General features: G+C 69.2%; 55 protein-coding genes, 4 tRNA genes, 1 other RNA gene and 2 pseudogenes (1 of these 62 running past the window's edge). 30 read left to right on the top strand and 32 right to left on the bottom strand.

From position 1 onward, the window contains the following. From recR to ffs, 3 genes are all read right to left on the bottom strand, one after another. Positions 1-510, bottom strand: the 5' portion of a protein-coding gene (recR, locus tag OXG55_05645; GenBank protein MCY4102734.1) for a recombination mediator RecR. Its footprint begins 105 nt before the window's first position; the window shows 510 of its 615 coding nt (coding positions 1-510); the start codon lies at positions 508-510; its stop codon lies beyond the left edge, outside the window. 11 nt (positions 511-521) lie between these two features. Further along, a complete protein-coding gene (gene dnaX, locus OXG55_05640) occupies positions 522-2456 on the bottom strand; it encodes a DNA polymerase III subunit gamma/tau (GenBank protein MCY4102733.1) in 1935 nt (644 codons plus the stop codon). A gap of 81 nt (positions 2457-2537) precedes the next feature. Next, positions 2538-2636: signal recognition particle sRNA small type (ffs, locus tag OXG55_05635), an RNA gene on the bottom strand. A gap of 77 nt (positions 2637-2713) precedes the next feature. Between ffs and OXG55_05630 the strand changes: the two genes are divergently transcribed. The 5 genes from OXG55_05630 (at position 2714) to OXG55_05610 (ending at position 4029) form a co-directional block, all read left to right on the top strand. Continuing rightward, positions 2714-2800: transfer RNA gene (locus tag OXG55_05630), tRNA-Ser, on the top strand. 120 nt (positions 2801-2920) lie between these two features. Then, on the top strand, positions 2921-3352 hold the full coding sequence (locus tag OXG55_05625; GenBank protein ID MCY4102732.1) for a nucleoside deaminase: 432 nt from the start codon (positions 2921-2923) through the stop codon (positions 3350-3352). A gap of 10 nt (positions 3353-3362) precedes the next feature. Continuing rightward, positions 3363-3449: transfer RNA gene (locus tag OXG55_05620), tRNA-Ser, on the top strand. Between the two features lie 38 nt (positions 3450-3487). Then, entirely contained in the window at positions 3488-3718 is a 231-nt protein-coding gene (locus OXG55_05615) for a hypothetical protein (GenBank protein MCY4102731.1), read from the top strand. Further along, positions 3712-4029, top strand: coding sequence for a type II toxin-antitoxin system PemK/MazF family toxin (locus tag OXG55_05610; GenBank protein MCY4102730.1), 318 nt, complete (start codon positions 3712-3714; stop codon positions 4027-4029). The genes OXG55_05615 and OXG55_05610 overlap by 7 nt, the downstream gene beginning before the upstream one ends. A gap of 38 nt (positions 4030-4067) precedes the next feature. On the opposite strand, the gene OXG55_05605 is transcribed toward OXG55_05610, so the two are convergent. From OXG55_05605 to OXG55_05585, 5 genes are all read right to left on the bottom strand, one after another. Then, a complete protein-coding gene (locus tag OXG55_05605) occupies positions 4068-4478 on the bottom strand; it encodes a PIN domain-containing protein (GenBank protein ID MCY4102729.1) in 411 nt (136 codons plus the stop codon). Further along, positions 4475-4684, bottom strand: coding sequence for a ribbon-helix-helix domain-containing protein (locus OXG55_05600; GenBank protein MCY4102728.1), 210 nt, complete (start codon positions 4682-4684; stop codon positions 4475-4477). Before OXG55_05600 ends, OXG55_05605 begins: the two co-directional genes overlap by 4 nt. A 63-nt stretch (positions 4685-4747) precedes the next feature. Further along, entirely contained in the window at positions 4748-5596 is an 849-nt protein-coding gene (locus tag OXG55_05595; protein MCY4102727.1) for a hypothetical protein, read from the bottom strand. A gap of 82 nt (positions 5597-5678) precedes the next feature. Then, positions 5679-6716: a DNA methyltransferase gene (locus OXG55_05590; GenBank protein MCY4102726.1), complete on the bottom strand. Its 1038-nt coding sequence runs from the start codon at positions 6714-6716 to the stop codon at positions 5679-5681. A 130-nt stretch (positions 6717-6846) separates the two neighbouring features. Further along, entirely contained in the window at positions 6847-7848 is a 1002-nt protein-coding gene (locus OXG55_05585) for a hypothetical protein (protein MCY4102725.1), read from the bottom strand. 135 nt (positions 7849-7983) lie between these two features. Between OXG55_05585 and OXG55_05580 the strand changes: the two genes are divergently transcribed. Continuing rightward, positions 7984-8781, top strand: a complete 798-nt coding sequence (locus OXG55_05580) for a VOC family protein (GenBank protein ID MCY4102724.1) — start codon at positions 7984-7986, stop codon at positions 8779-8781. A 4-nt stretch (positions 8782-8785) separates the two neighbouring features. Then, the gene (locus tag OXG55_05575; protein MCY4102723.1) at positions 8786-9727 is read left to right on the top strand and encodes a ribokinase; all 942 of its coding nucleotides are present in this window, start codon (positions 8786-8788) and stop codon (positions 9725-9727) included. Positions 9728-9742: 15 nt separating this feature from the next. Here the strand turns inward: OXG55_05575 and OXG55_05570 are convergent, their stop codons facing one another. Continuing rightward, a complete protein-coding gene (locus OXG55_05570; protein MCY4102722.1) occupies positions 9743-11452 on the bottom strand; it encodes a putative DNA binding domain-containing protein in 1710 nt (569 codons plus the stop codon). Between the two features lie 326 nt (positions 11453-11778). Between OXG55_05570 and OXG55_05565 the strand changes: the two genes are divergently transcribed. From OXG55_05565 to OXG55_05555, 3 genes are read left to right on the top strand one after another with little or no spacing between them, the layout of a single operon-like run. Beyond that, the gene (locus tag OXG55_05565; GenBank protein MCY4102721.1) at positions 11779-12423 is read left to right on the top strand and encodes a sigma-70 family RNA polymerase sigma factor; all 645 of its coding nucleotides are present in this window, start codon (positions 11779-11781) and stop codon (positions 12421-12423) included. Next, the gene (locus OXG55_05560) at positions 12420-12716 is read left to right on the top strand and encodes a hypothetical protein (protein ID MCY4102720.1); all 297 of its coding nucleotides are present in this window, start codon (positions 12420-12422) and stop codon (positions 12714-12716) included. The genes OXG55_05565 and OXG55_05560 overlap by 4 nt, the downstream gene beginning before the upstream one ends. Before the next feature lie 15 nt (positions 12717-12731). After that, the gene (locus OXG55_05555) at positions 12732-13460 is read left to right on the top strand and encodes a hypothetical protein (GenBank protein MCY4102719.1); all 729 of its coding nucleotides are present in this window, start codon (positions 12732-12734) and stop codon (positions 13458-13460) included. 8 nt (positions 13461-13468) lie between these two features. On the opposite strand, the gene OXG55_05550 is transcribed toward OXG55_05555, so the two are convergent. From OXG55_05550 to OXG55_05535, 4 genes are read right to left on the bottom strand one after another with little or no spacing between them, the layout of a single operon-like run. After that, the gene (locus tag OXG55_05550) at positions 13469-14038 is read right to left on the bottom strand and encodes an N-formylglutamate amidohydrolase (protein MCY4102718.1); all 570 of its coding nucleotides are present in this window, start codon (positions 14036-14038) and stop codon (positions 13469-13471) included. Then, on the bottom strand, positions 13969-15276 hold the full coding sequence (locus tag OXG55_05545) for a hypothetical protein (protein ID MCY4102717.1): 1308 nt from the start codon (positions 15274-15276) through the stop codon (positions 13969-13971). Before OXG55_05545 ends, OXG55_05550 begins: the two co-directional genes overlap by 70 nt. Next, positions 15242-15583, bottom strand: a complete 342-nt coding sequence (locus tag OXG55_05540; protein MCY4102716.1) for a hypothetical protein — start codon at positions 15581-15583, stop codon at positions 15242-15244. The genes OXG55_05545 and OXG55_05540 overlap by 35 nt, the downstream gene beginning before the upstream one ends. Beyond that, positions 15584-15715: a hypothetical protein gene (locus OXG55_05535; GenBank protein MCY4102715.1), complete on the bottom strand. Its 132-nt coding sequence runs from the start codon at positions 15713-15715 to the stop codon at positions 15584-15586. A 284-nt stretch (positions 15716-15999) separates the two neighbouring features. Between OXG55_05535 and OXG55_05530 the strand changes: the two genes are divergently transcribed. From OXG55_05530 to OXG55_05515, 4 genes are read left to right on the top strand one after another with little or no spacing between them, the layout of a single operon-like run. Next, positions 16000-16446: an Asp23/Gls24 family envelope stress response protein gene (locus OXG55_05530; GenBank protein ID MCY4102714.1), complete on the top strand. Its 447-nt coding sequence runs from the start codon at positions 16000-16002 to the stop codon at positions 16444-16446. Positions 16447-16492: 46 nt separating this feature from the next. Then, positions 16493-17062, top strand: a complete 570-nt coding sequence (locus OXG55_05525) for a hypothetical protein (protein ID MCY4102713.1) — start codon at positions 16493-16495, stop codon at positions 17060-17062. Between the two features lie 2 nt (positions 17063-17064). Beyond that, a complete protein-coding gene (locus tag OXG55_05520; protein MCY4102712.1) occupies positions 17065-17610 on the top strand; it encodes a DUF6286 domain-containing protein in 546 nt (181 codons plus the stop codon). An 18-nt stretch (positions 17611-17628) separates the two neighbouring features. Further along, positions 17629-17817: a hypothetical protein gene (locus tag OXG55_05515; protein ID MCY4102711.1), complete on the top strand. Its 189-nt coding sequence runs from the start codon at positions 17629-17631 to the stop codon at positions 17815-17817. 579 nt (positions 17818-18396) lie between these two features. On the opposite strand, the gene OXG55_05510 is transcribed toward OXG55_05515, so the two are convergent. After that, positions 18397-18489, bottom strand: a tRNA-Ser gene (locus OXG55_05510). Positions 18490-18557: 68 nt separating this feature from the next. On the opposite strand from OXG55_05510, the gene OXG55_05505 reads away from it, so the two are divergent. The 3 genes and pseudogenes from OXG55_05505 (at position 18558) to OXG55_05495 (ending at position 19534) form a co-directional block, all read left to right on the top strand. After that, positions 18558-19130 carry a peroxidase-related enzyme gene (locus OXG55_05505; GenBank protein MCY4102710.1) on the top strand — a complete coding sequence of 191 codons (573 nt, stop codon included), beginning with the start codon at positions 18558-18560 and terminating at the stop codon, positions 19128-19130. Between the two features lie 24 nt (positions 19131-19154). Beyond that, positions 19155-19355 (top strand): type II toxin-antitoxin system HicA family toxin, encoded by a 201-nt coding sequence (locus OXG55_05500; protein MCY4102709.1) that lies wholly within the window; start codon positions 19155-19157, stop codon positions 19353-19355. Next, positions 19352-19534: pseudogene (locus OXG55_05495) on the top strand (type II toxin-antitoxin system HicB family antitoxin). The gene OXG55_05500 and the pseudogene OXG55_05495 overlap by 4 nt, the downstream one beginning before the upstream one ends. A 491-nt stretch (positions 19535-20025) precedes the next feature. On the opposite strand, the gene OXG55_05490 reads toward OXG55_05495, so the two are convergent. The 9 genes from OXG55_05490 to OXG55_05450 form a co-directional block, all read right to left on the bottom strand. Beyond that, positions 20026-21249 (bottom strand): ABC transporter substrate-binding protein, encoded by a 1224-nt coding sequence (locus OXG55_05490; protein MCY4102708.1) that lies wholly within the window; start codon positions 21247-21249, stop codon positions 20026-20028. 85 nt (positions 21250-21334) lie between these two features. Then, a complete protein-coding gene (locus tag OXG55_05485) occupies positions 21335-22111 on the bottom strand; it encodes an ABC transporter permease subunit (protein MCY4102707.1) in 777 nt (258 codons plus the stop codon). Between the two features lie 13 nt (positions 22112-22124). Further along, a complete protein-coding gene (locus OXG55_05480; GenBank protein MCY4102706.1) occupies positions 22125-22904 on the bottom strand; it encodes an ABC transporter ATP-binding protein in 780 nt (259 codons plus the stop codon). Positions 22905-22936: 32 nt separating this feature from the next. After that, entirely contained in the window at positions 22937-23836 is a 900-nt protein-coding gene (locus tag OXG55_05475; protein MCY4102705.1) for an ABC transporter permease subunit, read from the bottom strand. Between the two features lie 7 nt (positions 23837-23843). Further along, entirely contained in the window at positions 23844-24848 is a 1005-nt protein-coding gene (locus OXG55_05470; GenBank protein ID MCY4102704.1) for a TIGR03842 family LLM class F420-dependent oxidoreductase, read from the bottom strand. Between the two features lie 35 nt (positions 24849-24883). Continuing rightward, positions 24884-26374: a CoA-acylating methylmalonate-semialdehyde dehydrogenase gene (locus tag OXG55_05465; GenBank protein ID MCY4102703.1), complete on the bottom strand. Its 1491-nt coding sequence runs from the start codon at positions 26372-26374 to the stop codon at positions 24884-24886. A gap of 48 nt (positions 26375-26422) precedes the next feature. Continuing rightward, a complete protein-coding gene (hydA, locus tag OXG55_05460; protein MCY4102702.1) occupies positions 26423-27838 on the bottom strand; it encodes a dihydropyrimidinase in 1416 nt (471 codons plus the stop codon). Between the two features lie 80 nt (positions 27839-27918). Further along, positions 27919-29217, bottom strand: coding sequence for an aspartate aminotransferase family protein (locus OXG55_05455; GenBank protein ID MCY4102701.1), 1299 nt, complete (start codon positions 29215-29217; stop codon positions 27919-27921). Positions 29218-29320: 103 nt separating this feature from the next. Next, a complete protein-coding gene (locus tag OXG55_05450) occupies positions 29321-30163 on the bottom strand; it encodes an acyltransferase (GenBank protein MCY4102700.1) in 843 nt (280 codons plus the stop codon). A 305-nt stretch (positions 30164-30468) separates the two neighbouring features. Between OXG55_05450 and OXG55_05445 the strand changes: the two genes are divergently transcribed. Together OXG55_05445 and OXG55_05440 are read left to right on the top strand one after the other, a co-directional pair. Continuing rightward, positions 30469-31311, top strand: coding sequence for an FAD binding domain-containing protein (locus tag OXG55_05445; GenBank protein MCY4102699.1), 843 nt, complete (start codon positions 30469-30471; stop codon positions 31309-31311). Beyond that, positions 31308-31817: a (2Fe-2S)-binding protein gene (locus OXG55_05440; GenBank protein MCY4102698.1), complete on the top strand. Its 510-nt coding sequence runs from the start codon at positions 31308-31310 to the stop codon at positions 31815-31817. Before OXG55_05445 ends, OXG55_05440 begins: the two co-directional genes overlap by 4 nt. A gap of 21 nt (positions 31818-31838) precedes the next feature. On the opposite strand, the gene OXG55_05435 is transcribed toward OXG55_05440, so the two are convergent. Next, positions 31839-32216 (bottom strand): DUF86 domain-containing protein, encoded by a 378-nt coding sequence (locus OXG55_05435; protein MCY4102697.1) that lies wholly within the window; start codon positions 32214-32216, stop codon positions 31839-31841. Continuing rightward, the gene (locus tag OXG55_05430) at positions 32213-32515 is read right to left on the bottom strand and encodes a nucleotidyltransferase domain-containing protein (GenBank protein MCY4102696.1); all 303 of its coding nucleotides are present in this window, start codon (positions 32513-32515) and stop codon (positions 32213-32215) included. Before OXG55_05430 ends, OXG55_05435 begins: the two co-directional genes overlap by 4 nt. 65 nt (positions 32516-32580) lie before the next feature. Here OXG55_05430 and OXG55_05425 point away from each other — a divergent pair. The 3 genes and pseudogenes from OXG55_05425 (at position 32581) to OXG55_05415 (ending at position 34538) form a co-directional block, all read left to right on the top strand. Further along, positions 32581-32664: pseudogene (locus tag OXG55_05425) on the top strand (2Fe-2S iron-sulfur cluster-binding protein). Positions 32665-32753: 89 nt separating this feature from the next. Next, on the top strand, positions 32754-33458 hold the full coding sequence (locus OXG55_05420) for an MT-A70 family methyltransferase (protein ID MCY4102695.1): 705 nt from the start codon (positions 32754-32756) through the stop codon (positions 33456-33458). Between the two features lie 117 nt (positions 33459-33575). After that, on the top strand, positions 33576-34538 hold the full coding sequence (locus OXG55_05415; protein MCY4102694.1) for a site-specific DNA-methyltransferase: 963 nt from the start codon (positions 33576-33578) through the stop codon (positions 34536-34538). 237 nt (positions 34539-34775) lie between these two features. Here OXG55_05415 and OXG55_05410 read toward each other — a convergent pair whose 3' ends face one another. Next, complete coding sequence (locus OXG55_05410) at positions 34776-35378, bottom strand: hypothetical protein (protein ID MCY4102693.1); 603 nt, start codon at positions 35376-35378, stop codon at positions 34776-34778. A 112-nt stretch (positions 35379-35490) separates the two neighbouring features. Next, positions 35491-36468 carry a methyltransferase gene (locus OXG55_05405; protein MCY4102692.1) on the bottom strand — a complete coding sequence of 326 codons (978 nt, stop codon included), beginning with the start codon at positions 36466-36468 and terminating at the stop codon, positions 35491-35493. A gap of 236 nt (positions 36469-36704) precedes the next feature. Between OXG55_05405 and OXG55_05400 the strand changes: the two genes are divergently transcribed. From OXG55_05400 to OXG55_05380, 5 genes are all read left to right on the top strand, one after another. After that, positions 36705-37415, top strand: coding sequence for a Uma2 family endonuclease (locus tag OXG55_05400; GenBank protein ID MCY4102691.1), 711 nt, complete (start codon positions 36705-36707; stop codon positions 37413-37415). 103 nt (positions 37416-37518) lie between these two features. Continuing rightward, positions 37519-39396 carry an ABC transporter ATP-binding protein gene (locus OXG55_05395; protein MCY4102690.1) on the top strand — a complete coding sequence of 626 codons (1878 nt, stop codon included), beginning with the start codon at positions 37519-37521 and terminating at the stop codon, positions 39394-39396. A gap of 79 nt (positions 39397-39475) precedes the next feature. Next, positions 39476-40933: an exodeoxyribonuclease VII large subunit gene (xseA, locus tag OXG55_05390; GenBank protein MCY4102689.1), complete on the top strand. Its 1458-nt coding sequence runs from the start codon at positions 39476-39478 to the stop codon at positions 40931-40933. Beyond that, positions 40926-41219 (top strand): exodeoxyribonuclease VII small subunit, encoded by a 294-nt coding sequence (xseB, locus tag OXG55_05385; GenBank protein MCY4102688.1) that lies wholly within the window; start codon positions 40926-40928, stop codon positions 41217-41219. The genes xseA and xseB overlap by 8 nt, the downstream gene beginning before the upstream one ends. Before the next feature lie 70 nt (positions 41220-41289). Then, positions 41290-42357, top strand: a complete 1068-nt coding sequence (locus OXG55_05380; protein ID MCY4102687.1) for a hypothetical protein — start codon at positions 41290-41292, stop codon at positions 42355-42357. A gap of 42 nt (positions 42358-42399) precedes the next feature. Here the strand turns inward: OXG55_05380 and OXG55_05375 are convergent, their stop codons facing one another. The 4 genes from OXG55_05375 to OXG55_05360 form a co-directional block, all read right to left on the bottom strand. Next, positions 42400-42780, bottom strand: coding sequence for a hypothetical protein (locus OXG55_05375; GenBank protein ID MCY4102686.1), 381 nt, complete (start codon positions 42778-42780; stop codon positions 42400-42402). Next, positions 42777-43049: a hypothetical protein gene (locus tag OXG55_05370; protein MCY4102685.1), complete on the bottom strand. Its 273-nt coding sequence runs from the start codon at positions 43047-43049 to the stop codon at positions 42777-42779. Before OXG55_05370 ends, OXG55_05375 begins: the two co-directional genes overlap by 4 nt. 304 nt (positions 43050-43353) lie before the next feature. Continuing rightward, positions 43354-45105 carry a DUF3179 domain-containing (seleno)protein gene (locus tag OXG55_05365; GenBank protein ID MCY4102684.1) on the bottom strand — a complete coding sequence of 584 codons (1752 nt, stop codon included), beginning with the start codon at positions 45103-45105 and terminating at the stop codon, positions 43354-43356. A gap of 133 nt (positions 45106-45238) precedes the next feature. Next, a complete protein-coding gene (locus OXG55_05360; GenBank protein ID MCY4102683.1) occupies positions 45239-46207 on the bottom strand; it encodes a class I SAM-dependent methyltransferase in 969 nt (322 codons plus the stop codon). A 134-nt stretch (positions 46208-46341) separates the two neighbouring features. Here OXG55_05360 and OXG55_05355 point away from each other — a divergent pair, with 134 nt between their 5' ends. Next, positions 46342-48837 carry an MMPL family transporter gene (locus OXG55_05355; protein MCY4102682.1) on the top strand — a complete coding sequence of 832 codons (2496 nt, stop codon included), beginning with the start codon at positions 46342-46344 and terminating at the stop codon, positions 48835-48837. A gap of 55 nt (positions 48838-48892) precedes the next feature. On the opposite strand, the gene OXG55_05350 is transcribed toward OXG55_05355, so the two are convergent. Beyond that, positions 48893-50911, bottom strand: coding sequence for a cytochrome P450 (locus OXG55_05350; protein ID MCY4102681.1), 2019 nt, complete (start codon positions 50909-50911; stop codon positions 48893-48895). 191 nt (positions 50912-51102) lie between these two features. Between OXG55_05350 and OXG55_05345 the strand changes: the two genes are divergently transcribed. Together OXG55_05345 and OXG55_05340 are read left to right on the top strand one after the other, a co-directional pair. After that, positions 51103-51176, top strand: a tRNA-Ala gene (locus OXG55_05345). A gap of 471 nt (positions 51177-51647) precedes the next feature. Next, a partial coding sequence (locus OXG55_05340; GenBank protein ID MCY4102680.1) for a proline-rich domain-containing protein occupies positions 51648-56378 on the top strand: 4731 nt, incomplete at its 3' end.

Below are 56378 nucleotides of genomic sequence, written 5' to 3'. Positions count from 1 at the left end.
GACGCTGACACCGAGCGGCGCCAGCACGCTGGCGACGTACATGGCTGTGGCCTCCCCCTCCAGGTTGGGATTGGTGCCGACAATCACCTCGGTGACGGGTTCGTCGCCGACGCGCTGCAGGAGTTCGGCCATCCGCAACTGGTCGGGGCCGACGCCTTCCATGGGGTTGATGGCCCCGTGCAACACGTGGTAGCGGCCCTTGAACTCACCGGTCCGTTCGAACGCCACGACGTCGCGAGGATCCTCGACGACGCAGATCAGGGACTCCTCGCGCCGCGGATCGCTACAGATGTCACACAGGTCGGCGACGGCCAGGTTGCAGCACCGCCCGCAGAACCGCACGCTGCGCTTCGCCTCGTCGATCGCCGCCGACAATTCCTCGACATCGCCGGCCGGCGCCTTCAGCAGGTGGAAGGCGATGCGCTGAGCCGACTTCGGACCGATCCCGGGCAGCCGCCCGAGCTGATCGATCAACTCCTGTATCGGAGCGGTGTAGCCACCGGTGGCCACGGAGCGTCCGCCTAGGGAGCTTCGAGCTCGACGAGCCTCGAGCCGGGAAAGGCCTGCTGCACCTGCGCCACCCCGCTGTCGTCCCGGTCGCTCGGGCGCGCCTTGGGCAATGCCGTGGTCGCCTGGACCTCGCCCAGATGCGGCGAACTCGTCGCCGAGGCGCCCGCCGAGTTTGACGGAGGATCCGGCGTGCTGTGATCGTCGAGCACGAACTGCACGGTCACGGCACGGTCGAAGCAGCGGCCGAACTCCGCCTCGACCGCCGAGTGGAACGTCTCGCACCGCTCAAGGGACCCGGGGGTGGGGAACGCCAGCCGGAGGGCCCCTGAAGCGTTCGGTAGAAAGCGTCCGGTGGAGAGGCGCGCGCCGGCGCTCTTGGGCAACGAGGACAGGGTCCGCAGCGATGGGAGGATCTCCTCCACCCACGCCAGTACCGCCTCGTCGCGTTGCGGAGGCGGCTCGGTCGTGGCCGCCGGGGTCGCGGCCGGTTCCTCCGCGCCTGCGGGCGCACTCGTCGAGTCGCCTCCCCGCGGCGAGATCGACTGCTCGGCGGCTCGGGGGGCAGCGGGCCGTGCGGCCGGCACGGACCCGGTAGGGGACTCGGTCGACCGTGGTTCGCCACCCGCGCCGGGCTCTGGCGGCTTGGCCCGCGCCAGCGCCTCCCGCGCCCCCGCCGCGGCTCCGCCGCGAGGCGTCCCCTGTTCCTCGGATGCGTCTCCGGCCGGGCCCCGATGAGGTCGCGGTGCTGCGCTCGGCCTTGCGGGGCTGCCCACCGTGGCCGGCGCGGCACCCCCGCCGCTTGTCATGGCCGGCGCGGCACCCCCGCCGCTTGTCATGGCCGGCGCGACACCGCCGCCGCTCTCGAGGCGCTCCACCCGCTCAGCCAGGGACTGCAGCGTGAGACCGATGTCAGGATTGGTGAGCCGCACCAGTGCCAGATCCAGGTCGACCCGGGGATCGGGGGCCTCGCGCATCGCCACGAGCGCCTCACCGAGCAGTTCGAGCGCGAATGTCAGGGCGCGGGGTCGGAGCCGCCCGGCCAGGTCTTCCGCGGCGGTCCTCTCCGCGGCGGGCAGGTGCTCCAGCGGCGCCTTCACCGAAGCCAGGAAGGCATTGCGCAGCCGGCCGAGCAGAGCCTCGCCGAGGATGCGCGGCTCCCGCCCGGCTCGGGCGGCGGCATCGGCGGCACTCAGGGCCGCGCCGACATCCGCGCTCGCCACGGCGTCCAGCACGGCTGTCACCGCGTCGGCGCCGTCGGGAGCCCGGCCCGCAGCCGCTACGGCGTCGAGCGCCGACAGGGTGTCCCGCGCCGACCCGCCGCCGGCGGTCAGCACGTAGGCCACATCGGCGTCGGACACCGTCAAGCCGGCGTCGGCAGCCACCGCCCGGACATGGCTCTCCAGCGCATCGGCGGCCAGCAGTTCGAAGTGCAGGTGCTGGGTGCGGCTGCGGATCGTCGGCGCCACCTTGTGCGGCTCGGTCGTGCAGAGCACGAACACCACGTGGGGGGGTGGTTCCTCGAGGGTCTTAAGCAGGGCGTTCTCGGCGCCCGGCGTGAGCATGTGCACCTCGTCGAGCACGTACACCTTGGCCCGGCCCGGCGTGCCGAGCGCCACCCTGCTGATGAGCTCGCGAACGTCGTCGACCTTGTTGTTGGAGGCGGCGTCCAGCTCGTGCAACTCGTAGGACGTGCCCGCGGCGATGGAGGCGCAAGACGGACAGGTGCCGCACGGCTCGCCGTCGGTGAGGTTCTCGCAATTGAGCGCCTTGGCCAGGATGCGGGCGGTGGATGTCTTCCCCGTGCCGCGCGGCCCGCTGAAGAGGTAGGCGTGCCCCACCCGGTCGGTACCGACCGCGTTGCGCAGCGCCGCCACGACGTGTTCCTGGCCGATGATCTCGCCGAATCGCGCCGGCCGGTAGCGCAGGTAGAGCGACTGATGCACCATCGGCGCCGAGCCTAGTGATCCCCTGGGACAGCCATCGTCGGGAGGAACGTACGGCGCCGCGCCGGTGCCGCCCTCGGATGTGGCGGCCAGGTGATCTGCGGCGCTCCGGGGTTCCCGCTGAGAGCTGCTGCCTCCCGGCCCTGACTCGGTTCACGGGTCCCGGTCGCACAGGACCCGGCCGCCACGTCCCAGGACAGTCGCCGGCTGCCACAGGGTACCCTTGTCCGACCTTCCGTGCTCCGGCACGGAGGCGACCGGGAGGGATGCGAGAGCGGACGAATCGGCACGCCTGGAGAGCGTGTGTGGTCTTTCGGCCACCGTGGGTTCGAATCCCACTCCCTCCGCTCCGGCGAGCCAGAGAGCGCGACCCCGCAGCGCCGGACTGCCGCCGTGCCCGCCGAGCAGCCGGGTCCGCGAGCGCCGGGAATGGACGGCACATGGATTCTGACCCCGAGACGGCTGCCATGAGGCTGGCGCTCGACGAGGCCGCCGCGGCGGCGACCCACGGCGACGTGCCGGTGGGTGCGGTGGTCCTGCTCGGCGGCGACGTGATCGCCCGGCGGCACAACGAGCGCGAGCTGCGGGGCGATCCCACGGCGCACGCCGAGGTGCTGGCGTTGCGCGACGCGGCGGCGGCCGTCGGCACCTGGCGCCTCGACGGGGCGACCCTGGTGGTCACCCTGGAGCCCTGCCCGATGTGCGCCGGGGCGGCGCTGGCGGCGCGGGTCGACCGCATTGTCTTCGGGGCCGCCGACCCGAAGGCCGGCACCTGCGGTTCGCTCTACAACCTGGCCGCCGACCCGCGCCTGAACCACGAGATGGACCTCGACGGCGGCCTGCTGGCCAGCGAGACCGCCCGGCTGCTGCGGGAGTTCTTCGCCGCCCGGCGCCGCTAGCTTGTCCGGCGGAGGGTTGCCAGAGCGGACGAATGGGGCGGCCTCGAAAGCCGTTGTGGCCTCCGGGTCACCGTGGGTTCGAATCCCACACCCTCCGCCCAAACCACAAGCTGCTGCAGTATGTATAATACGTACATGCCAAACAAGACGATAAGCGTGCCCGACGACGTCGTGCCGATCATCAACAGCCTCGGCGTCCCCTTCTCGAGGTGGGTGACCGAGCAGCTTCGCCGCCACTCGGCTCAGTCGACGACTACTTTCGCCCAACAGCTCGCGGCCGACGCCGCACTCACAGTCGGCGAACCATTGATCCAGAGGGACGCACTCGCAGCGGCCGAGCGGATGGAGCGGTCCGCGCCGTGGTAGCGCGCGGCGCGGTGTACTGGATCAACATCGACAAGCGTCGGCCGTGTGTCGTCGTGTCCTCTCACGACGTCCTCGAGGTCGAGGTTTGGCAGACCCATGTCGTGCCGCTGACCTCGAACCTCGACAGAGCCGGCCTCGCCGGCAACGTGCTGCTCAAGTCGGCGGCGACGGGTCTGCCCAAAGACTCCGTGGCGGTGCCGCTCGGGTTGGAGTTGATCGACCGGTCCTGGCTGACGGAATACTCGGGAAAGCTGCCTGGTGCCCTCATTGATGCCATCGACGACGGCCTCCGCGCTGTGCTCGGACTGTAGCCAGCACGCGGACCGGCGGTCGAGGCTGAACCAATCGCTCACGGGACGATCGTGAAGGTGCCTCCGTCCAGCGGGCGCATGACACTGAAGTGCTTGCGGTCCAGGGTCAGGACGGTGCGGGTCCGGTAGCGCTGAGCGAGCACCGCCAGGGAGGCGTCGGCGAGACCGACGCCCAGATCCCGGTACCGCTCCACCACCCGCCGCGCCGCCGCCACGTCGGGCGCGCCCATCCCCGCCAGTTCATAGGCGCCGCCCGACAGCTCCGCCAGCACAGCCAACTCGGCGTCGATGCCCTTGCGGGCGGCGACCAGATAGTCCACCTCGGCCAGGACATAGGGGGAGACCACCATGACGGGTTCGTGGGCGTCCACCCAGGCCGCCACCGCCTCGTGCTGTGCACCGGACTCGCTGAAGAAGGCGATGAGCCCGCTGGTGTCGGCGATGATCATCGGTCGCCGAAGCCCTCCAGGTAGTCGTCCGCCTGCTCGGCCCAAGCGCTGTCACCGGGGATGATCCCGCCATGTGGCTTGGGACGCGCTATCGCGTCCTGAATGGCCCGGCGGATCACCTCCGCCTCGGAGCACGAACGCTGCCGGGCCAGACGTTCCACTCCCTGCTTCAGCGCCTCCGGCAGATACACCGTCGTCTTGTTCATACCATATATGGTACCACCGCCAGCGACCCGTTCACGGAATAGCCGGCCAGACGGACGAGTCGATTATTCGATGCTGCCGAGGATGTCCACGACACGTCCGAGGGACTGCATCGCATCCGCGGATCTGGCCTCCACATCCCGGTCGAGTCGGCGGCGGACCCTCCCGTGCAGGTCCTGCCAGATCGCATTGAGGTCGCTGTCGTCGGCGTAACGCCGAAGGAACTCAATCCAGTCCCGAGCAGGAATCCCCGCCAGCGGCTTGCGGAGCACACCATCGATCCATTCGTCCATGATCCCGGTGCGTGCGATCCGGCCGAAGTTCCCGCCTCTGTCGTACGCAGGCTTGTCGGATGTGTTCTCACGGCCCTTGTACGGAAACACGCCCTCCGGGCTCGCTATCGACGTGTCCGCCGCCGTCTTACGGAGATGTTGCCACCAATGGTTCCGGTGCTCCGCGGCGTATCTCGCGGACCAGACGCCGGGAGTGTCCACGAGCGGCGTCCCGGCAAGAACGTTCGACAAGTGCCACGGGACAACCGCGAGGAGATCCAAATCGGTGCATGCGTCCGGTGTCACCGTGTAACGAAAGCTGGGCTCCCGTTCCTTGGCGAGCACGTACCAGCCTTTGAGTTCGACGCCCATCGCGACTTCGTATCCCGCCGTGCCGGTCGCCTTCCGGAGCAGCACGTCCGGGAATGTCTGCGCCTGCCTCTCGAACGCGTAGAGAGGCCAGTCGTCCCCCGGATCCCACACGTCGCGCATCCGGTTCAGCGTCTGGACGACCTGCACTTCAATCGTGGCCCCGAGCACCGTGTTCAACGCGAACAGGTCAGTAGCGGCTACACCCTCAATGTTGGTGTGCGAGTCGAAGTATCCGGGTAGGGCCAGGACAGCCTCCCGCACGCGTTCCATCAAGCGAGTACGGCGATCGTCGCGATCCAGCGCGGGCGGAGCAGGAAACTCGGGAGTGGATGTCACAGGACTCGATGTGCGATCAAGCGACCGTCGAGACGAGACCTGCCTGGAGGCGCTGCTCCGCGAGGTCGGCGAAGTGCTCCACGGTCTCCGCGGCGTACCCGATACGCCCAAGCTCAACGGCCGCCGCCGCCGCCGTGCAGAGTCCTCCGAAGGGTTCCCAGACAACGTCGCCCGGATCGCTCGAGGCCGCGACGATCCGCCTCATGAACTCCAGCGGTTTCTGGTTCAGGTGGACGGCCGCATTGCGCCCCGGACGGTACACGCGCGGCGCCGACCGCAGGCCGTTGCCCTTGTAGCGCTCGTGTCCGTTGAGGGGCGGCGCCGACCACACGTTGGTGAGACCGTGCGCGTGGTTCCAGCAGCCGCGCAGCGCCGCCCACTCGGCGGCAGTCACCCCTGTGACGCCGTCGAGGGAGAAATAGGGGGCACCCCCCGGATCCCCGTGCAGGTTGGCGTAGCTGACGAGCCGCTCCATCATCTCCGGCGGCGGGAAGTACCACAGCCAGTCCTGCGTCAGATACTTGCGGGTGGCCGCATTCGCCACGCCGCAGGCCTCGTTCGCGGCGCTGAGCGACAGGCCCGACCGCTGCCACTCGTAGCGCAGCCACTGCTTCGCCGTCATCACGCCGTCCGGCGTGGAGAACTCCAACCGGCGGCGGTAGAGCGCGCACAGTTCCGTCACCACAGGGAAACGGCGGATCGTCTCCCCGTTCACGTTTCCGGCGATGTGACCGAGACCCTTGTCCCACACAATCGACTGGACATACGCCCAGCCGTGATCCGACAGGAGCGGGTGAACCGTCGCCCAGCCCACCTCGGTGTTCCAGAACCACAGCGTCGTCGCGGGATGCGCGTGCTTCGACCACGCCTCGACGTGCGGCTCGTACCACTCGCCGAGTCCGTCAGGGGTGCGCGGGTCGCCCGGAAAACCGCCAACCCCGTACGCGCCGTCGGAAACGATCACCGTCGGTGTCGGCCAGCCGCCGTAGGCGGCCAGGGCGTCACCGCGAAACAGCGTCCACTCGTCCGCCGTGCAATCCCCGCTCGCAGCCACACGCCCTCCTCATCGACTCCAGTTCACAGACTACGCGACCGGTACGACACGCCTCGGAATATCCGACCGCGGCGAAGGGGCGCCTGTGCCGCCACGCCGAGCTGCGAGACCGGCGACGGCGCCGGGCCGCTCAGTACATGATCGTGCGGGTGAGGTGGTGGGGCCAGAAGGTGGCGTGGTAGCTCTTCCAGAGGCGGAGGTCGACTTGCGGCACCACCAGGGCCGACTCAGCGGGGCGAAGGCGGTTGATGGCGTCGGTCAGCAGGGCCGTGGCGTAGAGAGTGTGGGCTCGGATCTCCACCTCCTCGCCGCTGTCGCGGGGGATGTGGTCGCCGCGGTTTATGGCCGCCTCCAACTCCGGGGAGTACGAGGTGATGCCCATGAGCCGCAGCGCGACCGGCACGATGTAGTCGGCGAAGGCCGTCATGCGGTCCAGGTCGGAGACGGCGAACGCGCCCGTGGCGGCCAGGGACATGTGCAACTGCCAGAGCCAGAGCTGCGCCAGCTTGTGGAGCTGCACCTCGCGGCCGTCATGGGTGCTGACGTCGTTGAAGCGTGGGAACTCCACCACCAGCCGCTCCATGAGACCGTCGCCGCCCGCGTACATCGCCGGGGCGCAGTCGGCCACGAAGCGGTGCGCGGCGCCGCCGTAGTGCTCGCTGAGCGTGCGGCCGGCCTCGTTGAGGATCTCGACACGCTCATCGATCATGGGGATCTCGATGTTGCCGCTGAACACGCCGGCGAGGTCGTCGCGGCCTACTTCGGCGAGGAAGCCGCCATCGGTCAGCGGCACGCCCCCCGCCAGCGCCCGGTTCACGCAGGCGAACATGGCCTCGCTGTCAGACCACTCGCGGCCCCGGTAGTTAGTGGCGAACTTCACGCCGGTGTCGAAGTCGCTGAAGGCGAAGTTCAGCACCGCGTAGAAGAACGACACGTCGATGATCTCCGCCGGATCGGTCCGGCCGCTGAAGGCGGCGTCCATCGAGCCCGACGGGAAGGTGAACTCCTCGTAGGCCATCCAGGACGCCACACTCCCGACGGCCTCGACCGAGGTGCTCACGTGGCGGGAGCGCCCGACCACGCCGACGACGGACTGCAGGACGGGGGAGGACCACACCTCCGAATCGTGCATGGGCTGCTCCTACTGCTCTGGATCGTCACGTCGTCGCGCCGGGGCGCCGCTGGCAGACTATGGCGACCGCCGAAGGGCCGCTCCCCCCGCAGGCGGCGACTCGGACGACGACAAGCAGCGAGGAGGCACATCCCCATGGTCCGACACACCGCATACGAGCCCGGCACGCCCTCGTGGGCCGACGTGACCAGCCCCGACCCCGACGCCGCCCGCGCCTTCTACGGCGCGCTGTTCGGATGGACGGGCGAGCCGGCCACCGAACCCGAGGCGCGCGGCTACACGGTCATGATGCTGGGTGACGCCGCCGCTGCCGGTCTGGCCCCGACGTTCGGGGAGATGCCGGCCGTCTGGAGCACGTACGTGACCGTCGCCGACGCCGACGCTGCCCTTGAAGCGGCGGTCGCAGCCGGGGGCAAGGTGCTGATGGGCGCCATGGACGTGCTCGACGTGGGCCGCATGGCCGTCATCGCCGATCCCACTGGCGCCGCGCTGTCGCTGTGGCAGCCCAACAGCCACATCGGCGCCGAGGTGCGGATGGAGCCGAACTCCCTGTGCTGGGTGGAGTTGAACACCCGCGACCCCGACTCGGCGGTCTCCTTCTACGGCGAGCTATTCGGTTGGGAGGCGCAGCAGGTGGGCGGCCCGGCCGAAGAGGGCGGACCCGGATTCGACTACGTCATGCTGCAGCTCGGCGAGGCGCCCGTCGGGGGCATCATCACGATGGACGAGAACTGGCCGGCCGAGGTGCCCCCGCACTGGATGGTGTACTTCGCCGTGGAGGACTGCGACACCGCCGCGGCGCGGGTGGCCGAGCTGGGAGGCGAGGTCTGCGTGCCGCCCACCGACATCCCCCCGGGCCGGTTCGCCGTCGTGAACGACTCGACCGGTGCGACCTTCACGATCATCGCCCTGAACCCCGAGCTGTTCGGGTAGCGCCGTGGCACCGCAGTCGGGCGCCGCGGCGCCGCGGATCATGATCGTGGGCAGCACCATGATGGATCTGATGGCCTACACCGACCGGGTCCCCGAGGCGGGCGAGACGGTCCTGGGCTCGTCGTTCCAGGTCGGCTTCGGGGGCAAAGGCGCCAACCAGGCGATCATGGCCCGCCTCCTGGGGGCCGAGGTGTCGATGGTGTGCTGCGTGGGCACCGACGGCTACGGCGCCGAGACGCTCCAGAACTTCGCCGACCGCGGCATCGACACCACATGGGCGCGCCGCGTGCCGGGCGCCAGCGGCGTGGCGCCCATCTGGGTGGAGGCCGACGGCCAGAACCGCATCATCATCCTGCCCGGCGCCAACCTGGCTATGGACGCAGACGTGGCCGTTGCCGCCGTCAACGACGGGCAGGCGCCGGCCGTGGTGGCCGGACAGTTCGAGGTGCCGCAGGCGGCCACGGCCGCGGCCTTCGCAGCCGCCCGGCGGCGGGGCGCGCTGACGGTGCTGAACCCCGCCCCGGCGGCCTCGCTGGCGCCCGCACTGGCCGCGGCCTCGGACTGGATGATCCCCAACGAGGTGGAACTGGCGGCCCTCGCCGGCGAGCCCCCCGGCGACGATTTGCCCGGCGACGATCTCCTGCGGTCAGTCGCCGACAGGGTGGGCTGCCGCCTGCTGGTGACCCTCGGAGAAGCCGGCTCGGCGCTGGTGGGCACCGACGGGTCCGTCCACCGCGCGCCCGCTCCGACTGTCGACGCCATCGACACCACCGGCGCCGGCGACGCCTTCGTCGGCGGCTTCGTCTGGGCCCTGGCCGGCGGCCGCAACGAGATCGACGCCATCGGTATCGCCACCACGGTCGCCGCCGACAGCGTCACCCGCCCCGGCACCCAACTCTCCTTCGCCACGACCGCGGAGTACGAACGCCTCCTGGCAGATCTCTGAGTTGCCCGGAATGACTCAAGCCGGTCGATCCGATCGGCGGCGGCCTGGTCGACGGAGGCGAGTTTGAGCAGCCTCGACGCCGTGGTAACGGGCGGTTCGCCGGCTACCGGTCATGATCAACTTTCCGGCCCTCACCATTCGGCGCAGCAGGCGCGAGGCTTGATCGGGCGCGATCCTGCACAGGTCGGCCGCCTCGGCGCGCGCGATCGAGCCGTGGCGTGCCACATAGGTGAGGACCATTTGTTCTTGCTGGATCGGGTCGAAGCCTCGAGTACGGACATAGGCGGCCGATTCACCCAGCTCCCTGTACAACTCGGCGGCCAGGTGATACGTGCGTCCCTTGCCCTCGCCTCGGGACTCCAGTAGGCCACGTTCGACCAGCGAATTCAACACCGACCGCGCCTCTTCGGTTCCAACCTGCAGGAGTTCACCCGCTTGCCTCGAGGTGACGCGACTCTCAACCCGAACCTCGTGAAGGACCTGCAGGGTCTGGAGGTCGAGTGATTGGCCGTCTCGTGCCGCGGCGGCAGTGAACGAAGCGAGTTCGCGGTCGGCCGGCCCAGCGGGCAACCGGGCTTCGACCCATGCCCGTGTTGACCGCGCATAGTCGGGCCGAGGTCGCCCCAAAGCGAGTTGGCTCCTGTAAACCCGGTTGACGCCTCGCCCGACCCGCTCAACGAGGCCTGCTCTCTTGAACGCGTCAGCAATCAGCGGGTTCCGAGCCTGAGGGGGTGCGATCAGCAAGTTTTGAACCGTGATCCCGGTAGGGAACCCACCGGTACTGGTCACCGAAAGAGCCTGCAAACCCTCCACGGCGACCCGCACCTGGCCATTGGCCGAGTAGTCGCGATGCACGAGGGCGTTGGCGATCAATTCCCGAACGGCGATCTCGGCATAGAGCGGCAGTCCCAGCCGGAACAGTCCTGCATCGACTTCCTCTTCAGGGTTGTACGGCTTGACGGCCTCGGCGAGTTCAACCATGGCGCGGAGGAGCGGGACATGCAGGTCGCGGTTGGTCTTGACAGCATCATGCTCATCAAGTGCCTGGAACGCGACTGCATGCGTTGGCACGTATTCCCTGAGTACGCCGGGCGTTCCGAACAGCAGTGCAGCGCCAAGCGTCAACTCACCGTCGACGGACCGGAAACCAAGTGCGGACAGAAGATCGACATCGGAGAGTTCGGCGAGGACGGCGTCACCTCCGCCCCCCGCGAGGCGCCGGAATCGATCGACCTCAGCAGGGTCAAGATCGGCAATCGACAGATCAGTCAACGGAAACGCCGAAAGGTCGCGATCCCCAATCAGGGTTGTCCGCGATTGGGCCTCGTGAGGCAGCACCGGAAGACACTGCGGCTTTCCGTCCACACTGATCGCCCGCCGTACGTACCGCCCGGACGTGGTCGCGACGAGCGACTTCGCCTCCGGCACGTGGACCACGACGACGTCGAGACCATCGAACCGCTCCACGGTGACCGTGACGCTCTGGGCAGGGGAGGTCTTATTGGCGATCAGCGCTTCAAGCCGTCGGCTCTCGGTCGTCTCGCCATGCCGAGGCCGCGCGCCGAGCACAGTACCGTCGTTATCGACCCCGAGAAGAAGCCAGCCGCCACTCCCGTTGGCGAGACACACGACGGTCTCTGTCAACTCGTCGTCGTTCACATCGCTCTTGAACTCAACGGTATAGGTCTCGCCGCCGGCGATGAGACTCGTGATGTCGGTATCCATCGAGTCACGATTATACGTATGTGTTTACACTTTCCACCTCGATATAGCACTCGGCCTATAACTTTGTATCTCCGTTGCGCCAACGTGTCTCGCGGCAACTGGCGATTTCTGGGCCGCACGCGGAGGCGCTAGTTGCACAGTCAGCTTTGCACTTTCGCAAAATGCGTTGCACGAGTCGTATAAGTTTGCATTCTCAATGTCGTGCGAGACTGGCCGGACGGCACAGCCTCGGCTCACCGAAGAGTGCAGTTCGTACCGGTCGCCGTTTGAACCAGGCCTGAGACTGGCACAGACGCTGAGACCGCCAGCTGCCGGATCACCGCAGCATGGGCACGACGGCGGGATCGGGTTGGGAGCAGCCGCACTATTGTCAGGCATCTGGACGTTCTCGGACGCAGCACGTGTCGCCGCCAGCCGGCCCAGTGACCGCTGAGCGGACCGTCGCGCCGCCAGCTGCCGGCCGGGGCGCGGGACTGTCTGCCCAGGAGTCGCTTCGTCTGCTGGTCGAGACGCATGGGCGCTCGATGCTGCGGTTGGCTCGTTCGATCGTGGCGGGTGACCAGGATCTGGCCGAGGACATCGTCCAGGAGAGTCTGATCAAGGTGTGGCGAGGCCTGGACACCTACCGGGCGGATGCGCCGATCGAGCATTGGATCATGCGCATCACGCACAACACGGCGGTGTCTGCGCTGCGGGCCCGGCGGGAGGACCCGTGGGATCCGGCAGAATTGCCGGCACAGGTGGTCGTGTCCGCGGAACGGACCGCGCTCGGGCGAGAGGATCTCCGGGCGCTCAACGGCGTGGTCCGGGAACTCGACGAGTTGAGTCGGGCGATACTGGCACTACGCGAGTTGGAGGGAATGTCCTATGAGGAGATCGCCGCAACCCTCGACGTGTCGGTGGCTGTGGTGAAAATCCGGCTGTTCCGCGCCCGCACACACCTTCGCGAAGAACTGGGCCTGGGACGATGAGTGCCACCGAGCCGCAGCGCATCGACGTGTCCGCCGAGCTGGAGGCGCTCGGGATGACCGAGGTGGACATCGACGAGATGCTCGAACAGCAGGAGGCCACGGTGGTGACGCTGCGTGGCGGGCTGCGATCACTGTGGGGACAGATCGACGACGACTTCGAGGACCGCGCCGTGCGACGTGTCCGGGAGCGTCTGCTGGATCGCGAGACGCTGTCGACGTTGGCGGACCTGCTGGGTCTGGGGCTGCAGACCGGACGGGTGCTGATGGCGACCGAGGAGGAACTGGATGGCTGACCGAGGAGGGAACTGATGAGCAACGACTGGATCGCGGCCGCCGTGGCGCTCGGCGGGGGGATCGTCCTGGGAGCGCTCGTGGGTTTCTCGGCGCGTCGCCTGCTGGGGCGCATAGAGCACCCAGGATTACGCAGCATCGCCGCGGCGACGAGCGTGTTTCTGTTCTGGTTGGGTGTCAGCGCCGGTGTGCTCGTGGCGATCGCCTTCGTGAATCCGGCGACCCTTGACACAATCCCCTCGGACATCCTGTCGTGGCTGCCGAACGTGCTGGCGGCGGGACTCGTGCTCCTTGCCGGTGTTGCCGCGGGCATCGCCGCGGCGGCCGCTGTGGGGCGGGCGCTGAGCCGCGCCACCGGCGCCCGCAGCCCGGGCGTGGAGCGCGCTATCCGGCTGACGATCGTGTTCGGCGCGGGGATCCTGGCGCTCGGTCAACTCGGTGTGGACACCACGATCCTCATCGTCCTGATCGCCTCGCTGGGTTTCGCACTGGCGACCGCATGTGCGCTGCTGATCGGGCTGGGAGGGCGCAATGTCGCCCGCCAGATCGCCGCGGGGCGAGCGTTGCGCGCCGACCTGCGACCGGGGGCGCACATCAGACTCCCCGACGGCGCCGAGGGCAGGATCAGGGAGATTCGACCGACACGTGTGCACGTCGAGATCGCGCCGGGCGAGTTCCGAGCGGTCCCCTATGAAGTCCTGCTCTCCGAGCCCTACGACATCGTCGCCGACGACGCCGCGGACTGAGTCCGGAGCTACTCGATCATGCTGCAGAGTTCGGTGAGTGCGCCGAGGACGGCTTCGCGCTTGGCCGCCGGGGAGGCGAACGGGGCGCGGGAGAACTCGATCTGCAGCCAGGGCATCTCGGCGGCGTGGGTGCGGGTGATGTAGCCGCCACGGAAGGGGCGGTTGATCGTGACCTCGTGGTCCAGCCAGCGGGCCAGCGCGTCCTGCAGGGTTTCGATCCACGCTTGCGGGCAGGTGCCGTCGGCGTTGCTGAGGCAGGCCGCGGGCCGTTGTGCTCCGGCGTCGGGGCCCGCCGGGGGTCCGTGGGCGGCCATGGTGTGGCCGTCGACGCCGAACAGGAACCGGCCAGTGGCACTAAGTCTCGACAGCCTTCGGTGGTAGGGCCGCCAGTAGGTGTCGATGAGTGCGGCGGCGAGTTCGGCCGGCAACTCGGGATCCCACACGAGCTCCTCCCAGCAGGTGTGGGTCTTGATGGCGCCGTCGCGGCTGCGGTCGTCGGGGGCGCGGTTCAGGTCGACGACGGCTCGGACGACGTGGGCGGTGACGTGGGCGGCCACCTCGGCGGCGAGGGCGTAGATCTCAGCGGCGCCTCGTCGCCGTCGGCGACGATCTGCTCGGGCGTCAGGGCGCAGTAGGCCGCCACCTCGGCCGGTACCTCGGTGCCGGCATGGGGCACCGACAGCAGCAGCGAAAGGCTCATCGGGAGAGGCCGGAGGTGGGGCTGCCGTACGGATCCCCGCCCCGAATCGAGCCCGGGGCAGAGTCTGCGCTGGGATGACAACCGCTCATCGGGTCGGTCCGGCGGCGGCACCGTCGCGGCGCGGGTCGGCCACGCCGGTGAATCAGCTCGCGGCGCGTCAGGGTCTCCTGCAACTCGCTGACCCTGTATCCGTCTGAGGCCAGGCGGACGGCCGGCTGGAGCACCTCGGCGGCACTCAGGCGGCCGTAGCACCCCACCGCGTAGTCGTAGACCGCCGGCGAGCTGGGCACCGTCGTGGCGCGATGGCCGCGGCGGCGCTCTCTGCGGAAGTTCCTGAAGGCGCTGGTCGTGGCGCGGTTCGGGGCGCGTGACGACCCGTCGAGGGCGAACGTGAGGCCCTCGGCCGCGACGGGCACCAGCATCATGGTCTGGCCGCCCAGCCCCGAGGCCACCGGTTCGCAGACACCCAGCGCCAGCGCCGACCAGGCCGGCCGCGGCGTCCACGGCGTTGCTGGAGGTCTCCCGGCCGAAGGCGATGCCGTGCGGCTCGCCGGCGCGGTTGAGTTCGGCCAGCAGTTCCGTGCCGCCCGGGGTCTCGGGCATCGGCGGGCGGTCCCAGTCCAGCTCGAGTTCCCAGCGGCAGCCGCCGCGCCCCAGGATCGCCCTGATCTCCGCCTCGAGTTCAGTGGCCTGCTCACTGTGGCGGTAGGTCGCCAGGAGGCTCGCCGTCACGCGGTGAGGCAGGTGCAATGCGTGACCCTCGGTGGCGACGTCCAAAATCGACACCGACACGGCCCGCTTGCGCGACGTCAGCTGGGCAATCCGTTCGAGCTTCTCGATCGTCCAGCGCGCCGTGGCCTGCCGGCGGGTCGTCTGCACCGGCAGGATCGATTCCCCCGTCACAGTCAGGGTGTAGCGGCGGTTGCCCCGTCGGCGCAGCACGATGCCGCCCGAGGACACCGACGGCTCGAGCACCAGCACCCTGGCGGCGCGAGCTGCAGCGGCCGCCACGACCTCGGCGCTCTGCGGCGACCCGACGCTCTGGTCACAGCACAGCACCACCCAATCCCGCACACGCCGCTCAATCCGCTCGCGGCGCTGGGTCACGTACGCCACCGCGCGCTGGCGGGATCGGCACCTCAGGATTGTCCAGCACGGCGAACTCCGGGGTGGGGATCCCATGCTGGCGCAGGATCATCTTGGTGACCACCTTGTCCAGCGCCAGGGAGTGCCCCAGCGGCCCCGAGGCCACATAGGGGAGCCCCACCATCTCCAGGATGCTGGGGACGTGCGTGTAGCGCGCCTGGCCCTGCAGCCCGCAGGACACGTTGAAGACCATGCCGGGCTGCTCGCCCTTGACGACCCGCGGCATGAACTCCTCGAGGCGGCCGATCAGCGCCTTGTCGGCCTCGAAGGCCTTCACCTAATGCCCGCCGGCCTGCAGCGCGTTCTCCAACCGCCGGATCGTCTTGAGCCCGATCTTCTCCTGGTTGGGTGCACCGAACAAGTTGATGACGTTGCGGCTGTCCCGGTTGTAGACGATGGCGACCTTCATCGGCGCGGATCGTGCGTCGCTCGGTCAGCGAACCGCGTTGGCTCTCGCACTGCGGTCTCCTCACGGTCAGCCATCTGAACGCCGGAGCCCGAGCCGGCGCCCGAGCCGACGCCACGCGGCAGACGTCCAACCCACACAACAATCAGACGCGCGACGCCGAGCAAAGCTGCACAGGACCGCGCCGGCCCGTGGGACGGGGCAGCGAAACTTTCGGCTCACCCGTGCGTCTACCGATCAATCCAATGCGGAGCGCGGCTGCGAGGCCGAGGACAAAGGAGCAACCAATGGCAACAAAGACCGCTGCCGTCGCGAACGAGACGGCTGTGACCGGGGCCAGCCCAACCGAGACCGGCCTGGAACTCGAGACCGCCCGCGGCGTCACGCACATCGCGGACGAGGTCGTGGCAAAACTCGCCGGCCACGCCTGCCGGGAGATCGGCGGTGTCGCCGGGATGGGGGCGACCTTCCGGCGCCTGCTGGGTCGTGTCCGGCTCGGTGAGGAACCCCTTTCGCAGGGCGTCCATGTTGAGGTCGGGAAGAAGGAGACCGCCATCGACGTCGTGATCGTCGTGCAATACGGCTACTCGATCCCGACGCTCGCCAAGGAGGTTCGCGACAACGTGGTCGCGCGCGTCGAGTCGGCCACAGGCCTGGTTGTCAAGGAGGTCAACATCGAGGTCGACGACCTTCGATTCGAGAACGAATCCGAGACCTCGTCACGAGTCGAGTAGGGGGCCCGGCTCGGCTCAGGGCGACAACCTCGCCAGAGTGCCGCTGATGGATCCCTACAACGCCTCGAAGTCGCCCACGATCAGTCTGCGCGCCATCGGCGCCGTGGTCGCGGGCATCGTGCTGCTGGCGGCAGCGCAGCTCCTCATGCTCTCCTTCGAGATCGACCCACCGCTCTCCCGCGGCGCGGTGGACGACCTCACCGAATGGGTGCGGGGGAGCCCCTCGACGGGCACAGGGCTGTTCGCCGGGATCGCCTTGGTGCTGCTGGCGCTCGGGGGGTTGTGGCAGTTGGTCCGGACGTTCGGCACCGGAGGCCGCGTCCTGACGACGCGCCGGCGGCGGGGCTGGACGAAGCTCGACAGGATCACCCTGGAGGACGCCATCGAGAGGCGACTGGAGGCGATCGACCGCCGCTGCGACGTCCGCGTGCGCATCACCCGCCGCGGTCAGGTGAACGTGCGACTCGTCACGCCCGACCCCTCCGCGGTCGGGCCAGTGCAGGAACTTCGTGACGCCGTCGACGAGCAGTGCGCCGCGCGGGCGCTGCCGTGCCGGTCCGGTCGGATCACCGCCACGGTGCCGAGGCGCATGACGCGCCGCCGCCAGGTCCGCTAGCTGTGACGCTGCTGCGCCGAACCGCCAGCCTGGCCGGCATCGCGGCCGCCGGTGCCGTCGGCCTGCTGCTGGTCCTCGAGATCACCGGAACCATCGGCAGCGAGTGGCGGAACCGCCTCGCCGACTTCATCGGCACGGCCACCTTCCCCAGCTGGAGCCTCTGGATCTCCGGACTTGTCGGAGCCGGCCTGGCACTGCTCGGCCTGACCCTGGTCGTCGCGCAACTGGCGCCGCCCAGAAAGGGCCTCACCCGGTTGTTCGAGGTCTATCGCGCCGCCGACGGCGAGACCCGCATCCGGGGGCGAGCCGCCATCCGCGCCGCCCGCCACGAGGTTGAGACGATCGAAGGGGTGCTCGGCGTCGACGGGCGGATCCGTTCCAAGAAAATCCACCTCACGCTGCGCATCGACGACCGCGTCAACCTGGCCGACGTCGAGAACGAAGCGCGCGAGCGCCTGGACCACGAATTCTGGATCGACCTGGGTCTCGCCGACTTCGGCGTCAACCTCCTGGTCACTCACCACCCGAACCCGCCACGAACGCGGTAGGCAGAAAGGCACATCGACATGCTCACCAAGAAACGGTCACTGTGGGGAGCGCTCGCCGGCGTCGTGATCGCGGTCATCTGGGTCGGGCTCGGCGGAGCGGCCGTCGGCATCGTGATCGGCCTAGCCGCGCTGGGCTGGGTCATCGGAATGATCCTCGACAACCCCGACGGACTCATCAAGCTCCTCGAACGCCTCAAAGACCGCTGACGCCACCCGGGGCCGAGCGAGGTCCGTCTGGTCGATACGACGGCCCGGAGTCGAACACGCTGACCGAGCACAACCCGGACCCCACCTGATTTGGTTATCGCACCAACGGGATACCATGCGGCACATCCCCCCAGTTGCTTCGGTGCCTGGGCGAAGGCCCGCGTCGGCGGGCCTTCGAGCGTTCTGGCAGCGGTTCGGTTCGCGGATCGGGCCCCTTAAGTCATACACGACGTCCGGAAACTGCGTCTGTGCCCGCAATTGGCGTGGGACCTGCTTGTAGAACTGACAGCCGAGTCCTTCGAGTTCATCGGCAGAGTGGCGAGAGCCCGTAGGTACGTCTCCTGACGAATGGGTTGTTGAGAATCTTCGGGTCGGGCACTGACCCGAGATGTGCAGTAGCGGATCTTGACGATTCGATCTCGTGGCAGCATGCGTTGGCAAAGCGCCGCAATGTCGAGCCACTTGAACCGCGTGCCCTTGACGGCGCCGTGGCAGAAAGCGAACCCACGGCCAACGACAACCCGGCCCGGCTCCAATCTTGGCGCAGGATCTCAAAATCTGCAGGTCGAGAGCCGTTTATGGCGGAGAGGGTGGGATTTGAACCCACGAAGGGCTTGTGACCCTTACTCCCTTAGCAGGGGAGCGCCTTCAACCGGACTCGGCCACCTCTCCGTGAACGCAGCATGATATCCCGCCGATCGCCGGAGAGCCCGCGGAGGGGCGATGGGTAGGCTCGCAGCATGAGCGAGCAGCCGATCTCGTCGTTCCCCGTGCCCGATCTGGCCGACATCCCCGAGGACCTGCGGGAGCGCATCGAGGAGGTGGCGGCCAAGACCGGCTTTGTGCCCAACGTGTTCCTGGCGATGGCCCACCGGCCGGCGGAATTGCGGGCATTCCTCGCCTACCACGATGCGCTCATGGCGGCCGAGGGCGGGCTGACGCTCGCCGAGCGGGAGATGATCGTCGTGGCCACCAGCGCGGCCAACGATTGCCTCTACTGCACCGTCGCGCACGGGGCGGTGCTGCGCATCCGCTCCAAGGACCCGCTGCTGGCGGACCAAGTGGCGATCGACCCCACCCAGGCCGACATCAGCGACCGGCAGCGCGCCATGCTCGACTTCGCCCTGAAGCTCTGCAGGAAGCCAGCGTCGGTGGGCCCCGCCGACCACGAGGCGCTGCGGGCCCACGGCTTCAGCGACGAGGACATCTGGGACATCGGCGCCATCACAGCCCTGTTCGCCATGTCCAACCGCATGGCCCACCTCACCGCCATGCGCCCCAACGACGAGTTCTACACAATGGGCCGAGCTTGACGGCTCGCTACCCAGCATCGAGCAATGCCGACGGTCAGGGAAGCGATACGATTCGTGGAGCAGGACGGCTGGCGGTTGAGCCGCACCCGCGGCAGCCACCGGCAGTACAAGCACCCGGAGAAGCCCGGGACGGTCACCATCCCGGGCAATCCGGGCGATGATCTGACGATCGGCACATGGCGGAACATACTCAAGCAAGCAGGACTTGGGGAGGAGCGCCGATGAGACTCGAGTACGCCGTGGTCTACGAGCGGACTCCGAACAACTACTGCGCATACGCCCCCGACGTGCCGGGATGCGCTAGCACCGCGGACACCTGGGAACTCATTCAGAAGAACATCCGGGAGGCCCTTGCGTTCCATATCGAGAGCCTGATCGAGGAGGGCACCCCGATTCCCGAACCGGCGATGTCGGTGACCGAGGCGATGATGTTCCACGCCCGACTCGCGCGCGATGACAGCGAGCCGCCCGCCGAACTCCCGACGACGGTGTCGCTTGCGCAGGTCGATCTGCCCAAGTCCCTGGCGACGAGGGCCAGTTGACCAATACCTGCAGTCGCCGGCCGCTCTGGCGGGCAGTACGAGAGCCTGCGATATCGTCACGACGAAGAGACCGAGGTCGAATGAACTCCCCGATGGACACGCGCGGCGAGCGGGGCATGACATCGCCCATGTCCGAGATCATTTTCGAAGACCTGAGTGTCGAGGAACTGTTGGAACGGCTAAATCTGTAGTCCGATACGGCACAGGCGGCAATTCAGAGGCCGCCGGAGCGCCATCGGCGGCGTCCGGGCCTGTACCGACCTGGATTCCAGCCTTCGCCGGAATGAACGCTCGAGGACACGGCGTCGCCGGCGGCTGTTGGTTGGCCGCCGGCGACCCCCTGCGGGTTTCGGCTACTCGCCGCCCTCGTTCAGGACGACGGTGACGCGGCTCCAGCCGATGCCTCTGGTGTCGATGCCTTGGGCCTCGAGGTTGGCGATGGCCTCCAGCGCGATGTCGGTGCGGTAGGCCTCGCCCTCGGGTTCGGCCGAGAGGATGCCCTCGGTCACCGCCACGTCGATCGTCTGGTTCCACAGACCCTCGTCCATCACGCCGATGCCGTTGCTGGACGGCCAGATCAGGGCGCTGATCTCGTTGAGCTGCCAGGTCTGGTGCGAGCGGCCCAGCGTCGGGGCGTTGTCGAGCACCACGTCGACGCAGGCATCGGGGTTGTCGCGGCACCAGATCCACCCGGCGAGGGTGCCCTGCACGAACCGCACGGCGGTGTCGCGGTAGGCCGCGTCGCTGTCGAGGAGGTCGGCGTCGGCCCAGATGGCGTCCTGCAGCATGGCGGTGCCCACGTCGTTCCAGTCGATGACCACGAGGTCCTCGGGCTGGTACAGCTCGCCGGTGTCGGGGTTGACGGCCTCCAGCACCTGGGCGTACTCGTTGTAGATCATGGCCTGGGCGGCGTCGATCTCCCGGTTCAGCAGCGCCGACATGTCGAAGTTCTGCTGCACCAGGGTCACGTCGCTGTCGGGGTCGATGCCGCTGCGGCGCAGACCGGCGAGCAGCTCGAACTCGTTGCCGAAGCCCCAGTTGCCGACGGTCTTGCCAGCCAAGTCCTCGACGCTCTCGATGCCCGAATCGGCCCAGGACACCTGCAAGGTGGCGCTGCGCTCGAAGATCTGGGCGATGTTCACCACGTTCGCCCCCTCCTCGCGAGGCACCAGCCCCCGCGGCACCCACGACACGGCGAAGTCGGCGCCGCCGGAGTCCAGCACCGGGATCGGCACGATCTCCACGCCGCCCTCCAGGATGGTCACGTCGAGGCACAGGTCCTCGTAGAGGCCCTGGTCGTGCGCGGCGTAGTAGCCGGCGAACTGCGACTGGGTGAACCACTGCAGCTGCACGGTGACCTCGGTCAGCCCGTCGCATTCTCCCATCATGGACGCGGCCTCCTCGGCCGGCGCGGGCGCCGGTTCGGGTGGCGGCGGCTCGGGAGCCGCTGCGGGCTCGGGCGCAGGCGCCGGGGCGGTCACCGCCTCCTCGTCGTCGCCGCAGGCAGCGGCCACCAGCGCCACCGCCAGCAGAGCCGCCAGCAGTCGCCAGGCGAATGTCTTCTTCGGAGTCTTCATTGTCTCCCCTTTCATGTCTGTTGTCTTCCCCTTGTCTCAGCGGGCGGGGTGCGAGGAACCCGCCCGGAGATTCTGTCCCGGCTGCTCAGACCGCCGCCGTCGCCCGTGCGTACCGGCCCGTGACGAGCCGTTCGACGATCAGGGAGGCGAAGTAGAGGGCGATCCCGATGATGCTGCCCGCCACGACGGCCGCCCACGCCACGTCGTAACGCGTGAACTGGGCGTTCTGCGTGATGATATTGCCGAGCGTGTCCTGGCGGCCCCCGAAGTACTCCACCACGATGGCGGCGATCACCGCCAGCGACGCCACCAGGCGCAGCGCCGTGAAGAAGAACGGCAGCGCGTTCGGGATGCGGACGGTGCGCATGATGCGCCAGTCGCTCGCCGCGTAGGACCGCATGAGTTCGATCTTCTCGTCGTCCACCTCGCTGAGGCCGCGGGCACAGTTGATGAACACCGGGAAGAACACCAGCAGCACCACCACGGCCTGATTGGAGCGCGGCGAGGTGATCCCCAGCCAGTTGTTGAACAGGGGCGCCAAGGCGATGATCGGGATGGCGTTGATCGCCACCGCCAGCGGGGTCAGCGTCTCGTTGGCGGTGCGGAAGCGGGTGACGACCAGTGAGGCCGCCGCGCCGAGTATGACGCCGCCGGCGAGCCCGCTGAGGATGATGAATCCCGTGACCCGCGAGGCCGCCCACACGTCGGAGATGTTCTCGCCCAGCGCGATGGCGATCTCGCTGGGCCGCGGCAGCACGAAGCCCTGGGGGTCGGTCGCCCACAGCAGCAGCTCCCACAGCCCCAGCGCCGCCGCCCCGAAGACGGCGGGCGGGAGCCAGGCGCCGCCGCGCAGACGCTTCACCGGGACTCCGCCTTCACTCGTGTTCCACCGACCGCAGCGTGCGGCGCACCAGTGACACGCTGCGGAAGAACTCCTCGGTGTCGCGCACCGCGGGTGTGCGCTCGGGCAACTCGACGGGAATCTCGGCGGCGATGCGGGCCGGTCGGGGCGACATCACCGCCACCCGGGTGGACAGGAACACCGCCTCGGGAATCGAGTGGGTGATGAAGATGACCGTGGTGGCCGTCTCCCGCCAGATCTTCAGCAGTTCGGTCTGCATGTACTCGCGGGTCATCTCGTCGAGGGCGCCGAACGGCTCGTCCATCAGCAGCAGCGCCGGCTCGAAGCTGAGCGCCCTGGCGATCGAGACCCGCTGCTGCATGCCCCCGGAGAGTTCGCCGGGGTAGTGGGAGGCGAACCCGTCGAGGTCCACCAGCTCCAGCATCTCCCTGGCGCGAGCGCGGCGGCGCAGCTTGGACCAGCCCATCAACTCCAGCGGCAGTTCCACGTTGCGGACCGCCGAGCGCCAGTCCAGCAGTCCCGCGGCCTGGAACACCATCCCGTAGTCGCGTGCCAGGCGCGCTTGCTGCGCGCTGCGGCCGTTGACCGACAAATCGCCCGCGGTGGGACCGATCAGCCCTCCCACGAGCCGCAGCAGCGTGCTCTTGCCGCAGCCGGAGGGACCGATGATCGAAACGAACTCCCGGGGTCGCACCGACAGGTCGAGCCCGGAAATGGCCGTCACGGCATTCGGCCGGCCGGCGTTGAACGTCTTCTCGAGTCCTGCGATCTCCAGAACCAGATCCTCCGCCACCTCTCCGGCCCCTCCCTGTGGCTCGGCGGCGTTCACTGGGCCACGATCCCGCGCCGTGCCAGCAGCAGCCGCTCGGCCGCCGCCACCACGCCCACCGCGACAAGGCCGGTGATGCAGGCCCCGATGATCGCCACGTAGAGCCGCTCAGGACCGGTGATGTACTTGCCGGCGAAGTCCAGGATCAACCGCCCGAGGCCGCCGCGCACGCCGGCGGAGATCTCTCCCACGATGGCGCCGACGACGCTGGCCGTGGCGGCGATGCGCAGCGCCGGGAACAGGTAGGGCAGCGACGCCGGCAGCTGCAGCCGCCGCAGCACCTGGCGCCGGCCGGCGGCGTAGGACTGCATCAACTCGGTGGCCTCCGGTGACGGCGACTGGAGTCCCCGCAACCCGTTCACCGCGACGGGGAAGAACGTGAGGTAGGTGGCGATCAGCGACACCGACATCCAGTCCTGCCACTCCCACGGCAGGAATTCCAGGCCGGTGCGCCCCCACACCACCACGATGGGCGCGATCGCAATGAGCGGAACCGTCTGGCTGGCGATCACGTACGGGAGCACACCCCGCTCGGCGCGCCGCGACTGCAGCAGCACGACGGCGATGGCGAGCCCGATGATCGTGCCGGCGGCGAAGCCCACGGCGGCCTCACGCAGGGTGAACAGGGCCCCGTCGAGAGTGAGGCGGCCGATGGTGGTGCCGCCCTCGCGGGGCGCCTGGCCGAACTCGGCGAGGATGTCCAGCACGGGCGGCATGTTCTTGTCGTCGCTGCGCGGCAGGAACGACCCGACGACCCACCAGTCCCGCTGGGCGTCGTCGATGGCCTGGCCGAAAGCCTTGTAGCCGGTGTAGAGCAGGGCCAGAGCGACCAGGAAGGCCGCGAAGATCAGCGTGCGGCGGGCCCGGGTCCGGCGGGTCGACGAGGGGTCGGCCACGGCCGCCTCAGCCGGCTCCCGCCATGTCGGCGATGATGCCGCCGTAGGCCTCCAGCGTCTCGTCGGGCTGGTCGTGCATCAGGTAGACGGCGAACTGGTCCACACCCAACTCGGCCAGCTCCCGGAGTCGCGCGACGTGTGCCGCCGGCGGGCCGAGGAGGCAGAACCGGTCCACGATCTCGTCGGGCACGAACTCCGTGTGGACGTTCTCCGAGCGGCCGTGGGTGCTGTAGTCGTATCCCTCCCGGCCCTCGATGTAGTCGGTGAGCGCCCGCGGCACGCCCGAGCCGTCGCCGCCGTAGCGCGCCACAAGGTCGGCCACGTGATTGCCGACCATGCCGCCGAACCAGCGCATCTGGTCGCGCTGGTGCGCCAGGTCGTCGCCCACGTAGGCGGGGGCGGCCACGCAGATCGTCAGCTCGTCGGGGTCGCGCCCGGCCTCGGCGGCGGCTTGGCGCACCGCGCCGATGGTCCAGGCGGCGATGTCCACGTCGGCCAGCTGCAGGATGAAGCCGTCGGTCACCGCCCCGCACAGCGCCAGCGCCCGCGGCCCGTAGGCGGCCATCCAGACCGGCAGGCTGCCCTCGCCCCGCCACGGAATCCGAAGCTGTTGGCCGTTGTAGGTCACCTCGCGGCCTTCGGCCAGGCCCTTGATGACACCCATGGCCTCCTCCAGCGTGGCGAGGGTGCACGGCCGGTGGCCGATGACCCGCATGGCCGAGTCGCCCCGCCCGATGCCGCACACAGTGCGCTCGCCGAACGTGTCGTTGAGGGTGGCGAACAGCGAGGCGGTGACCGTCCAGTCGCGTGTGCCGGGGTTGGTGACCATCGGGCCCACCACCATGTTCTCGGTGGCCGCCAGCATCTGGGCGTAGATCACGAACGGCTCCTGCCACAGCACGTGGGAGTCGAACGTGTAGGCGTGGTTGAAGCCGAGTTCCTCGGCTCGCTTCGTGAGTTCGACCACTCGCCGCGCGGGCGGATCGGTCTGCAGGACGAGGCCGAAGTCCATGCGGGCTCCTTTCTCCGATGCCGCCGGGGAGCCGCTCAGCGGTTCCGCGGGAATCCCAGGTCGATGCTGCTGGTCGCAGGGTCGGGCCAGCGGCTGGTGACGACCTTGGCGCGGGTGTAGAAGTGGATGCCCTCGGGGCCGTACATGTGGGTGTCGCCGAACAGCGAACCCTTCCAGCCGCCGAAGGAGTAGTACGACACCGGCACGGGGATCGGCACGTTGATGCCCACCATGCCGGCACCGGCCTCGAAACCGAAGCGCCGGGCCGCGCCGCCGTCGCGGGTGAAGATGGCGGCGCCGTTGCCCCACGGGTTGTCACCGATGAGCCGCACCGCATCGTCGTAGCCGTCAACCCGCAGCACGCTCAGCACCGGGCCGAAGATCTCGTCGCGGTAGCAGCCCATGTCGGAGGTGACGTGGTCCAGCAGCGAGGGGCCCAGGAACCAGCCGTCGAGGTTGGCGGCGTCGGGGCGGCCGTCCCGGACGACCGCCGCTCCCTCGGCCCGGGCGCCGTCGATGTAGCCCGCCACGCGGTCGCGGTGCTCGGCGGTGATGAGCGGCCCCATCTCGGCGTCGGGGTCCTCGAGGCCGTCGCCGATGCGGATCTTGTCCAGGCGGGCGTCGATGGCGGCCACCAGCGGCTCGGCCACGCTGCCCACCGCCACGACCGCGGAGATGGCCATGCAGCGCTCGCCCGAGGACCCGTAGGCGGCACTGACCGCAGCGTCGGCGGCGAGTTCCACATCGGCGTCGGGCAGCACCACCATGTGGTTCTTGGCACCGCCGAGCGCCTGCACCCGCTTGCCGTTGCGCGTGCCGGCCTCGTAGATGGCCCGCGCCACCGGCGTGGAGCCCACGAAGCTGACCGCGGCGATGTCGGGGTGCTCCAGCAGCCGGTCGACCGCAACCTTGTCGCCCTGTACGAGGTTCACGACGCCCGGCGGCAGCCCGGCGGCAGCCAGGAGTTCCATCGTGAACAGCGGCGCCGAGGGGTCCTTCTCGGAGGGCTTCAGCACGAACGTGTTGCCGCAGGCGATGGCATTGGGGTACATCCACATGGGCACCATCGCCGGGAAGTTGAACGGCGTGATTCCCGCCACCACGCCCAGCGGCTGGCGGATCGAGTAGACGTCCACGCCGGCGGATGCCTGCTCGGTGTGCTCGCCCTTCAGCAGTTGCCCCACCCCGCAGGCGAACTCGATGTTCTCGAGGCCGCGGCTCACCTCGCCGGCGGCGTCGGCCAGCACCTTGCCGTGCTCGGCGGTGAGCAGCCGGGCAATGTCGTTGCGGTGACGGTCCACCAGATCCCGGTAGCGGAACAGGATCTCGCTGCGCCGGCTCACCGGCACCTCGCGCCAGAACCCGAACGCCTCGCGCGCCGAGGCCACCGCGGCGTCCACCTCGGCGGTGGTTGCGAAGTCCACCTCGCCGGTCTGGACGCCGGTGGCCGGGTTGTATACGGGGCCGCGCCGGTCGCCCCCTCCGGGGGTGAGCTTCCCGTCGATCCAGTGATGTATCCGCTTCATGTCCGCTCCCTGCTCATGTCTGGTTCGTCGTGACCCGGTCGGCCGGACTCACAGGAGGTACTGCGACAGGCTGCGCCGCAGGTACACCCCGTCGCCGGGGCTGCCCAGGTAGTTGCCGCCGTCGACCACCACCCGGCCACGTGACAGCACCGTCTCGACCGTGCCGGCGATCTCGAAGCCCTCGAAGCACGAGTAGTCCATGTTCATGTGGTGCGTCTCGGCGCTGATGCGGCTCACGGTGGTCGGGTCGTAGATCACCACGTCGGCGTCGGCCCCCGGCGTGATGCTGCCCTTGCGGGGGTACAGCCCGAACATGCGCGCCGGTGTGGTGGCGCAGGTCTCCACCCAGCGCTCCAGCGACAGTTCGCCCTGCACCACGCCCTGGTAGATGAGGTCCATGCGGTGCTCCACCACCCCCAGCCCGTTGGGGATGAGGCGGAAGTCGTCGCGGCCCAGTTCCTTCTGCTCCTTCATGCAGAACGGGCAGTGGTCGGTCGACACCACGCACAGGTCGTTGGTGCGCAGGCCCCGCCACAGGTCGGCGTGGTGGGTCTCGTGGCGGCTGCGCAGCGGCGGCGAGCACACGTAGCCGGCGCCGGCGAAGCCGGGCGCACCCAAGTGCTCCTCCAGGTTCAGGTACAGGTACTGCGGACAGGTCTCGGCGAAGACGTTGTAGCCCTCGTTTCGGGCGGCGGCCACATGGGCAAGGGCGTCGGAGGCCGACAGGTGCACGAAGTAGACCGGCGTGCCCGCGACCAGCGCCAGTTGGATCGCCCGGTAGGTGGCCTCGCCCTCCAGGCGAGGCGGCCGGGTGATGCCGTGGTACACCGGGTCGGTCTGGCCCCGGGCCGCTGCCTGGGCGGCGATGACGTCGATGGCGATGCCGTTCTCGGCGTGCATCATGATGAGCCCGCCGTTGTGGTGGGCCTGCTGCATGGCCTGCAGGATCTTGCCGTCGTCGCTGTAGAGCACGCCCGGGTAGGCCATGAACAGCTTGAAGCTGGTGATGCCGTCGTTCACGAGCGTGTCCATCTCCTTCAGCGACCGCTCGTCGATGCCGCCCAGGATCATGTGGAAGCCATAGTCGATGGCGCACTGGCCCTCGGCCTTGGCGAACCAGGCGTCGAGGCATTCCCGCACGTCCTCGCCCTCGCGCTGCACGGCGAAGTCCACGATGGTGGTGGTGCCGCCATGGGCGGCGGCACGGGTGCCAGTCTCGAAGGTGTCCGAGGCGTAGGTGCCCCCGAAGGGCAACTCCATGTGGGTGTGGACGTCCACGCCGCCGGGCACCACGTAGCGGTCGGCGGCGTCGATGAGGCGGACGTCGCCGCTGCGCCGCAGGCTCTCGGCGATCTCGCTGCCGGGGGCGACCACGGCCTCGATCACCTCCCCCGAAACCACCACGTCGGCCCGGACGCGTCCCGTGGCACTGACGACCGTCCCGTCGGCGATGAGCGTACGCATGGCGTCCTCCTGTTCAGTGGTCGGCGGGGTGGCGCCCCAGGAGCTGTTCGGTCGCGGCGGCTGCCTGCCCTCCTCGTGCTCTAGCGCAGATCCGCAGCCGCGGCCGCCAGGATCTCGACGGCTTCGTCGATCTCGGCGTCGGAGACGCACAGCGGCGGGGCGATGCGCAGGACGTTGCCGTAGAGGCCGCCCTTGCCGACCAGCAGGCCGCGCCGGCGGGCCCCCTCGTGTACCGCGGACGCGGCCGCCGGGTGCGGTTCGCGGCCGCCCGGGCAGTTGAACTCCATCGCCAGCATCAGGCCGCGGCCGCGCAGCTCGGCGATATCCGGCGTTCGATCGGCCACGGGCTCGAGGCCGAGGCGCAGGCGGTTGCCCATCTTGGCGGCGTTGGTCTGCAGGTCGTGGTCCAGCAGGTACTCCAGGTTGGCCAATGCGCCAGCGCAGGACAGCGGGTTGCCGCCGAAGGTGGAGATGGAGTTGGCGCCCAGACTGTCCATGAGCTCGGCTCGGGCCACCACGCCGCCCAGCGCCAGCCCGTTGCCAACTCCTTTGGCGAAGGTCAGGAAGTCGGGCTGGATGCCGTGCGCCTGGTAGCCCCAGAAGTGCTCGCCGGTGCGTCCCCAGCCGGTCTGCACCTCGTCGCAAATGAACAGGATGCCCCGTTCGTCCAGCACTTCCTTGACGGTGCCGAAGAACCCGTCGGGCGGCATGGCGAAGCCGCCCACGCCCTGGATCGGCTCGGCGATGAGGGCGGCGATGTGTCCCGTCGTACACATGTCGATGACCTCGCGCAGGTCCTGGACGCAGGCGGCGGTGTACGACTCGTCGTCGTGATCGGGCCAGGGGCTGCGCATCCGGTAGCCGCCGTGGATGAAGCTGACCGACAGGCCCGAGAGCCGCGAGGCCGACCAGAAGCGGTTGCCGGTGATGGCCTGGGCGCTGAAGGAGCGGCCGTGGTAGCTGTTGCGCAGCGCCAGGATCTCGTGGCTGGAGCGGTAGTTGGTGGCCAGCAGCAGGGCGGCGTCGTTGGCCTCGGTGCCCGATGTGGTGAAGAACACCTTGGCGTCGGGAATGCCGCTGAGCCCGGCGATCTTCTCCGCCAGCGCCACCATCGGCTCGATGAGGTACAGCGTGGAGGTGTGCAGCATCCTGGCGGCCTGGGTCCGGATGGCGTCGATCACCTCCGGCACGTTGTAGCCCGTCATCGTTGTGAGGATCCCACCGAAGAAGTCCAGGTGGCAGCGACCCTCGCTGTCCCAGACCCGGCAGCCCTCGCCGCGGGTCAGCTCGATCGGCTCCTCGTAGTAGAGGGCGAGCCAACTGGGCAGCACGCTGCGGTGGCGGGCGAGCAGTTCATCAGCCACGGTCGGAGTCTCCATCCTCGGCGCGACGTGCCCGGCGGTCGGTCGGGCACACACTGGATTCCGGCCTTCGCCGGAATGACGGGATTGCGACGGTCCGCAGCATCGCTCAGCAGACCGCTCAGCCGGCCACCAGCGGGTCGTAGGCGTCGGGGCGGCGGTCCCGGTAGAACGCCCACTGGTTGCGGACCTCGCCGATGAGGTCCAGGTCGAGGTCGCGGACGATGACCTCCGGTTCGGAATCCGAGGCCACCTCCCCCACGAACTGGCCGCGCGGGTTGGCGAAGTACGACGTGCCGTAGAAGTCGTTGTCTCCCAGCGGCTCGACGCCCACCCGGTTGATGGCGCCCACGTAGTACATGTTCGCCGCCGCCGAGGCGGTCTGCTCCAGCTTCCAGAGGTAGGCCGACAGGCCCCGGCTGGTGGCCGAGGGGTTGAAGACGATCTGCGCCCCACCGAGCCCCAGGGCGCGCCAGCCCTCGGGAAAGTGGCGGTCGTAGCAGATGTACACGCCCACCTTGCCGACCGCGGTGTCGAAGACCGGGTAGCCCAGGTTGCCGGGCCGGAAGTAGTACTTCTCCCAGAACCCCTTCACTTGGGGGATGTGCGTCTTGCGGTACTTGCCCAGGTAGGTGCCGTCCGCGTCGATGACCGCGGCCGTGTTGTACAGCACCCCGGGCTGCTCCTCCTCGTACAGCGGGAGGACCATGACCATGCCCAGTTCGGCGGCCAATTCGCAGGCCAGCTTCGTCGTGGGGCCGCCGGGCACCGCCTCGGCCGTGGCGTAGAACCGCTCGTCCTGCACCTGGCAGAAGTAGGGGCCGTTGAACAATTCCTGGAAGCAGATCGCCTGCGCCCCCTGCTCGGCGGCGGCCCGTGCCCAGGCCATGTGCGCCTCGACCATCGAGTCGGCGTCTCCCGTCCAGGACTGCTGCACGAGAGCAGCCCGCACGACGTTGTCCATGGCGTCTCCGATCTGGGTGATCCGCTTCGCGGGATTTGCGCCCGCTGCGGCGCTCGGCCCCGCGGAGCCTCCGAAGCGCCGGGCAGCGCCGATGTTACCCCCCAGCGGCGAACTGTCCCCCGCGTGCCCACATGGCACTGAGGCCAGCCGGCGGCACCCGTATCGCCTTCGGTCGCGGGTCGCTGCCGAATCGCGGCGCGCGGTCGGCGGTCAGGGATCCGGCGTGTTCACCGAGCGGCGCTCAGCGAGGCCCGCCGCGTCTGGGTGGGCGTGCATCGCGGTGGCCCTCCGGGCATGATGGAGGCGTGAGCGTGCACGTCGCGGCGTCCCTCGAGGCGGTGTGCAACCTGCTGGCGGCCGACCCGTCGGCCAGCCTCCTGGCCGGCGGCACCGACTTCATGGTGGAGGTCAACTACAACAAGCGGCGGCCCGCCTCGGTCATCGCCATCGACCGCGTCCCGGAACTGACCGGCTGGCGGCAGCGCAACGGTGCCGTGGAGATGGGCGCGGCCATGACCTACGCCGAGATGGAGCACCCGCTGTTCGCCGCCTACGTCCCGGCGTTGGCCCAGGCGGCGCGGACCGTCGGCTCGCCGCAGATCCGCAACGCCGGCACGCTCGGGGGCAACCTGGCCACCGCCTCACCCGCCGGCGACACGCTGCCCCCTTTGACGGCGCTGGACGCCCGCATCACCATCTGTTCGGCGCGCGGCACCCGCGAGGTGGGCCTCGACGGGTTGATCGTCGGCCCCAAGCGGAACACGCTGGCACCCGACGAGGTAATCCGCAGCGTGACCGTGCCGGTGGTCGACGGCCCCCAGGAGTTCTTGAAGGTCGGCACCCGCAACGCCATGGTCATCTCGGTGGCCACCGTGGCGCTGGTCCTGGACCGCGCCCAGCGCAGTGTGCGCCTTGCGCTGGGCTCAGTCGCCCCGGTGCCCGTGCGAGCCACCGAAGCCGAGGAGTGGATTGCCGGCGCGGTCGACTGGGACGCAACCGAGGTGCCCCCCGACGACGTCCTGACTCACTTCGGCGAGTTGGCGGCAGCGGCGTCCATCCCCATCGACGACCACCGCAGCACCGCCGATTACCGGCGCCACGCCGTGGCCGTCATGTCCCGCCGCGCCCTGGCGAGGGTGTTCTCATGAGCGAGGATCGAAGCGTCGCCGGCGAGGCAACGCTGCACTACACGTTGCACGTCAACGGCACCGATCGTGAGGTGGCCGATGCCTGGCTCGGCGAGAGCCTGCTCTACGTGCTGCGCGAGCGCCTGGGCCTGCCGGGCACCAAGAACGCCTGCGACCAGGGCGAGTGCGGCTCGTGCACGGTGCTGTCCGACGGCCTGCCGGTGTGCGCCTGCATGATGCTGGCGGCCGCGGCGGTGGGGCGGGACATCGTCACCGTGGAGGGCCTCGCCGACGACGGCGAGCTGACCGACGTCCAGCAGGCGTTCGTAGACCACGGCGCCGTGCAGTGCGGGTTCTGCACCCCCGGCCTGATCGTGGCCGCCGACCACCTCCTGTCGGTCAACCCGTCACCGACCGACTTGGAGATCCGCGAGGCCATCTCGGGCAACCTCTGCCGCTGCACCGGCTACGGCCGAGTCATCGCCGCCGTCGCCGCCGTCGCCACCGAGCGCGCCGCCGACGATTGACAGCCACGATCCGCCGGCCGGTCAGAAGTCGGGCCCCGGCCGGTCGGCGGACGGATCGAGGCCTGCCGCTGCCCGCAGGCCAGCGGCCAAGGCGGGCACGGAGGAGGAGGCGGCATCCCACAAGAGGTCATCATCCACGTTCATATAGCCGTGGATGATGACATTGCGCAGGTCCCGCGCGCCAGCCAGATCAAGGTCGGGGTAGGCCGCGGCGAATCCGCCGGACATCTGGCCAGCAGCCTCACCGACGATCTCCAGCAGCCGCTCAACGGCGTTGCGCCGCTCGCGGCTCGAATCGAATACCTCACGGCCCTGACCGACCAGGGTGGCCAGGAAGTCCGCGGCATCGAGGATGTGCTCGATGCGCTCGGTGTCGCGTTCAGTGCCTTGGGCGCTCACAGGCGGATCGCTTCGGCGAGTATCTCCCTGTGACGTGGAAGGCTCTCGGGTTTGAGGCCACCGACAGAGAGCACGTCCACCTTGATGCCCAGCAGTTCACGCAGGGCACCGAGGAGGCGGCTCTGATCGAACAGAGTCGCTCCGGGAGCGAATGTGGCCAGGAAGTCCACATCGCTGCCGGGGCCGTCGTCGCCGCGGGCCACCGAGCCGACCAAGGCGATCTCGGTGGCCTTGTTGGCGCGGGCCGTGGCCACGATGGCCTCGCGGTGGGTGCCCAGGATCAGGTCTCGGCGGCTCATGCACCCAGAGTAACCGGCGAGAGCAGCACCGCGCCGCTCTGGGGGTTACAGGTCCATCTCCAAACGGCGCCGTGCAGTGCGGGTTTTGCACCCCCGGCCTGATCGTCGCCGCCGACCACCTCCTGTCGGTCAACCCGTCACCCACCGACTTCTCGCCACGCTCACCGCCGAGGCCGACTCGCTGGGCTACGAACTCAGACTCCAGCCGAAGGCAGGCCGCGCCGTCGCGGAGGCCGTCCTGGGAGAAGGCAGCGGCAAAGCGGCGAGCGACGACCTTTTGGCGTTGTCGGGGAGCGGGTTCGGCGCCGTGCTGGCCGACCCGCCGTGGAGGTTCCAGAACCGCACGGGCAAGGTGGCCCCCGAACATCGGCGCCTCTCCCGGTACGACACCATGACCACCGGCGCGGTCTGCGCCCTCCCGGTTCCCGACGTGGTCGGGGAGAATGCCCACCTCTACCTGTGGGTGCCGAACGCGCTCATCGCCGACGGCCTCCGCGTGATGGAGTCGTGGGGGTTCGAGTACAAGTCGAATCTCGTCTGGGCGAAACGTCGCAGGGACGGCGGCCCCGACGGTCGAGGCGTCGGCTTCTACTTCCGGAACGTCACAGAACTGATCCTCTTCGGCGTCCGCGGCCGGATGCGCACACTGCCGCCGGGACGCCGCCAGGTCAACATGATCGAGACTCGCAAGCGAGAGCACTCGCGCAAGCCCGACGAGCAGTACGAGATCGTCGAAGCCTGCTCGCCGGGCCCCTACCTCGAGATGTTCGCCCGCTACCCCCGGAAGGGCTGGACGTCCTGGGGACTGGAAGCGGACGAGGAAACAACGCCCCGCGGCAAGCAGTACCCCACCTACCGCGGACCCGCGGCGGGCAACGGCCTGGCAACGCCGACTGTGCCCGCCGCAGCAGCGGCCGACCAACTCCCATTAGGCCCAGCGTGACCCGGTCGGGGCATCCGACTGCCCTGACCGACGCCGGGACGTCAGGACAATCGGCCGCAACCACCGATGGAGTTGCCGAAGCCTCGGGTGTCACAGGCCTTCTGTACGGTGCCTGGCATGAGCGAACGACTGTTCGATGTTGATGTCGGCGATCCTCCCTTGGTGAGGCGGGAGCGGTTAGCGTCGGAGTCGATGGAGTGCCGCGGGCAGTCGGGCTCGGCGATGCCGTACCGGCGGGTGGACGCTGCTGATGCTGGGCCGATGCGCCGGTTGGGCGGTTCGGTGCTGATATGCGGACCGGCCCTGGAGGGGCTCGACGTGCTACCGGATCGCAGCGTGCGCACGGTGGTGACGTCGCCGCCGTATTGGTCGCTTCGCGACTACGAGGCGGATGGGCAGATCGGCCGGGACGACGCGCTGGGCGATTACGTCAGGAGCGTTGCGGTGACCTTCGACAAGGTGCGCCGGGTGCTCACGGACGACGGGACGGTGTGGCTCAACGTGGGCGACAGCTACACCTCCGGCAACCGCCGATACCGGGCGCCGGATCGCAAGAACCGGGCGCGGGCGATGCGGGTGCGCCCGCCGACGCCCGAGGGCCTCAAGCCGAAGGACCTGATCGGGGTTCCCTGGCACCTTGCGCTGGCGCTGCAGGACGCGGGATGGTGGCTGCGCTCGGAGGTGATCTGGCACAAGCCCAACGCGCACCCCGAGTCGGTGAAGGACCGGCCCACCAAGGCCCACGAGACGGTGTTCTTGTTGTCCAAGAGCCAGGACTACTACTACGACGTTGACGCGGTGCGGGGTCCCAACGACAGGCGTCTGCGCACCGTGTGGGACATCAACACCGAGCCCCGCCGGCCCGCCGACAGCAGCGCCGAGGATCATCCCGCGGTGATGCCTCTGACGCTGGCCCGGCGGTGTGTGATGATCGCCAGCGAGCCCGGCGACGTGGTGCTCGACCCATACGCCGGCTCCGGGACGACGTTGCTGGCTGCTCGTGAGTTGGATCGCCGCTGGGCAGGAATCGAGTTGAACCCTGCCTTCGTCGACCTGATCGAGCATCGCCTGGCGCGGTGAGCGACCGGGAGGCTCTCAAGCGGACGAGGACACGACGACGCGCGGCGAGCAGTACCCCACCTACCGCGGACCCGCGGCAGGCAACGGCCTGGCAACACCGACTGTGCCCGCCGCCGCAGCAGCGGCCGACCACTCCCATTAGGCCCAACGTGATCGGGTCGGGGCGTCCGACCGCCTGACCGACGCCGGACGTCAGGACAATCGGCCGCAACCACCGATGGAGTTCGCCGGCAGCATCTAGGCGGCGACCTCGTTCGCGGCCAGGAGGTCGACGCTCGGGACCGCCAGGCGGGACATTTCGCCGGGCTCGAACTTGGTGAGCCCGCCGGCGTAGATTCGGCCTCCGTCGGTCGTTACCGTTGCCGAGAGGACCCCGGCGAGGCGGTCGAGGACTGTCGCAGTCATCGGCTCCCGGGGATACAGCCCGTGCGCCACGTTGACGTGGCGCACGCCGACTGGATTGCGGACGAAGGCCGGCGGGCGGCGCGCCATGTAGGTGGCGATGATCGGCGCCGGGGATCGGAGGCCGACCGACCACCAGCACTTCCGATGGCGTGCGATGTACCCCTCGTGCACGTTGCCGGCGCGGGCGGCACGCAGGAACCGCTCCACGGCACGTCGCTCGGATGGATCGAGTTCGTCGAGGTTCTCCGGCAGATCGATCACGCATCGCAGACCGTCGAGCGACTTCAGACGATCGCCGGCGTCGAACAGTTCCCGCGCCCTGGTCACCGAAGGGAACAGCGTGCTCGCGGGAAGCCTTGAATCATCCCGGCTGGTGATCCATGTGCCGTTGGCGCCCGTCACGGTGCCGCGATGGACGCGGCAGAGTTCGCCCAACTCGACGTAGCCATCCGGTGGGCGCTTCGGGGCCGCGAGAAGAGGAGTCCAGCGAACTGTCGCCTGCAGCCGGGCCCGGCTGACACTGCGCCCTCCTTCCAACGCGCCCAGATCACCGATTGTTGCGATCTTCCGGAAGCCGACGAGGCGCCCTGGTGTGACCGACTCGGAAGCACGTGATCGCCGCCGTCGTGGCGACGTCGCCAAACGGCAGTTCCGACGGATCGATGAGGTGGACCGACTCCACACTGAGATGGCGAACGAGCAGGGCGCGCACGAGTTTCCCGTAGTTGACGTCCAGCCACTCGGCCGACGTCACGAACGTGCCGATGTCGCCGGGCGCCGCGGGCAGAGCGGTCTGGAGAAAGAAGTACACATGCAGGCCGGCGAGCCCGCTCGCGGGTACGCCGAGACGATTCGCCTCGGCATGGAGCCACTCCTTCCAGCCGCGCTCGATGAGGTGATGGCGGACGTACGGCGGGTTGCCGATGAACGCCGTCGGTCCCCGCTGTTCGACTGCGTCGCCCAGCCGCAGGAGGCGGTAGTCGCCGGCGACGACCTCGGACCGCTCCGCCAAACCGGCAGCCGTGAGGTTGGCGCGCAGCAACAGCAAGGCCAGGGGGTCGGATTCGACTGCGACGAGGCGTGCCTCGTTGAACGCCCGCCCGGCGGCGAGCGCGAACCGTCCCGAACCCGCACCCGGATCCACGATCCGCCCGACGGAGGGCTCTTGCGACAACCACGCGACCATCGAGCCGACGATCACCTGCGGCGTGTAGACCGCCCCCGATTCCCGGCGCACATCCGCGCTGCGTAGCTTGAGGAAGGCGTCCCCGAGAGGATCGGTCCCGGCTTCGATCCGCTCGCGCACGTTCGCGACGACGCGACAGCTGACCGAATCCACTGGCGCCCGACTGAGCAACCGCCGCTCCAGAGATGACAGTCGGTCCAAGGAATCAGCGCGCAGGATGCGGCCCGCCACAGCTGCCAGATGCGCCTCCGAGGAGGCACCGAGCAACGGATCGTCGTCAGGCTGCGCCGCGGTACGAGGGGAGTCGACGGCGCCGGCAGGCTCGTCGCAGTCAGCCATTGGCGTAACCGTATGGGAGACCTGCGACAGCCACGCGGACCTCGGGCGCTTCCATCCACCTGGCCTGGTGGCCTGTGTTCCTGATCTGCAGCATATCAGGAATATTTTCGAGATAATATAGCGCTTTCAAGTGATACTATAATCTATCATGGTAGTCGAGAGGCACGGCGGCAGGGCGGTGGGGTTAGGCTGGAGCGTTGAGCCGGGGCTGCGGGGCCGCGGGAGGGGAGGCGACGATGAGCGTTCTGACCGAGGTGGATCCTGCTGTGGCGTACCCGGCCACCGCCCCGGACATGGGTGAGTCCCCGCGCCACTCGCGCGCCCAATTCCTCGCTTACGGCGCCCTGAGCGCCTACTTCTCGGGGCGCTCGGACTGCTTCGTGGGCCAAGAGCTCAACGTGTACTACCGCCGGGCACCGGACACGAAGTTCGTGGTCCCGGACGTGCTCGTGTCCTTCGGCGTGGACGCCGGGGCCATCGAGGAGGATTTCAGCTACCGGATCTGGGACGCGGGCGCGCCGCCGGCGTTCGTGCTGGAGATCGCCTCGGGGACGATGGCCGAGAGGGACCGGGAGGACAAGCCCGCCATCTACCTCGAGGTGGGTGCCCGCGAGTACTGGCGCTTCGACCCCAGCGGCCGGGGCCTGCACAGCCCAGTGCTGCAGGGCAACCGCCGGGTGGGCGGCGCATGGGCACCGATAGCGGTGGGCCCCGACGACGACGGACGCCTCGCCGGCCACAGCAGCGTCCTGGAACTCGACCTGCACGCCGACGAGCGCCGGCTGCGCTTCCGCGACCCCCGCACCGGCCGATGGCTGCCGGATCCCGACGACACCAGCCAAGCCCTCAACCTGGTTCGCCACGAGCGAGACGCCGAGGCCGCAGCCCGCCGCGCCGCCGAGGCCGAGGTGGCGGCCCTGCGCGCCCGACTGGACGACCAGAAGTAAGCCCGACGATCGCCCCTGACGGCGGCGGTCCCCCGGGGGCGGTACGCGGCGACGTACAACCAGGCAGCGTCTCCAGCCAGCACAAGTGTGACAACCTGACGGCATGGACTGGGGGCTGCACGCGGCGCTGGGGCGTGATGCCGAGGCGGTGAAGGGGCGCACCCTGGACCGCAACGTGGCGCGGCGGGTGCTGGGGTTCGCTGTCCCCTACAAGCGCATGATCACGCTGTTCGTGATCGCCATCCTGCTGGGCGCCCTGTTGAGCCAGGTGCCGGCGCTGCTGTTCCGGGAGATCATCGACGACGCCATCGTCAACTCCGACCGGGGCTACGTGAACCTGCTGGCGGGCCTCATCCTGGCGGCCGCCTTCGCCGAGGCGCTGCTGGCCTTCGGCGAGCGCTGGTGGTCGGCCCGCATCGGCGAGGGGCTCATCTTCGACCTGCGGGTGGCCCTGTACGACCACGTCCAGCGCATGGGGGTCTCGTTCTTCACCAGCGTGCAGACCGGGGCGCTGATCAGCCGCCTCAACAACGACGTGATCGGCGCCCAGCGAGCCATGACCGGCACCCTCGGCCAGCTGGTTTCCAACCTCTGCATCCTGCTGATCACGCTGCTGACGATGTTCATCATCCTCGACTGGCGGCTCACGCTGCTGGCCTTGGCGCTGCTGCCGGTCTTCGTGCTCCCCGCCAAGCGCGTCGGGCGGCGCCTGCAGGCGCTCACTCGTCGGCAGATGGAGCACAACGCCGACATGAACACGCTGATGACCGAGCGCCTGGGCGTGGCGGGCGCCCTGCTGGTGAAGCTGTTCGGGCGCCACGACGCCGAGCGGGAGCAGTTCGCCGACAAGGCCAGCAACGTGAGGGACCTGGGCGTGCGCACCGCCATGTACGCGAGAGTGTTCTTCATTGCCCTGACCCTGCTCGGCGCCGTGGGCACGGCCGCGGTCTACTGGGTCGGCGGGCACTTGGCGATCTCCGGTTCTGTCACGATCGGCACGCTGGCCGCCATGGGCCTGCTGGTGATCCGCATCTACATGCCCCTCACGAGCCTCACCAACGCCCGCGTCGACATCATGACGGCGATCGTGTCCTTCGAGCGGGTCTTCGAGGTGCTGGACGCGCCGAACGCCGTGCCGGACCGGCCCGGCGCCGGTCGCCTGCCGCGGCCCCGGGGCCGGGTGGAGTTGCGGGACGTGCGGTTCACCTACCCGCCGACGGACACGGCCGCCCTGGCGTCGCTCGCCCCTGCAATGCCGGATCCGTCGACGAACGGCGACAAGCCCGCGGGCCCGGCTCTGGACGGCATGAGCCTGGACATCCCACCGGGGGAGCTGGTGGCGCTGGTCGGACCGTCGGGCGCCGGCAAGACGACTCTCACCGCGCTGCTGCTGCGGCTCTACGACCCCGACGAGGGCACCATCGCCGTCGACGGTCACGACCTGCGCGACGTCACCGGCGAGTCGTTGCGGGCCGCGGTCGGCGTGGTGCCCCAGGATCCCCACCTCTTCCACGACACGGTGGAAGCGAACCTGCGCTACGCCCGTCCCGACGCATCGGCGGACGAGATCGCCGAGGCCTGCCGGGCGGCCGGCATCCTCGCAGTGATCGAGGGGCTGCCGCAGGGCTTGGACACCCTCGTGGGCGAGCGCGGCTACCGCCTCTCCGGCGGCGAGAAGCAGCGCCTGGCGATCGCCCGGATGCTGCTGAAGGACCCGGCGATCGTGATCCTGGACGAGGCGACCAGCCATCTCGACAGCGAGAACGAGGCCGCCGTGCAGGCGGCGCTGGCGGCGGCGCTGGCCGGCCGCACGTCCTTCGTGATCGCGCACCGACTGTCCACGATCACCGCCGCCGACCGGATCGTGGTGCTGGATGAGGGCCGGCTGGTGGAGCAGGGCCGCCACGACGAACTCTTGGCCGACGACGGGCTCTACGCCAAGCTCTACCGCACCCTGGTGCGGGCCGAGGCGAACCGGTGAGGGCGGCACGGCACGAGCGGGCGGGCGGGCCGGTCGGCCGCAGGGGGCCTGTCCGAACGGCGGCCGGCGCGGGGTCGCGGTGAGCGAGCTCCCGCGCATAGAGGCTCCGGCCAACAACACGCCTGCGTCTGGCGGTGGCGACGACACGACCTACGACGTGCACGAACTGCTTGCCGAGCTGACCGAGACGGTCGAGGCGGCGTTTCCGGACGAGATCTGGATCAGGGGCCAGATCCGCAACCTGCACAGGTCCCGCAAGGGCCACGTCTACTTCGACCTGGTCACTCCCACGCCGGCCGACAGGAACCCGCCGGCAGTCCTCCCGGTCGTCCTGTTCGACTGGTACCGCAAGATCGTGAACCGGATCCTCGGGGCGGGCGCGGCGGGCCAGATGATCGACGGGGTGGAGGTCCGCATCCGGGGCAGCGTCTCCGTCTACAAGGCGCGGGGCCAAGTCCAACTCCAGATGAAGACCATCGACCCCGCCTACACGCTCAGCAGGCTGGACGACCAGCGCGACCGTCTGCTGGGCGAGTTGAAGGCCGCCGGCCTGCTGGAGCGCAACAGGGCCCTTCCGCTGCCGACGCTGCCCCTGCGTGTGGCGCTGGTCACCAGCGCAGGCAGCGCCGCCGAGGCCGATTTCCGCAACGTGCTGGCAGCCGGTGGGATCGGCTGGGAGATCCTGGTCGCAGACACGCCGGTGCAGGGCTTCGGCAGCGAGCAGAGGATCGCCGCGGCGGTGGCGCTGGCCGGCCAGCAGGCAGTGGACGTGATCGCACTGGTACGCGGCGGCGGTGCCCGCACCGAACTGGCGCCGTTCGACAGCGCCGCGGTGGCACAGGCCATCGCGCAGAGCGCGGCGCCGGTCCTGACCGGCATCGGCCACGAGATCGACCGCTCGGTGGCGGATGTCGTGGCCCACACCGCCTGCAGCACGCCCACCGCCTGCGCGGCGGCCCTCGTTGCACAGGCCGGGCGGTTCGACCGGGCCACCCTGGCTCTCTGGCGGCGGATCGAGGACGCCGTCGACGGCAGGCTGGCCGGTGACCGGCACCGGCTTGCCGACGCCGCCCAACGGGCCGGGGCGGCCTTCCGGGCATCCTGCCGCGGCGCCCGCAGCGAGATGCGCCGGCTGGCTCTCGGCATCGACCGAGTGGCGCGCCACGGTGCCGAGCGAGCCCGCTGGCACCTCGACGCGCAGCATGTGCTGACCGCCGACAGGATCACCGCCCGCCTCGCCGGGCAGCGCCGTCTGCTGGCCTCCGCCGCCGGACGCCTGAGCCTCGACACCGCGCACGCTCTGGAGACCCGGCGCCGCCAGCTCGACGCACTCGACGCGCAAGTCCGCGCCTACGACCCGCAGCGGGCATTGGAGCGGGGCTGGACCATCACGACCGACGGGGCTGGACGACTGCTGCGGTCGGTCGCCGACATCGCGCCCGGCGCTACCCTGCGAACCCGGATGAGGGACGGGACCGTCACCAGCACCGCTACTGCGGTCGCGTCCGCCGAGACGACCGGGAGCGAAGATGGCTGAGAGCACGCCGGAGCAGGCGCCCGCCGACGGCTACGCCGCCGCCATGGCCGAACTGCAGAAGATCCTCGACGCCCTCGAAGCGCCCGACGTGGACGTCGATGCCCTGGCGACACACGTGGATCGGGCCGCCGAGCTGTTGCGTTTCTGCCGAGAGCGTCTTGTGGCAGCCGAGACCCAGGTGACGCAGATAGTGGCCGAACTCGACGATCTGGGCCTCGACGCCGATCCAAGTGATGCGGGACCCGGGAGCGACGGCGGGGCCACCGCAGGAGACCCGACCGGCTGATGCGGGGCCGCACGCCAGCCGGTGCCCCCACCGTGCGCGATCGCCTCGACGACGGCGCCCCGGCGGGCTGATGGCGCTCCGCAGACTCTCGGGCACCGACGCCTTCATCGTGGTCGACCTCGACGACGCCGAGGGCTCCGCGGGCTTGATGCGGCTGGCACCGAAGATCCTGCCGAGCGGCGTCCGGGAGATGGCGCGCTCGGCCACCTATACCTTCGCCGCCGTCGGCATGCGCCGCTCGGGAGCGTCGGGGGGCATCAACGCGCGGCCCGACGATCGCGACGACGCCGTGGAGGCGTTCGTGGCGGAGTGCGAGCCCTGGGTGGCGACGGGCGAGGTCCTCCCCGATGCCGGCAAGGGCCTCAGCGCCGCCGACCTGGCGCCGCTGCAGGCACAGGACCCGCGCCATGCGATCCGTCTCCACACCGCCGGGGGGATCACCCTCGCCGAGCGGCTGGTCGGCAGCGGCGCGGTGGCCGCCGCGGCGGCAGCGCTGGACGGGCTGGGGGGACGCCGGATCGTGATCGAGGGCTGCGGACCCGCCGGCGTGGCGGCCGCCGCCGCCGCGTCCGCACGGGGGGCCGTGCTTGCGGGCTTCGCCACCGAGAAGGGCTTCTGCGCGGCCCCGGACGGCGCAGGCCTCGATGCCGCCGCAGTCGGTGAGGCGTGGGCGCAGCACGGCGTCGGCTTCGTGCAACATCTAGACGCCGCCTGCTCAGCACCCGACGACATATGGAGGGCGGCCGACGACGTGCTGCTGGTGGGCTCCAAGATGGGCGTGCTCGACCACAACGTCGCGACGGGTCTCAACGTCTCGGCGGTGGCCTGCCTGCACCCCGTCCCGTTCACCACCCGGGCACTGGTGATCCTGCAGGCGGCCGGCACGGTGGTGCTTGCGGATTTCATCTGCCTCGCCGGCCCGCTGTTCGCCGCCTGGCCCGGCGAACTGGCCGGACTCAAGGGCGACGCCGTCACCGCCGAGGCGATCGAAACCGCCGCAAGCGAGACCATCACGAGCCTGGTCCGAGAGACCGCAGCCCACTCCGAGGGCGCCTTCCTGGGCGCCTGCCACCACGCCGAGAGCTTCCTGGCCACCTGGCGAGACCAACTCCCCTTCGGCCGCCCCCTCGCCGCCTGACCGGTTCCACTCGACGACCCCAATCGTCGCGGTGGGCAACGGCTACCGCGCAGAAGTCAGCTCCTCGATCGTGACCTTGCCGCCGCTCAAGGCATCCACGATCACCCGGCTTCCCCACAGCAGGGTCATGCCCAACAAGGGAGCGCTGTCCGACTTCAGCGTCACTGCGTCAGTCGGGCGTCCATGCCAGGACACAGAGGCGAGGTAGGCCTCGAACTCAAAGAGTTCTCCATTGGCCAGTTCGAAGGTGCGCCCACCCACCGCGGGCAGCCCAAGCCGGCGGATGGACTCTGCGGGCAGAGTGAGATAGCCAGTGAACCCCGTGTCCAGGATGAAATCCAGGGGCCGACAACGACCCTCACCGTCCAGGATCTCGACAGTGATCAGTGCCTGGGCGTCGTCGCTTACCCTGCCTCGGATCATCGGCTGCTGGGTGCCCTGAAACCCCCGACATGGCTGTAGGCCGCGCGATGGCCGACGCGCACACCGTAGGTCACGGCCCCCGGCCGGCGTTCCAACAGCCGGCGGGTAGCCACCGCGTCGCCGGCGTCGATCTCGTAATCGCCGCTCTCCACGTCGATGACCACGAAGCTCCCCTTCTCCACTGACCCCACCTGTGGCTGGATGAACTTCCGGTAGATAGCCTCTCCCCGGGTTGCTATCTCTCCGGGCTCGTACTCGGGTGCCGTCACGACGCTCTCCCCTGGCAACGAGATTGAGTCCTCTGACCCATGCCTCAACGATACGCCTCCGACCCTGCGACGGCCACCGCCACCGAAGCCGACGCCAATCCACCGAGGAGACCGCAGCCCACTCCGAGGGCGCCTTCCTGGGCGCCTGCCACCACGCCGAGAGCTTCCTGGCCACCTGGCGAGACCAACTCCCCTTCGGCCGCCCCCTCGCCGCCTGAGCCGCGACCGGATCACTCCCGCCGTAGCGTGCCCGCTCGGCGCGCGGTCTACCGCCGACGTCGTTGCGAGCCGGATTGGAGCGGGCTCAGGGCGCCCAGAGGAGGGTGTCGGGCATGAACTGGCTCCAGGCGAACCAGAAGGCCTGGTGGCCTTCGATCTCGTTGCCGGCGGCGTCGACAGCGCGCACGCCGCCCCCGTCGAGGCGGAGGCTGCCGCCAGCGAGTTCCACGGTTCGGCCGGCCTCGAGCACAGCGACCGCGGCGTCCACCGGGAAGGCGACCGGGGTGCCGTCATCGAGGACCACGCCGAAGACTTGGTCGTGGACGCCGAGGCGCGCGTCGACGTCTCCGATCGGGAAGATGGGCCCGTCGTCGTCGCGGCCGCGCAGCGGGTCGAGCGGGTAGCTGTGGCCGATACCGCCGTCGCGGGCGACGATCGTCGTAGTGGGATGGGCGGCCTTCCACTCGCCCCAAGTGGTGGTCACGACGGTCGCCTGGTTGAGGACCACTCCCTTCTCCCGGAGCGGTCCCGAGACGGCCTCGCCGGTGAAGGTGTCGAACACCGACTTGGTGACGAGGTCGTACATGACCTTGTTGGACCGCGAGAGCAGCCCCGAGGTCCGCAGCACCGGTGTCTCGACGCCAGGGGGAACGTCGTCGGTGAAGTAGGCCTGGGCGGCGCCGCACAGCGTGCAATAAGGGAAGCCGATCCTGCGTCCCCCGAGCGTGTCGTTGACCATCTCGTGGACTTCCATGAAGTTCTTCGGATAGGCCCTGGCCTCGCCGCCGATGACCAGCGCGAACACGATGCGGTCGTCGGGATACCAGGCACCTCCGGCGGCGGCGGTGACCGGCGGGTCGTCGCGGGCCGGGATGCAGCCCCGGACGCACCGCTGCGGGTCGCCGAGCGGGCGGTCGTCGATCCGCACCCCTCCCCAACTCACGAACCGCCAGTCGATGGCCGACTCAGGGTCGTCGAAGAACGGCTGCCAGCCCGGCTCCACCAGCGTGAACAGCCGCTCCTTGTAGTCGACGTAGCCGTCGAAGGCGGGCAGATCCCAGGCGAACATGTGGTCGGTGACGGACTGCCACGGGCTGCGGGCCGCCACCGGATCGGCGGCCAGGCTCACACCCGTCAACGTCTCGAAGGCGGACACCGCCTCCTCGTGGACCTCGCCGTAGTAGAAGAACCTGAGGAGGTCCGAGAGGATCCAGCCCAGTCTCGGGTCCCCGGACTGCCCGAGTCGGGCGACCGCACCGACATCGACCTCGGTCGTGAGCCCCGACCAGACAGCCTCGAGGTCTTCGGCCGCCGCCTGCCCGAGCGGACCGGACGGCACGTCGGGCGCGGGCGGGAACTCGTAGCCGCGGAAGTTCCGCAGTGCGGCGCGTTCGACCGGGTGTACCTCGAGGTCATCCGCCACCGGCGTGGCATCGTCGGCCGGCTCGACCTCGACAACCGACCCGGCGTCGGCCTGCTGCAATTCGACGACGTGCTCGTCCGCCTCGGCGGTCGGAGGCTCCGGCGGACTTTCGGCCGGTGCCGGCCCGTCGTTGCCGCCCGGCGGCCGGTCGACGTCCGGAGCCGACCCCGCGTCGACCGGGGACGGCGATGGCGCTAGATCAGGATCCGGCGCGGCGCCGTCAGCGGCCCGCGGCCCCGCCCCGCCGGAGTCCCGCTCGCCGCCCGCGGGGGGCGCCGCCACAGCGTCCCGCTGCGGCCCGGCCGCTGCTGGCGACCCATCGGAGGTGGGCGCCTCGGCCCCATCGCCGCTCGCGCAGGACGCCGCCAGCAATGCGAGACCCCCCAAGAGAACACGAAGTCGGTGCGCGCGCACGTCACCACGCTAGGGCCCCGACCGGCCACCGCCGGTCTCGTGGCCGAGTCATGGATTCCGGCCTCCGCCGGAATGACGGGAGTGCGCGGATTGGAATTCTCAGTCGGTGGTGGCCGCCTGTCCGCTAATGCTCTCAGACGGGTTTCCTGGCCAGGAAGCAGTACAGGGGTGTGAAGATCCCGGCCCTGCCGCCGCTGACGTAGGCGTCGGCCGCTCGATTCATGAGTGCGAGAACCCTGGCTGAACCGCGCGGGAGGACTCGCACGACCTCTGCCGCCCTCGACGCCGCTACAAGCGCCTTACGGACCTTGGGGACACGGATGAGCCCGCGCCCCAGCTTCCCGTAGCGACCTTCCATGGGAGCGTACCAGGGGACTGTGCAACCGTCGCTGTTGCTTCTGTCAGAGCCCTCGAGGACCTCGAATCCAGCCGACTCGAGCGCCAGGTTCACCTCGGCGAAGCGGGGGATCTCCTTCAGTGCGATGGTCAGCATGAGGTCCTGCTTGATGGATCGATGTTCGGCGGATATCGGATCGAAGCCGTCGGTCATACACATCTCTTGGCCCCAGAACAAGGCTCCCGGTTTCAGGATGCGGAAGATCTCTGCGTACGCCTTGGCCCTGTCCGGAGTGTGGCAAGTCGACTCGATGGCATAGCCCCTGTCGAAGGAGCCTGCTCCGATGCTGCTCATGTCCATGATGTTGCACTCGAGGCAGTCGCTCACCCGATCCAGGCCGGCTTCGCGATTGCGGAGCTTCGCCTGCTCGATCTGGTGTTCGTTGTTGTTGATGCCGACGACCCGCACATCGGCCTCTGTCGCAACGCGGCGCATCAGTGCGCCGAATCCGCATCCGATGTCGACGACATCCATTGCCGGCTCCAGCCTCAGCTTGGCGATCATCGCCCGCTGGTGACGGGCGATGGCCTGCTCCAGCGTCTCCTTCGGTGCCAGGGGCGCGAATTGCAGGGACTCACCCCAGCCGAGTTCCATGAACTGGTTGCAGAGGTCGTAGTAGTCGTTGACCACCGCGGTGTGGTCGTATTCCGAGGAGCCCGCGTCGGCGGCAGCGGATCTTTCGATCCATTGTTCGAAGTCAGCCACACGACCCGCGACGTCCGTGCCCCGATGCGCAGCTCGTAGGGCGCCTATGACCCGGCCGAGCGCCATCACCACGGATGCTCATCGTATCGCCGCCGAGCCGGCCCCGGCGCGGGCACGGGCTACAGTCAAGGGACGTGAGCCGTCCTCTCGACAGGTTCAGCCGCCTGGTCACGGTCCGGCCGTGGATCACCATCGGCGTGCTGATCCTCGTCACCGTCGTGCTGGCCGCGGGGGCGACGCGGCGAGCGCCGCCGACGGAGGGGGTCTCGCTGGCCCTGCTTCCTGCCAGCAACGACGTCCGCTCTGCGGTGATCGAGATCGACGAGAGCTTCGGGGGCCACAGCGATGTCAGGGTCGTGACGCTGGTCTTCCGCGGCGAGGCCCTGACGCCCGGCGGGCTGGCCCAGATGGACGCCCTGCTCGACACGATCCTCAGCGACGCGGACGTGACGGCGCAACTGGCACCGGCCGATCCGGTCTTCGCCCCCAGCCTGCTGATCGGGGGCATCCTCGAACGCGACGATCTGGCATCGCTCGCGCAGGCCGAGATCGACTCGGTCCGCAGCGTCCCGGAGATCGGGGAGGCGCTCGGCGCCGTGACCGGAATCGACGACGACGGAACGCCGATCGCCATCGCCACGATCCGGCTGCTCGACAGCGGCGACGAGCGAATCGCCGACATCGAACGGACAATCGACGACCTGGCCTCGGGCTCCGAGGGCCCGCTCGGCGTGACCAGCATGTCGGTCATAGTGATCGAGGACGAGTACACCGAGGCCACCGAGACCGGAATGCTGCCGTTGATAGGCGTGGCGCTGGTGCTGATCGCCGCGCTGCTCCTGCTCTTCCTGCGCTCGTTCTCGGATCTGCTGCTCACACTCCTGGGGCTGCTGTTCTCGCTGATCTGGATCGTCGGGGCGGAGGGCTGGCTGGGACCGAACGCGCTGGGGTTGATCGGGCCGCCGAGTTCGCTCACCGTGATGGTGCCGATCATGCTGATCAGCCTCTCGGTTGACTACGCCATTCAAGCCGTCTCGCACTACCGCGAGCAGCGAGCCGAGGGCCTGGCGGTGCAGCAGGCGGTCCGCGCCGGGCTCCGCAACGTCGCCATCCCGCTGGCACTGGCGGCTGTGACGACGGCGGCCAGCTTCCTGGCGAACCTGTTCTCGCCGATCGGGACACTCGGCGACTTCGGCGTCGTCGCCGCGCTCGGCGTGGCGCTGAGCCTCGTCGTCATGCTCACACTGATCCCGGCAGGCCGGACGATCATCGACCGCCGGCGCGAGGCGCGCGGCAAGCTGAAGGAGCCCCGCCGGGTCTCCGGAGCACTGCCCGGCATCGAGCGGGGAGCAGAGATGCTCGGGACGAGCGTGGCGCGGCGCCCGGCGCCCTACCTCATCGCCGTGACCGGCGTGACGATCTGGATGGCGTTCGCGGCCAGCGGCCTCCATGCCGAGTTCAGCATCCGCGACGTCCTGCCCAAGGGCGGCACCGTCCTGAACGATCTGGAGACGCTCGAGGCGTCCGTGGGCGGCTCGACGGAACTCGCCAGCATGCTCGTGAGAGCCGAGGCCACCGAGACCCGCACGCTCCTGAACCTGGACGAGCTCGAAGCCGCCTTCGCTGACCCCCAGCGCCGTCCGGCGGCGGTGGCGGGACCGCTGGAAGGGTCCTTCGAATCGATCCTCGTGGACTGGACCCACGACAGCGGCCGGCCCGGGGACAAGTACGACCCGGAGCTGGCGGCGCTGTTCAGTGAGGCATCCGCAGGGGTGGCCGTCGACCCGGTCCTGATGCAGGAGTTCCTCGACAGGATCGAGGCGACAGATCCCGAGGTCGCTCGTGTCCTGGTCAACAACCCCGACGGTGACGACAAGCTGCTGCTCCAGTTCCCCGTCTACACGGACAACCCCGCGGCGACGTTGCACGTCCAGGAGGAGATCGAGGCGCTCTGGGCCGGCGATGACGAGGCCATCACGGCGACCTCCGCGAGCATCCTGGGCGTCGAGATCGCCAACCAGATCACATCCCGGCAGACCGAGGCGATCGCCTCGACGGTCGGTGTGGCGCTGGGCATCCTCGCCCTGTTCTTCTGGCTCACGCAGCGACGGCCCGCGCTGGGGGTCATCGCGGTCGGCCCGATCGTGCTGGTCCTCATCTGGGTGCTGGGCACGATGGCGCTCGTGGGCATTCCCTACACGATGCTCACCTCGATCATCACGGCGCTCTCGATCGGGATCGGCGTGGACTACACGATCCACGTGATCCACCGGTACCGGGAGGAGTTCAGCCGCCTCCGCAACCCGGAGCAAGCGGCGATCCGGACGCTCTCCACCACGGGGTCGGCGCTGCTGGGCTCGGCGTTGACGACCGCATTGGGGTTCGGCGTGCTGGTGCTCTCACCGCTGGAGGGCTCCCAGCAACTCGGCATCACCGCCGCCATCACGATCGCCTACTCGCTCATCGTCTCGATCCTGGTCGTCCCGCCGGCGATGACCATCTGGGGTGCCTACCAGAACATGAAGCTCCGCTCGCAGGTGCAACGCATGTGGGACGACCTCGACATCGTCGCCGAGGAGATCCACCGCCGACACCACCCAGAGACGGAATCCCCCTCGACGGCAGACTGACCATGTGATGCCCGGGCAGTGACCGGCGCTGCCCGCCAAGCCCGTCCGGAGTGCCTCAGACAGGTAGTTCGTGCCTCCGCTCGGAGACGATGAACTTCATCTTCTTGCTAGGGGACATCGACGGGAACGGATTGAACTTGAGCTTGTAGTCGGCGGGCGAAAGTTCAAGCGTGAAATAGTGCGCGATCATCAGCAAATTCACCGCGAGTTGCAGTTCCATCCACCGGAATCCGAGACATATGTGCGTTCCAAGCCCGTACGGGGCGTAACCGGGACTGAGATGCTCCTTGCGCGACGGCAGATAGCGGTCGATGTCAAAACTGTAGGGGTCGGGGAACGCGTCTTTCATGTAGTGCGGCGCCGTGGTAAAGATATGGATACGCATACCGTCGACTAGTTCGTAGCCCTCAACGACGCATCTATTCATGACGTTCCGGATAGACGCAGGAACCGACGGGTAAAGACGCATGCACTCCATGATGAAGCGAGTAGTGACGTCGACCGCGGACCCTGTGAGATCTTCATGTCCCGGATCACCGTCGGCGAACAGGGCATCCGCTTCATTGCGGATTCTCTCATTCAGCTCCGGCTGTGAGACCATGGCATACAATGCGAATGCGAGCGAATCGCCAAGATACATGGCGGCGAGCAACGGAGTGGAGAGAGCGAACCCCAGGTTCGACTCGGGAAAGAACTGCGGGTCGCTGGCGTGCAGATCGAGCAGGTCGTCAGCGAGTTCCCGAGGGCATCCGACCCGCTGGGCAGATGTATGAACACTCTGCACCCTGTCCCGTACGAGATTCACCAGCTTCGCCCGACGTCTCATCTTCGGCGTGTGCAGCATGAACTTGGGAAGGATCCTGGAGATCTGTGTGTTGAGTGCTCGTTCCTTGTAAGCGATCACGTCATCAATGACGTCCTGAGAGTCGACACTGACCAGCAGAGGCGAAGTCTCTGCATTAATCAACTGACGACACACATGTGTCGCGGTGATCTCTTCTCCGGGGGTCCAACTCGAGATATACTGTCGGCCGTGACTCATGAGAGGGCCCAGCAGTCCCTCGAGCTTGCGGCGGGCAAGTGACGGCGACATGACCTTGCGAAGCCGGAAATGATCTGCGCCATCCAACGCAGGAAGCACGCCCGACGCGCCGTAGACCCTCTCCATGTCAGCGAAGTACTCCCTGGTCCTAAGGAACAATCGCCCATTCCGGTGGATCCAGCGATTTACCCGCGGCCCGGCAAGAAAGATCAGGGGTTTCGCAAACGGCAGCCGAATCTTGAACACCGGGCCGTACTCCTCCGCGAGGCCCGCGAACAACGCGGGTAGGTTGCCGTCGCGAACATGTCTATTCCGCAGAATCTTGCGGAATGGAACAGCGGGGATCTTCCTGGCCAAGGCAGCACTTCGGAACAGAGGGCCGGCCTGGCTGTGCTCAATCGCCTGGGCTATCGCGCGACCGATCACATCCATCTTGCAGATGAGTTCGATCCGTGCCTCTGCGTCTTCATCAAGTTGGAAGATGAGACGCAGGACACCACAGGTGTTCAGCAGGCATATGATGATGATGTCCCTGGGTTCCGGAATCTCATCGTTGAAGATCACCCTGGCGAGGCGGGTCGTGACGAACTCGGCCGCGGTGCCTTCCAGAGAAGCGGCGTGAAGATCTGCCTGCCAGCCGGCGCGGGCCAGGGACCAGAAGTCGCCGTCGTGGTATTCCAGAATCTTCAACGCGACCAGGCGCTCCAGCGTCATGTCGACGACGGACTCCGCCCGGAAGGCGAGCCGTTCGACCCAGTACTGCGCATTGCCCTGGATGGATTCGCCGGCGATCTTGTCCAGGATCGGGTCCACGGCAGGATCCCCGGTCGGGGTCGGATCCAGCAGGATCAGCGAATCGAGGTCTGTGTCGATGCGGGACCTCAGCGACAGCTCCGCGAGGCCGGCGCCGACGACCGCGCAGTTCAGATCCCAGCCGGGCACCTGGTGGAAATAACCGGCCTCCTCGTTGAGGAGTGTCAGAAGGAACTCGTCGACCAGGGTCAGCGTCTGGGTCGATGCACCGTTGGTCATGTGAGCCACCAGTCCTGCTCTCTGGGTGCCGTACCGACGTTCGGGATCACCACTGCGCCCGCGGCAGCGGCAGCGTACTTCGCCCCCGATCGTCTCAGCGAACGCGTCGGCCCCGGGGTCCGGGCCGCTGCCGGGTGTTGCTAGCCTCAGAGGTCGGTCGCCTGCCGACAATTCCGGAAGCGACCGCCTCGGGGGCTGTAGCTCAGCTGGCTAGAGCACTTGCTTTGCAAGCAAGGGGTCGTGGGTTCGAGTCCCATCAGCTCCACGGACGGCGCTCGCGCTCGTGGCGTCGGCGCTATCCCTGGGCTCGGACGGGGGGCGGCGGCTTGTTTGGCGGCCAAGAGACTGCTGAACAATGCGGCAGGTCCAGCATCCGTCATTCCGGCGAAGGCCGGAATCCACGGCTTTCGCCACCCGACCGGCGCTGCCCGTAGATTGCTCAGCACACTCCGAGTTCTCTGGGTTGGGGGGCGCGGGTATAGTTCGGTCATTCGGAGATCTGCGGGATTGACGACGGCGAGGAGCGCCCGGTGGAGGCTCGCGAGCCGCTCGGGTGCCGAGGGCGCGGCTGCGGCCGCGGCGCCCTCGGAATGGCCTGACCGCGTCGCCCCGCCGCGTGCGAGGATTGAAAGGGCATAAGAAGTTGTGATGTGTTCTAGTACGCCCCCCCCCCCCGCGGAGTTCTTGTTCTGACCTGAGGCGGCGCCGCCGCCGGGCGCGGCAGTGGGCGCTGCTGGTGGCGCTGCCGGGTTTGTTGGCGCCGGTTCTGGTGGCGGGCGCGGCGCGGGAGGCTTTGGCGCAGGGCGGCGGTTCGGTTCCGGCGGTTCCGGAGGCGGATGTGCATGTGGTGCCGAACGACTGGGCGCTGAAGCCGAGCGGCTTGGGGGCGGGGGACCGTTTCCGGCTGTTGTTCCGCACGACGTCGCGGTGGGCGGCGACGGCGACGGACCTCGCGACCTACGACGGCTACGTGCAGAGCGAGATCACCAAGAGCGCCAACACGCTCACGGCGATCAAGCCGTACGCGTCGGGCTTCAAGATGGTCGGCTCAACCCAGGCCGCGAACCTTCGGGACCACCTGGACTTCCGCCATGGCGGCAACTGGCGCAAGGGCGTTCCCATCTACTGGATGGACGACGAGGGCGACGGCGGGCTGGTGGCCAACGACTACCAGGACTTCTGCAACCAGGAGCAGCCGTGGCGCAGCAGCACCCAGCCGGCGGAGTGGTGGCGCGCCGGAACGCTGGCCGACCACCGCAACGAGAACGGCGCGCCCCACGCCGACAGCGACTGGCCCTGGACCGGCAGCGAGAACGACTGCCGCCGCCGGAGCTCTCACTATCTCGGCGCCCCGACCAACGTGGAGTTCGGCAGGCACCGGGAGAACGGCAGGCTGTACGGGCCCCTGAGCAACGGCCAGCGGGCCAGGACCGAGACGCGGTCCATGTACGCCATGTCCCCGGAGTTCATCGTGGCGGGGCCGATCCACGTGTCCCTGAGCGCCACCGACCAGATCATGACCGAGGGCAGCAGCACCGACACCGCCACCGTGGAGGTCAGCCTGAGCCGCGACCTCGTCGAGGGCGAGACCATCAACGCCACGTACACAAGTCTGATCGGTTACACCCTGGCCCTGGACGGCGCGCCCGCGGGGGTGACCCTGAACACCGGCAGCAGGACCATCACTTTCAGCGGGGCGGGCGCGCCGCGGTCGGCGAGCCTCACCGCGACGGCCGCGGCCAACTCGGTCGCCAATCCCAGAACAGTCGGCAGAACCTTGCGGATCCAGGCTGTGAGCGGCATAGCGGGCGCGACCTTCGACACCAGCGGCCAAGGCGGGGACGTCGCGCTGTACATCCGGGACAGCGCCGCGACCGGCCCGGAGGTCAGCCTGTCGGTGTCGCCTGACCGGGTGGCCGAGGGCGGCACCGTCACCGTCACGGTCAGCATCTCGCCGACGCGGACCAGCAGCACGGAAATTGGCATGACACTGAGTGGCCCGCGAGCCTCAAGCTTCGGCGCTGCTACGACAGTGACCGGGTCGGTCTATAACGTTCACACCTCCTACCACGCCACCATTCCCGCCAACGCGTCGTCGGCGTCGTTCAGGCTGACGGCGCCCAGCGACAACACCGCCCAGCAGGCCCAGCGGCATATCGTCTATCTTGCTGGAACCAACCACAACAGCGGGCTGCGGGTGACATCTCCGGGCCTGGAGCGATTCACTGTGGAGCCGAGCGACTACACGGCGGCCTCCCCGTTGGTGAAGGTGGGGTTGCCGGACATTGAGGGCATCAGCCGCAACGACTACGACCAGCAGGTGCGCGAGGAGGGCCAGAGCCCGCTCAGCTTCACGGTCACCGCGGACCCGGCGCCGACGGCGAACAAGGACGTGTGCGTGGACGTCGTGGAGACCGGCGGGGACCGCGTCTCGGCGGCGAACGAGGGCCGCCGCACGGTCACCATCCTCGCCAACAGCGCGACGGGCACCCTGTCGGTGCCCTACACCGACACGGCCGTGGACGAGCCCGACAGCGCCGTGGTGGCCCGCGTGGTCGGGGGGACGGGCTGCACGGGCTACACCGTCTCGGCGGAGGAGCCGGCGGACGAGGCGCTGGTCAAGGACGGCGAGGCCACCCTGGTGTCTTTGACGAGCGACGACACGCGGATGACCGAGGGCGACGCTTCTGACACCGCGACAGCGAAGCTCGCCCTGTCCCGCCCCCTGCGCGCCCGCGAGGCGATCGAGGTGCGGCTGATCCTCACCACCGCGACCGGGGCGCGGCTGCCCGGCCACGCCACCCCCGACTTCGCGGTGGCGGCGACGGGCGCCGGCGTGACCGCGTCGGGCCTCGCCACCGCGGAGCCGAAGCTGTTCTTCACCGGCTCCGGGTCCGAGACGGTGCAGGAGGCGGCAATCACCGTCACGCCGGTGTCGGGCCTCGACGACGGCGACACCGGGCACGAGATCGTGACCCTGGCCCTGGTGTCTGACTCGGTGCTCAGCGGCCGGGGCCTGGCCACCACCGTCAGCGGCGGCGTGGGCCGGGGCAGCGACTTCTCCCAGCAGCTGGTCTTGACCGACGACGAGGGCGGCGCGCTGCCCACTCTCACCGTGTCGGTGGTGGGCGGCCACGGCCACATCGCCGAGGGCGGCACCCGCCGCATCCGCATCCAATCGGACCAGGCCGCGCTGCCCGGCGGCATCGCCGTCGCCGGCCTCGCCTCGGGCTCCTCCTACAGCTCGGGCTACGCGGGCGCCGTCCCGTCAAGCGCCACGATCCCCAGCGGCGGCACGAGCGTGGACTTCGACATCAGCGTCACCAACAACTCAGCCGACGCCGACTACGGGACCCTCACCTGGACCCTGCCGGAGAACGACGCCCTCTACAGCCGCGGCGACCCCCACACGGTGCGCCTCGTGATCGCCGACGACGACATCGCCTCGCCGATACCGCGGCCCGAGGTCTACGAGTTCCCGTACCTGAAGTGGCATGTGCCGGGGGACTACTACCTGCGCCAGGCGCGCTACCTGGCCGACGGCACCTGGACGATCACCCGCTACCGGGACCCGCCGAAGCGGAAGAGCAACGGCCTCGAGCTGAACGCCGACGACTACTACTGGCACCGGGACCTGCGGCTGTTCGGCAGCCCGCTGGACTACAAGATCTGGTTCCGCGCGGACTACCTGCCCACCGGGCCGGTGACGCTGACGATCAAGGCGGTCAGCGACGCTGACAACAACAACGCCGAGACGGGGCGGGTCGCCTTCTCGGTCACGCCCGGCGCGTCGGAGCCGCCCTGGGGCCAGAACGGGACCTACACCGACGACGAGCTCGCGGTCACGCTCAACCCCGAGCACTTCACCGTCGACCGCGGCGGCGCGGTCTCGGTCAAGCCCGGGTTCGCGGTCTGGGTCAAGCCGCTCGCGAACAACGAGTGCGTGGACGTGACGCACACGCTCTCCGGCGGCGGCTACGGCAGCGTCACCATGGAGACGATGCGCATCCACCTGATGTCCTCGACGCAGAACCTGGGCGACGTGTGCAGCAGCTACCTCGACGCGGAGCGCTTCACCGCGGGCCGGATGCCGGGCTACATGTGGATGAGCGCCGCGCACGACCTCACCGGCAGCAGCGAGGTCCCGGTGTCGCCCGCGACGGTCAGCCTGCACGTCGGGCGGCATTGGACCGTCCGGCGCGGCGGCGGCAGCGGCGACCCGATCGCGGAGGGCCAGGTCGCCAGCTTCACCGTCCGCTACATCGGCAACATCTTCGATAATCCCTTGCCCCTGTCGGTGACGGTCACCCAGACGGGCGACGTGATCGACACCGGGAACTTCACGCCGGGCGCCAACACGGTGAACATCCCCCCCGGCATCGGCTTCACCGGCGCCGTCCAGTTCGACGTCCCCACGAGGTGGGACAACCTCACCGAGCCGGACGGGTCGATCACCGTGACCCTGAACACGGGCACGGGCTACCGGCTAGCGTCCAGCAGCGAGTCGGCGACGGTGCGCGTGACCGACGCCGGGACGGTCCCGGCCGGCTCGAACTCGCCGACCGGCCCGCCGCGGCCCGACCCCGACGGCCAGCCGCAGATCCACAGCGGCCCCGGCGACGCCGACGGCAACCCCACAGGCACCGGCGCGCCCCCCTCCGGCTCCAACGCGCCCCCCTCGGGCGGCCCGGGCGCGCCGCCGCGGGCGCAGGGCTCCTCGGGCGGCCTGCCGCAGCTGGTCGAGGGCGGCGACGGCGCGGTGATCACCCTGCGCCTCGCGACGGCGCTCGAGGGCGACGAGCAGGTGCGCGCCGTGCTCGCGGCGTCGGGCGCGACGCCCGGCGAGGACTACACGCTCACACTCGACGCCGCGTCGAGCCCGGGCGTCACGGTCAGCGAGGACCAGCCGCTCAGCGCGGCCCGGTCGCTGCTCACCTTCTCCGCCGGCGCGGACCGCGCCGTGCTCAAGCTGACCGCGCTCGCCGACGCCGAGGCCGAGGACGAGCAGCTCACGCTGGCGCTCGACGGAGCGGCCTACTTCGACGGCTCCGGCGACGCCGTGCACGTGCCGGTCCAGCAGAGCCTGACCTTCGCCATCGTCGACGCCGCCGACCCCGAAGCCGCCGCCGTCCACAAGCTCATCCTCGACATGATCGACCGCCACACGAACGTCACCGCCAACCAGCGCGCCCTCGCCAACTGGGAACGCGCCCTCGACACCCTCCTCGGCGCGCCCGGCGGCTTCACCCTCCACGAGCTCCGAGACCACGCCGCCGGCGTCCGACGCGGCCAGCCCCGCGAACGCTGGCAACGCGTCCTCGCCCTCGCCCAAAAACTCGACGAGGCGCGCCGACACGCCGCCGCCCCCGAGATCAGCGTCACCGCAGGCAGCGGGATCACCGAAGGCGCCCCCGCCGCCTTCACGGTCACCGCCCGCCCGGCCCCGGCGTCGCCGCTCACGGTCAAC

This window comes from bacterium (genome assembly GCA_026708055.1).
Taxonomy (GTDB): Bacteria; Actinomycetota; Acidimicrobiia; order Acidimicrobiales; family CATQHL01; genus VXNF01.
The sequence above is the reverse complement of the archived record's forward strand: the minus strand, read 5'-3'. Positions and strand labels throughout refer to the sequence as shown.

Excerpts from the sequence above, each read along its gene's own strand:
- dnaX (MCY4102733.1), bottom strand. The coding sequence starts at position 2,456 with ATGGTGCATCAGTCGCTCTACCTGCGCTACCGGCCGGCGCGATTCGGC.
- OXG55_05625 (MCY4102732.1), top strand. The coding sequence starts at position 2,921 with ATGAGGCTGGCGCTCGACGAGGCCGCCGCGGCGGCGACCCACGGCGAC.
- OXG55_05615 (MCY4102731.1), top strand. The coding sequence starts at position 3,488 with ATGCCAAACAAGACGATAAGCGTGCCCGACGACGTCGTGCCGATCATC.
- OXG55_05605 (MCY4102729.1), bottom strand. The coding sequence starts at position 4,478 with ATGATCATCGCCGACACCAGCGGGCTCATCGCCTTCTTCAGCGAGTCC.
- OXG55_05600 (MCY4102728.1), bottom strand. The coding sequence starts at position 4,684 with ATGAACAAGACGACGGTGTATCTGCCGGAGGCGCTGAAGCAGGGAGTG.
- OXG55_05595 (MCY4102727.1), bottom strand. The coding sequence starts at position 5,596 with ATGGAACGCGTGCGGGAGGCTGTCCTGGCCCTACCCGGATACTTCGAC.
- OXG55_05585 (MCY4102725.1), bottom strand. The coding sequence starts at position 7,848 with ATGCACGATTCGGAGGTGTGGTCCTCCCCCGTCCTGCAGTCCGTCGTC.
- OXG55_05580 (MCY4102724.1), top strand. The coding sequence starts at position 7,984 with ATGGTCCGACACACCGCATACGAGCCCGGCACGCCCTCGTGGGCCGAC.
- OXG55_05570 (MCY4102722.1), bottom strand. The coding sequence starts at position 11,452 with ATGGATACCGACATCACGAGTCTCATCGCCGGCGGCGAGACCTATACC.
- OXG55_05565 (MCY4102721.1), top strand. The coding sequence starts at position 11,779 with ATGGGCACGACGGCGGGATCGGGTTGGGAGCAGCCGCACTATTGTCAG.
- OXG55_05560 (MCY4102720.1), top strand. The coding sequence starts at position 12,420 with ATGAGTGCCACCGAGCCGCAGCGCATCGACGTGTCCGCCGAGCTGGAG.
- OXG55_05555 (MCY4102719.1), top strand. The coding sequence starts at position 12,732 with ATGAGCAACGACTGGATCGCGGCCGCCGTGGCGCTCGGCGGGGGGATC.
- OXG55_05535 (MCY4102715.1), bottom strand. The coding sequence starts at position 15,715 with ATGAAGGTCGCCATCGTCTACAACCGGGACAGCCGCAACGTCATCAAC.
- OXG55_05530 (MCY4102714.1), top strand. The coding sequence starts at position 16,000 with ATGGCAACAAAGACCGCTGCCGTCGCGAACGAGACGGCTGTGACCGGG.
- OXG55_05525 (MCY4102713.1), top strand. The coding sequence starts at position 16,493 with ATGGATCCCTACAACGCCTCGAAGTCGCCCACGATCAGTCTGCGCGCC.
- OXG55_05515 (MCY4102711.1), top strand. The coding sequence starts at position 17,629 with ATGCTCACCAAGAAACGGTCACTGTGGGGAGCGCTCGCCGGCGTCGTG.
- OXG55_05505 (MCY4102710.1), top strand. The coding sequence starts at position 18,558 with ATGAGCGAGCAGCCGATCTCGTCGTTCCCCGTGCCCGATCTGGCCGAC.
- OXG55_05500 (MCY4102709.1), top strand. The coding sequence starts at position 19,155 with ATGCCGACGGTCAGGGAAGCGATACGATTCGTGGAGCAGGACGGCTGG.
- OXG55_05490 (MCY4102708.1), bottom strand. The coding sequence starts at position 21,249 with ATGAAGACTCCGAAGAAGACATTCGCCTGGCGACTGCTGGCGGCTCTG.
- OXG55_05470 (MCY4102704.1), bottom strand. The coding sequence starts at position 24,848 with ATGGACTTCGGCCTCGTCCTGCAGACCGATCCGCCCGCGCGGCGAGTG.
- OXG55_05465 (MCY4102703.1), bottom strand. The coding sequence starts at position 26,374 with ATGAAGCGGATACATCACTGGATCGACGGGAAGCTCACCCCCGGAGGG.
- hydA (MCY4102702.1), bottom strand. The coding sequence starts at position 27,838 with ATGCGTACGCTCATCGCCGACGGGACGGTCGTCAGTGCCACGGGACGC.
- OXG55_05455 (MCY4102701.1), bottom strand. The coding sequence starts at position 29,217 with ATGGAGACTCCGACCGTGGCTGATGAACTGCTCGCCCGCCACCGCAGC.
- OXG55_05450 (MCY4102700.1), bottom strand. The coding sequence starts at position 30,163 with ATGGACAACGTCGTGCGGGCTGCTCTCGTGCAGCAGTCCTGGACGGGA.
- OXG55_05440 (MCY4102698.1), top strand. The coding sequence starts at position 31,308 with ATGAGCGAGGATCGAAGCGTCGCCGGCGAGGCAACGCTGCACTACACG.
- OXG55_05430 (MCY4102696.1), bottom strand. The coding sequence starts at position 32,515 with ATGAGCCGCCGAGACCTGATCCTGGGCACCCACCGCGAGGCCATCGTG.
- OXG55_05415 (MCY4102694.1), top strand. The coding sequence starts at position 33,576 with ATGAGCGAACGACTGTTCGATGTTGATGTCGGCGATCCTCCCTTGGTG.
- OXG55_05405 (MCY4102692.1), bottom strand. The coding sequence starts at position 36,468 with ATGGCTGACTGCGACGAGCCTGCCGGCGCCGTCGACTCCCCTCGTACC.
- OXG55_05400 (MCY4102691.1), top strand. The coding sequence starts at position 36,705 with ATGAGCGTTCTGACCGAGGTGGATCCTGCTGTGGCGTACCCGGCCACC.
- OXG55_05395 (MCY4102690.1), top strand. The coding sequence starts at position 37,519 with ATGGACTGGGGGCTGCACGCGGCGCTGGGGCGTGATGCCGAGGCGGTG.
- xseB (MCY4102688.1), top strand. The coding sequence starts at position 40,926 with ATGGCTGAGAGCACGCCGGAGCAGGCGCCCGCCGACGGCTACGCCGCC.
- OXG55_05380 (MCY4102687.1), top strand. The coding sequence starts at position 41,290 with ATGGCGCTCCGCAGACTCTCGGGCACCGACGCCTTCATCGTGGTCGAC.
- OXG55_05375 (MCY4102686.1), bottom strand. The coding sequence starts at position 42,780 with ATGATCCGAGGCAGGGTAAGCGACGACGCCCAGGCACTGATCACTGTC.
- OXG55_05350 (MCY4102681.1), bottom strand. The coding sequence starts at position 50,911 with ATGACCAACGGTGCATCGACCCAGACGCTGACCCTGGTCGACGAGTTC.